This is a genomic window from Pseudomonas sp. NFACC25 (assembly GCF_900100935.1).
Taxonomy (GTDB): domain Bacteria; phylum Pseudomonadota; class Gammaproteobacteria; order Pseudomonadales; family Pseudomonadaceae; genus Aquipseudomonas; species Aquipseudomonas marginalis.
This window is the reverse complement of the sequence record NZ_FMUC01000016.1, coordinates 1-56,339: the sequence shown is the minus strand read 5'-3', so window position 1 is coordinate 56,339 and position 56,339 is coordinate 1. Positions and strand designations below refer to the sequence as shown.

Genomic DNA, 56,339 nt, shown 5'->3' with positions numbered 1-56,339 from the left:
TACCCTGGCAGCCGGGTTATGGGCGCGTGGTGTGCGTCGGGCATGTCGACGGCAAGCCCCATCCCTACGACAGCCGCTACGTGCTGCAGCAACAAGTGCAGCGCCTGCAGGACAAGGGCTGGACGCTGAACACCGGCCTGGAGCCCGAGTTCAACCTGATGCGCCGCGACGAGCAGGGCAAGCTGCAACTGGTGGACCCCAGCGACAACCTCGACAAGCCTTGCTACGACTACAAGGGCCTGTCGCGTTCGCGGGTGTTCCTCGAGCGCCTGACCGAAGCCTTGCAGGCGGTGGATTTCGAGGTCTATCAAATCGACCACGAGGACGCCAACGGCCAGTTCGAGATCAATTACACCTACAGCGATGCCTTGACCTCCGCCGACCGCTTCACCTTCTTCCGCATGGCCGCCGGCGAGATCGCCAATGACCTGGGCATGATCTGCTCCTTCATGCCCAAGCCCGACCCGAAACGCGCCGGCAACGGCATGCACTTTCACCTGTCGATCAGCAGCGCCGAGAACAAAAACCTGTTCCATGACGCCAGCGACCCGAGCGGCATGGGCCTGTCGACACTCGCCTATCACTTCGCCGCCGGCTTGCTCGCCCATGGCCCGGCGCTGTGTGCGTTCGCCGCGCCCACGGTCAACTCCTACAAGCGCCTGGTGGTCGGCAACTCGTTGTCCGGCGCCACCTGGGCGCCGGCCTTTATTGCGTTTGGCGCCAACAACCGCTCGGCCATGGTCCGCGTGCCGTATGGCCGCCTGGAGTTCCGCCTGCCGGATGCCGGCTGCAACCCCTACCTGGTCAGCGCTGCGATCATCGCCGCGGGCCTGGACGGTATCGATCGCCAGCTGGAAATCGACCACGTCTGCAACGAAAACCTCTACAGCCTGAGCCTCGAGCAGATCGCCGAGCGCGGCATCAAGACCCTGCCGCAATCCCTCAAGGAAGCCTGCGACGCGCTGGAAGCCGACGCGCTGTTCGCCGAAATGCTCGGCCCGCAGATCGTGGGCGAGTTCATCAAGCTCAAGCGCATGGAGTGGGTGGAGTACAGCCGCCATGTGAGCGACTGGGAAATCCAGCGCTATACCGAATTTTTCTGACACCGTGTGACGGAGACTTGTTATGTGTGGAATCGTAGGCCTGTACCTGAAGAATCCGCAGCTGGAACCCCAGCTCGGCCAGCTGTTTGAACCCATGCTGCAAGCCATGACCGACCGTGGCCCGGACAGCGCCGGTTTCGCCATCTACGGCGATGAAGTCGCCGATGGCTGGGTCAAGCTGACCCTGCAAGCCACCACCGAAGCCTTCGACTGGAAAGGCTTGATGGGCGAGCTGGAAGGGCGCCTCGGCTGTTCCCTGGACTGGTTCCAGAACGCCAGCGCCGCCGTATTGAAGATCCACGCCGACGAAACCCCGGTGCGCCTGGCCCTGGCCGAACTGGCGCCGAGCGTGCGCATCATGAGCGCCGGGCAGAGCATCGAGATCCTCAAGGGCATGGGCCTGCCCCAGGAAATTTCCCAACGCTTCGGCCTGGCAAACATGCAGGGCAGCCACATCATCGGCCACACGCGCATGGCCACCGAAAGCGCGGTGACCATGGAAGGCAGCCACCCGTTCTCCACCGGCGCCGACCTGTGCCTGGTGCACAACGGCTCGCTGTCCAACCACTTCCGCCTGCGCCAGGAACTCAAGCGCGAAGGCATCCACTTCGAAACCGACAACGACACTGAAGTCGCCGCCGGCTACCTGACCTGGCGCCTGCAACAGGGCGATTCGCTCAAAGAGGCGCTGGACCACTCCCTGGAAGACCTCGACGGCTTCTTCACCTTCGCCATCGGCACGCGCAACGGCTTTGCGGTGATCCGCGACCCGATTGCGTGCAAGCCGGCGATCTTGGCCGAGACCGACGACTACGTCGCCATGGCCTCCGAGTACCAGGCGCTGTCGAGCCTGCCGGGCATCGAGAACGCGCGGATCTGGGAGCCGGCACCGGCCACGTTGTACATCTGGGAACGCCCGTCAGCTTAAGGAGCGCACACATGAAAACCATCGATCTTTCCACCGCCACCGTGCGTGACCTCAACCAGGCGCTGCACGCCCAGGCCATCGACAACGAGTGGCGCGTGACCCATTCCAACGGCAAGCACAACCTCGCGGTGGGGGTGAACCAGGCCGTGTCCATCGATATCGAGGGCCACGCCGGCTACTACTGCGCGGGCATGAACCAGCAGGCCTCGATCACCGTGCACGGCAATGTCGGCGTGGGCTGCGCCGAGAACATGATGTCCGGCTCGGTGCGCGTCAAAGGCAGCGCGTCCCAGGCCGCCGGGGCCACGGCCCATGGCGGTTTGCTGGTGATTGAGGGCGATGCGGGCGCGCGTTGCGGGATTTCCATGAAGGGCATCGACATCGTCGTCGGCGGCAGCATTGGCCATATGAGCTGCTTCATGGGCCAGGCCGGGCGCCTGGTGGTGTGCGGCGACGCCGGCGATGCGCTGGGGGATTCGCTCTACGAAACCCATATCTACGTGAAAGGCACGGTGGAGTCCCTGGGCTCGGACTGCGTCGAAAAAGAAATGCGCAGCGAGCACCTGCAAGAGTTGCAGGAACTGCTCGACCGCGCCGGCTTCGCCCACCAGGCGGCGGATTTCAAGCGCTACGGCTCGGCCCGTCAACTCTACAACTTCAAAGTCGATAACGCCTCCGCGTACTGATCAGGAGCTTCACCATGACTGAACAAACCCCTCCGGTCCTGCGCGAGTCGGCCACCTTCGACCGCCTGACCATCCAGGAAATCCAGCGTGCCGCCGAAACCGGCATCTACGACATTCGCGGTGGCGGCACCAAGCGCAAGCTGCCGCACTTCGATGACTTGCTGCTGCTCGGCGCCAGCGTGTCGCGCTATCCGCTGGAAGGCTATCGCGAGAAGTGCGGCACCGATGTGATCCTCGGCAACCGCTTCGCCAAGAAGCCGATCCACCTGAAGATCCCGGTGACCATCGCCGGCATGAGCTTCGGTGCGTTGTCGGCCAACGCCAAGGAAGCCCTGGGCCGTGGCGCGACCATCGCCGGCACCAGCACCACCACCGGTGACGGTGGCATGACCCCGGAAGAGCGCGGCCAGTCCCAGCACCTGGTGTATCAGTATCTGCCATCACGCTACGGCATGAACCCGGATGATTTGCGCAAGGCCGACGCCATCGAGATCGTCCTCGGCCAGGGCGCCAAGCCCGGCGGCGGCGGCATGTTGCTCGGCATGAAAGTCACCGAGCGTGTGGCCGGCATGCGCACCTTGCCCATCGGCGTGGACCAGCGCAGCGCCTGCCGCCACCCGGACTGGACCGGCCCTGATGACCTGGCGATCAAGATTGCCGAGCTGCGCGAAATCACCGATTGGGAAAAACCGATCTACGTGAAGATCGGCGCGAGCCGGCCGTATTACGACGTGAAGCTGGCGGTCAAGGCCGGTGCCGATGTGATCGTGCTTGACGGTATGCAAGGCGGTACTGCCGCGACCCAGGAAGTGTTTATCGAGCATGTGGGCATCCCGATTTTGTCGGCCATCCCGCAAGCGGTACAGGCTTTGCAAGAGATGGGCATGCACCGCAAGGTCCAGTTGATCGTGTCGGGCGGGATCCGCAACGGTGCCGATGTGGCCAAGGCCATGGCGATGGGCGCGGATGCGGTCGCCATCGGCACGGCGGCGCTGATTGCCCTGGGCGACAACCACCCACGGCTGGACGCGGAACTGAAAAAGATCGGCTCGGCCGCCGGCTTCTACGACGACTGGCAGAACGGCCGCGACCCGGCCGGCATCACCACCCAGGACCCGGAGCTGTCCAAGCGCCTCGACCCGGTGGAAGGCGGGCGGCGGTTGGCCAACTACCTGCGGGTGATGGTGCTGGAAGCGCAGACCATGGCCCGTGCGTGCGGCAAATCGCACCTGCACAACCTCGACCCCGAGGACCTGGTGGCGCTGACGGTGGAATCGGCCGCCATGGCGCGGGTGCCGCTGGCAGGAACCAGCTGGGTGCCGGGTTCCGGTTACTAGCGGGCCCCTGTAGTGAGCGGGCTTGCCCCGCGCCGGGTGGCGAAGCCACCCCAATAAAGCCGCCGCATTCATTGAGGTAGAAATGCGGCGATTGGTTTACGGGCGGCTTCGCCACCCAGCGCGGGGCAAGCCCGCTCACTACACCCAGGTACTTCCCATTTCTTTTGCAGGAGCTTTGAACATGGTCAATCGTCTTCTCGGCAAATCCCTCTTCGGTTTATTAGTGGCCGGTGCCTTTGCACCCTTGGCGTACGCCGCTGATGCACCCATCTTGAACACCGGCAGCACCGCCTGGATGGTCACCGCCGCCGTGCTGGTGCTGTTCATGTGCTTGCCGGGGCTTGCGTTGTTCTACGGTGGCCTGGTCCGTGCGAAAAACATGCTCTCGTTGTTCACCCAGTGCTTCGGCATCGCTGGCCTGGTGGGCGTGCTGTGGGTGATCTACGGCTACAGCATGGTGGTCGACACCACCGGCATGGTCGAAGGGCAGGTGACCTTCAACAGTTTTGTCGGTGGCCTGAGCCGCGCCTTCCTGGCGGGCATGACCCCGGAGAGCCTGGTGGGGGATATTCCGGAAGGGGTGTTCGTGACCTTCCAGATGACCTTCGCCATCATCACCCCGGCCCTGATCGCCGGCGCCTTTGCCGAACGCATGAAATTCTCGGCGGCGCTGCTGTTCATGGCCATCTGGTTCACCCTGGTCTATGCCCCGGTGGCGCATATGGTCTGGGGCGGTTCGGGAGCCTTGATGCATAACTGGGGCGTGCTCGACTTTGCCGGCGGCACCGCCGTGCACATCAATGCCGGTGTGGCTGCGCTCGCTGCGTGCCTGATCCTCGGCAAGCGCAAGGGCTACCAGAACACGCCGATGCCGGCGCATAACCTCAGCCTGACCATGGCCGGTGCGGCGATGCTCTGGGTCGGCTGGTTCGGCTTCAATATCGGCTCCGGTGGCGGCCTCAGCGGCACCTCGGGCATCGTCATGCTCAACACTCAGTTGGGCGCCTGCGCCGGGATCCTGGGCTGGATGTTCACCGAGTGGTTCAAGGTCGGCAAGCCCAGTGCCCTCGGCCTGGCCAGCGGCGCGTTGGCCGGCCTGGTGGGGATCACCCCGGCGTGTGCCTATGTGGGCGTCGGCGGTGCGTTGGCCATTGGTTTGCTGTGCGGGGTGTTCTGCTACTTGAGCGTGACGGTGTTGAAGCGCCGTTTCGGCTACGACGACAGCCTTGACGTGTTCGGCCTGCACGGCATTGGCGGGATGATTGGCGCGGTGTTGACCGGGGTGTTCTGTGTACCGTCCATGGGGGGCCTGGTGGAAGGTGTGACCATGGGCGGGCAGGTGGTTGCCCAGCTCAAGGGGGTGCTGCTGACTACGGTGTACTGCTTTGTGATCAGTTGGATCATCCTCAAGGGGGTCAATGTCCTGGTCGGCTTGCGTGCCCATGAGTCGGTGGAGGAGATGGGGTTGGACCTGGCCGAGCATAATGAGCGGGCCTACAACCACTGATCATTCCCCCTGAGTAAACGCAGCTCAAAATGTGGGAGGGGCGGTGCGACGATTCGACTTGCCCCGTGGCGGCTCGGGAGCCGACGACTCTCTAACGGGTGCCCCGGGACTGAAATGTGGGAGGGGGCTTGCCCCCGATGGCGGCCTGACAGCCGACCAGGATGTTGGATCGGATCGAGTACATATCCGTTGCTGCGGTAAAGGCGGCTATTGGTTCCGCCCTTACGGCGGCTCACTTTGGAAAAGCCCCAAAGTAAGCAAAGGGCTCTTGCCCCACCACTCGGCACCTCGCCCAGGCTCGGTGTGCCCGTAATCCGACAGTGATGTGGGGGGCCGCCGCCACGCGCCATCCATGGCGCGGGGCGGCTAAACCGGCATCCCTGCCGGTTTACCCCCCACATCACTATCGGATTCCGGCCAGCGTGGTTAACGGGGCGCCTGAGATCAAGATCAAGATCTACAGCAAGAGCAAGAGCAAGAGCAAGAGCAAGAGCGGCTCGCTTCGCATCGTGGTTACCGTTGTGGATACCTATGCGCCGACAGCGGTCTGCCAGTCAGCTGGGTTGTAGCTGAGCCACGGCCATCGGGGGCAAGTCCCCTCCCGCATTTGCTTTGCTGCGTTGCAGCTGGCTCGCCACCAGGGTGTTCTTCAGCAGGTAGGCAATCGTCATCGGCCCCACACCGCCGGGCACCGGCGTGATCGCGCTGGCTACGGTGCGTGCGCTGGCATAGTCCACATCCCCCACCAACCGTGTGCCGGTCTCGGTGGTGATGCGGTTGATCCCCACATCAATGACCACTGCGCCGGGCTTGAGCCAACTGGCATCGATCAACTGCGGCCGGCCTACGGCGGCGACGACGATGTCGGCCAAACGGCACAACGCCGGTGCATCGACGCTGCGCGAGTGCACCACGCTGACCGAGCAGTTGGCCTGCAGCAGCAGGGTTGCCATGGGTTTGCCGACAATGTTCGAACGACCGATCACCACCGCGTGCAAGCCGCTCAAGTCGCCGCAGGTTTCGTGCAGCAGGCGCATGCAGCCGCTGGGCGTGCAGGGCGTGAGCACTTCGATGCCTTGCACCAGGCCGCCGACGTTTTCGCGGTGGAAGCCATCCACGTCCTTGATCGGGTCGATCGCGTGGATCACCGCCGCCTCGTCGATATGCGCCGGCAGCGGCAACTGCACCAGGATGCCGTTGACCGTCGCATCGGTATTCAGCTGGGCAAGCAGGTCGAGCACCTGCGTCTGGCTGGCATCCTCCGGCAGCCGGTATTCCAGGGAGCGAATCCCGACTTCCTTGGCCCGCAGCAGCTTATTACGCACGTAGACGTGGCTGGCCGGGTCATCGCCCACCAGCAATACCGCCAGGGCCGGGTAGATTTGCTGCGAGGCTAGCAGCAGGACCTCTTCGCGAACCTCGTCGAGCACCTGGGCAGAGATGGCCTTGCCGTCGATATCGCGGGCAGGCGTGGGGAGAGAGCTGGTCAAAAGCGTCACCGTTGTCTGGGGAAATAAGGCGCTGAGGGATAAGAATCCCTCAGCCATAGGCAGGCCGGAAGGCTCAGGCTACCAGTTGATGGCAGGCATACACCACCAGCACACCGGCGACCAGCGTGGCATAGGGCAGCCAGCCGGCGCGGCGCTGGCCGTCATCGGCCTGGATATACAGGTCGGTGAGCATGGCGGCGGGGAAGCGGCCCTTGTCCTGTACATAGTGGCGGTAGCAGAACACCGGCAGGATCAGCAGCGCCAACAGCAGGCCGGTGACCAGCGTGCCTGCGCCCCAGATGTCCGCGCCCAGGCCCATGCAGGCCAGGTTGACGAAGCTCAGCACGGCGCCAGCCGCCAGCAGCACGGTGGGGGCTTTGTACGGACGCACCCAGTCGGGGCGGTCCAGGCGGTGGATCCAGCCGGCATTGAGGTTGAGGAAGTTGAAGATGATGTAGCTGACGTTGGACGCCGCAAGTACGAACACGTAGTCCGACATCAGCAACAGCAGCAGGTTGAACGACAGGTCGGTCCACATTGCCGCTGTCGGCGCGCCATGTTCGTTGGTGCGCCCCAGGTACTTGGGCAGCCAGCCATCCACCGAGGCCTGGTACAGGGTGCGCGACGAACCGGACATCGAGGTCATGATCGCCAGCAACGTCGCCAGCACCAGCATGATCAATACGATATTGGCCACCACCTTGCCGCCGCCGATGCTGTCGGCCAACACCTGGCCAACGCCCATGCCGCTGTAGATCGCGGGCGAGAGCAGGCCGCTGTACACCGCGGGCGTCACGATTGCGCCACTGGCGTCGAGCACCGCCGGCGTCACCAGTTGGCCCAGCCCGAGGCTGCCTTGAAATGCCAGCGGCACCAGGGTGAACACCAGGATGCACAGCAGGCCGGCGTAGAAGATCGCCTTGAAGGTGTCGCGCTTGGGGTCCTTGAACTCACGGGTGTAGCACACCGCCGTTTCAAAGCCGTAGGTGGACCACGCCGCCATGAACAGCCCACCGGCCATCAGTGACCAGCCGGACATATCCCACGGCCCATCGATGACTTGCCCGGCCGCGTCATGGGCCAGGGGGTACAGCGGCAGGAAGTTGGCCTGGGCCGCATCCCCGGTGAACAACGGCACCACGCCCACCAGCAGCAGCGGAATCAACGAGGTGACGCCGAGCACCAGGGTCAGGCGCGCCGACCGCAGGATGCCGCCGTGCTGCACGGCAAACACCGTGAGCAAAATCAACAAACCAATGGCGAACGTCGCGTTGATGCGCAACGACAGGCCGCTCTTGACCCAGCCCAGGTCCAGCAGGGTCAGTTGCCAGGTGTTGATCAACGCATCGGCGGGAAACAGCGCCGTGAGGATATACCCCGCCGCCAGCCCCGAACCGATGGACAGCACCGGCGACCAGGCCAGCCAGTTGCACCACACCGACACCGGTGCGATCAGCTTGCTGTAGCGCACCCAGGCCACCGCGCCGTACACCGAGGCGCCGCCGGATTTGTGCGGGAACAGCCCGGCGATCTCGGCATAGGTGAAGGCCTGGATAAACCCGAACAGGATCGACACGATCCACACGATCCATGCCGGTTTGCCCACCGTGGCGGCAATCGCACCGATGGAGAACAACACCAGCGCGGGCACGCCACTGGCGACCCAGAAGGCCCCGCGCCAGTCGATCTTGCGGTGCAGGCTGCCCACCGAGCCGGCAGCCTGCGGTACAGCCTCGAACGTCGTCGCTTCCATCTTCGTATTCCCATGTCTGAATAGCGGTTAGGTTGGGGCAGTCAAAATGGGGTGGCACACACGTTTCGGGACGATCAGCTACGCACCCGGCTTTTGTCCGGGTCGTAGAAAATCGCTGCGCTGACCGTGGCGCTGATGCGCTTCTGCAGGCCATCGACTTTGCCAATCTCAAGTTCAGTGCCGGGCTCGGCGCAGCTCACGTCGACCCGGCACAGTGCGATATTGCTGGCCAGCAGCGGTGAGCGGCAGGCACTGGTGATCACCCCGACCTGGGCCCGGCCCTGGTACACCGGGTCGCCATGGTGGGCGGCCTCGTTGCCGCTCAGGTGCAGGCCAACGAGCTTGTGGCTGGGATGGGCACTGCGCCGCAGCAGGGCGTCACGCCCGATAAAGTCGTCGGTCTTGCTCTTGAGCGGCACGCTGAAACCGATACCGGCCTCGAACGGATCGGTCTGATCGCTGAACTCGTAGCCGGCGAAAATCAGCCCGGCTTCGATGCGCAGCAGGTCCAGGGCTTCCAGGCCCAGGGGCACCAGGCCCAAGGGTTGGCCGAGTTGCCAGATGCGGTCCCAGACCCGTTCGGCGTCTTCGGGCTGGCACCACACCTCAAAGCCCAGTTCGCCGGTGTAGCCGGTGCGCGAAATCATCAACGGGCAGCCGTCGAAACCGTCCAATCGACCGACCAGGAAGCGAAACCAGCCGAGGGTCTCCACACTCGGTTGTGTGGGCGGGGTCCAGACCATCTGCTTGAGCAGCTCGCGACTCAGCGGCCCCTGCACCGCCAGGTTGTGAATCTGCTCGCTGGCGGACTTGACCCACACCTTCATGCCCAGTTTCTGTGCCTGCTCGCGCAACCACACGCCGGCGTAGTCTTCGCCGCAGATCCAGCGGAAGTTGTCCGGGCCCAGGCGCAGCAGGGTACCGTCGTCGAGCATGCCGCCGTGGGCGTGGCACATCGCCGAATACACCACCTGGCCCACCGCCAGGCGCCGTATGTCGCGGGTCAGGCAGTACTGCAACAGGGCTTCGGCGTCGGGGCCGATGATTTCGAATTTGCGCAGGGCAGTCAGGTCCATCACCGCCACCCGTTCGCGGCAACCGAGGTATTCCTCGGTGACGCCGTAACCGTCGTAGCGCAGCGGCAGCCACCAATTGCGGTAGTCGGTGAAGCTGCCGGTGAGGGCGCGGGTACGTGAGTGAAACGCGGACTCACGGGTGAGGATCGGGTCGGCATCCGCCGTGGTTCGAGTGCTCATGGCGATGGAAAAACGCTCCTTCTCGCTGTAGATGCGGACATGGATGTCGGTCGGGTTCCAGCCATTGGCCGGGTCAATGTCATCCGGGCACGAGGTACTGCCACACAGCAGGTCGGTCATGGCCCGCAGCAGCACGTAATCGCCGGGCCGTGACCAGGGTTCATCCAGGGTCATCTGCTGGTGCGCATCGATACCGGTGTTGAAGAAGAAATTGATCGCCGGCCAGCCGTTGCGCGCCTGCACGCCATGGGGGGCGAGGACGCGGCTGAGGTTGTCGCTGCAGTTGTCGTGCCCGAAATAGCCATGGGTTTCGTAGTAGCGCGCCGCGCAGGCCAGGGCGAATGAATCGTGGCGCCCGACGGTGTCTTGCACCACCTCCAGCATCGGTTGCATATGGCGGTCGAAAAACTTCGAGAACAGCCCCGGTGCCGGGTAGGCGCTGCCGTTCAGGGTGCGCGTGACGGTCTGGTCCAGGTCCAGCTCGACGCCGCGATCCAGGGCGCGCCGGTCGAGGGCGACGAAGTCCGAACACTGGCGGCCCGCGACGTCCAGCACCTGGATGTACTGCCCTTTGGCGACGGTGTAGCCGTGGGCGGTGCCCGCGCGCAGGGTGAATTCGTCGAGTACTTCGCCCAACGGCTCGGGCAGAGCCGGCAGCAGCAGCGGCGACGGATTGGCCCGCGTCACTATCAGACGCAGCTCGCTGGGCCGGTATTGTCGGTCGACGGCGGTGGCCTCGGCGGGTGCGGCGACGATCACCAGCAGCGCGTCCTCGGCGACAAACTGTCGGCTGTGGCCGGGCGGGCTGTCGGCGTCCCACAGCGAGGCCGCCAGCGGCAAGGCCTGTGCATCGATGCCGCGCCGCTGGAGCGCCTGGCCGATACGCCCAGGCACGCTGCACGCCGTTGACCCGCTCAGGCCCCAGCTCGCCAGGGCGCTGCGGCCACCGGTGTCGAGGGCCAGCAGTGCGCAGGTTTGCCGGCCTTCGACGTCGATCACTTGCAGGCCGTCGCCGGGCTGCAAGTCGACCAGGGTCACGCCGCCGGCGGCCACGCGGTAGCGTTCCAGGTTCGGCGCGCGGGCAAACAGCCCGGGTTCGCGGGGATGGGAAACACGCGGTGCATTCATCATCAGCCGACCGACTTGATGGGTGTCGCGGGCTCGCCCAGGTACGCCGCCATCGAGTCATCCAGGGCCTGCAACCACGGCGTGTGGTGCGGCGGCGACTGGGTGCCGGTCATCAGCGAGCGATAGGACTTGTCGCGATAGCCCATGATGTTTTCCGCCTTGTCGTGCTTCCAGTGCAGGAAGGTTTCGTTGACGGCGGCGATGTCGAAATTCGGGTAGTCGGTGGCGTCCACCAGTTGCTGGATATAGGCGCCCTGGTACTCGAACATCTGCTGGTTGGTTTCCAGGGCCTGTTCCCGTGCGTGCCACGCTTGGCTGTCGGCGACCATGTCGGCGTGGCCGGGCAACTGAATGCGCCCGAGGATCACGTCGCGGGCATACCAGGCCTGGGCGTCGAACATGTTGAAGGAGTACCACTGGTCCTGCATGCCGAGGTAGACCAGGCGGGGGTTGGGTTCCCAGAACACGCCCTTGTAGAGGTTCATCGGCCACAGGCGGTTGTCGGTCTTGAGGCTCAGTGCATCGGGCAGGAACGGGAAGTGGTGCTTGTAGCCGGTGCACAGGATCACCGCGTCGATGTGCTTGCTGCTGCCATCGACAAAGTACGCGCGGTTGTTTTCCAGGCGCTGGAGCAGCGGTTTTTCTTCCCAGTTATCCGGCCAGGCATAGCCCATGGGCGCGCTGCGGTAGCAACTGGTGATGCTGCGCGCGCCGTATTTGTAGCATTGCGAGCCGATGTCCTCGGCCGAATAGCTGCTGCCGACGATCAGCAGGTCCTTGTCCTTGAACTCCAGCGCCTCGCGGAAATCGTGGGCATGCAGGATGCGCCCGGCGAACTGTTCGAAGCCTTCGAAGTACGGCACCTTGGGCGTGGAGAAGTGGCCGCAGGCGTTGATCACGTAGTCGAATGTTTCGCAGGTCAAGGTGTCGCTGGTGTAGTCGTGGGCGTAGAGGGTGAAGCGCTGGCTCTGTTCGTCGAAGGTGACTTGGCGCACCACATTGTTGAAGCGGATGTAGTCGCGCACGCCGGCCTTTTCCACGCGGCCCTTGATGTAGTCCCACAGCACTTCACGCGGCGGGTAGGAACCGATGGGTCGGCCGAAATGCTCTTCGAAGGTGTAGTCGGCGAACTCCAGGCATTCCTTGGGGCCGTTGGACCACAGGTAGCGGTACATGCTGCCGTGCACCGGCTCGCCGTTCTCGTCGAGGCCGGTGCGCCAGGTGTAGTTCCACATGCCGCCCCAGTCCTGCTGTTTTTCAAAGCACACCAGCTCAGGGATGGCGGCGCCTTTGTCACGGGCCGACTGGAACGCGCGAAGTTGCGCCAGGCCGCATGGGCCGGCGCCGATGATTGCAACACGTAGGGTCATGAGCGTGCCTCCTGAAGGTTTCAGCGAAAGATCACTGTCTTGTCCTGGTTGATGAACACCCGGTGTTCCAGGTGGTATTTCAGGGCTTTGGAAAGGGCCACGGTTTCGGTGTCACGGCCGATAGCGACCAGCGAGTCGGGCAGGTGGGTATGATCGACGCGCTGGATTTCCTGCTCGATGATCGGGCCCTCATCCAGGTCGCTGGTGACGTAGTGGGCGGTGGCGCCGATCAGCTTGACGCCACGGTCATAGGCCTGGTGGTAGGGCTTGGCGCCCTTGAACCCTGGGAGGAACGAGTGGTGGATATTGATCGCCCGGCCCGACAGTTGCTGGCACAGGCCGTCGGACAGGATCTGCATGTAGCGCGCGAGCACCACCAGGTCGGTCTGGGTGTCTTCGACGATGCGCATCAGCTCGGCTTCCTGGCCGGCCTTGGTGTCCTGGGTGATCGGCAGGTAGATGAAGCGGATGCCTTCGCGTTCGGCCATCGCCCGCAGGTCCAGGTGGTTGGAGACCACGGCGGTGATGTGCATGTCCATCTCGCCCTTGCGGTGGCGGTAGAGCAGGTCGGTGAGGCAGTGGTCGAACTTGCTGACCATCAGCAGTACGCGGGTCGGTTGGCGCGAGCTGAACAACTGCCAGTGCATGTCGAAGCCACCGGCCAGGTCGCCGAGGCCTTTGCGCAGGGCGCCGACGTCGCCGCTCACGCCGGTGTTGAAACGGAACACCGCGCGCATGAAAAACTGCCCGGTGAACTCATCGTCGAACTGCGCCAGCTCGCTGATGTAGCACTGCTGTTGGGCCAGGCACGCGCTGATCGCGGCGACAATCCCGGACGCCGCCGGGCAGGTGATCTTGAGGATGTAATGTTCGCGGGAGGCGTCCATCGAAGGCTCCTGAATTGCGTGAAGGAAGGCTCAGCCCTTGGCCGTGCGCTTGGTTTTTTGCGGGTCGTCGAAGGGCAGGGCGTGGGTGCTGGCGCTGGCCTCGAGGCTGCCGCGAACCTGCAAGGCAATACCGGGTTCGGAACAGGCGACGCTCATGCGCGCGATGGCCATCGAGCGTTTGCTCAGGCGCGAATACATGCCGCAGGTGATCACGCCGACTTGCTGGTTGCCCTGCCACACGGTGTCGCCGGCCTCGGCGGCGCGGACGCCCTCAAGCAGCACGCCGGTGATCTTGAAGCGCTCCTGGCCGCGCAGGCGCAGGTGTTCTTCGGCGCCACGGAAGGCGTTCTTGCCAGGTGAAACAGTGAAGTCCAGGCCCATTTCCCAGAGGGTGTCGCCGGCCTTCTGGTCGGCGAAGGGGTACATCTGCGAGTTGTCGTAGGGGAAAAACATCAGCGAGCTTTCCACCCGCAACCAGTCCAGGGCGGTGAAGGCGCAGGGAATGATCCCCAGGCTCGCGCCTTGTTCGAGGATGCTGTCCCACAGGAACGGCGCATCGGCGGCCTTGCAGAAAATCTCATAGCCACGTTCGCCGGTGTAGCCGGTGCGCGAGATCATCACCGGGCGGTCGAACAGGCGGGTTTGCAGGTGGTGGAAGTACGCCAGCTGGCGGATGCCGGGCACGTGTTCGGCGAGGAAATCCACCGCCAGCGGACCTTGCAGCGACAGGTCGTGCAGGTCGTCATCGAACAGCACCGCCACTTGCCGGCCCTGGGCCGAGCGCACGAGCATTTCATGCCCGGTGCCGGCGCCATGCACCACCATGAACGCGTTGGGGCCGGTGCGGTAGACGATGCAGTCATCGACGAACTTGCCGTCCTCATCGAGCATCGAGGCATACACCGATTTGCCGGGGTAGAGCTTGGCGATGTCGCGGGTGGTGGCCCACTGCAACAGGCTCTCGGCGTGGGGCCCCACGTAATGGACTTTTTTCAGGCCGGATACGTCCATCAGGCCGGCGCGGGTGCGGATCGCCTGGTGGTGGTCGGCGAGGTCACTGCTGTAGGTCCAGGCAGTGCCCATGCCGTTCCAGTCTTCGAGGTGGGAGCCGAGGGCGCGGTGCCGGTCGGCCAATGCAGAAATACGCCATGAGTGGGTCATGTGAGGTTCCTTGTCGTAGAAGAAGGGGCGTCAGGCCTGTGGGTCGAACTGGCTCAGCCACTCGACCAGCGTATGGCGGTAGCGGGTCATGCCCTTGTAGTCGGCGATGGGGTCGGGCAGGTCGCGCAGCACGCGGTGCAGGCGACAGCCCCAGCCGGGTTGTGTGACCAGATCGTCCAGGCTGATCAGGTAGGTGCGGATGCTGAACATCACCGCGTGGCTGCGCGGCAGGCGCGCCATCACTTGCAGCTCGACCCGCAGGTGCACCTGCTGGCCGACATTCTGCGCAGTGATCCGGCCGCGATCGGCGCCCCACTCATGGAAGGTTTCCGGCGACGAATCCAGGCGCGGGTTGATGGTCAGGGTCCAGTTCAAGCGCCGTACCGGCTGGCCGACCTGCAGGTTGAGCAGGTACTTCAGCGCCCGTTCGAACACGCCCATCTGATGGGCCATGGGCACCGGTGCGTGCCATTGCTTGAAACTCATGCCGGCGTCGAACGCCAGCGACCAGTCGGCCGGGCTGGTGACCAGGCCGGCGTCCATGTACAGGTCGCCGTCGCGCTGGTCGAGCAGGGCGAAATCCCCCTGCACCTGGCGGCCGATGTACTCCAGCGGCGCGCAGGGCAGGCTGCTGGCATCGCCGAAGATGAAGGCCTGGTCGATGTCCAGCAGGTGGTTGCGCCACTGCCAGCGCTCGCCGTTTTGCGTCAGGCTGAACGCCTGCGGGTAGTCGGCGGCCAGGTGCTCCATGATCATCTGCAGCGCATCCCAGGCCGCCACTTGCATGTGGGGCATCACCAGGTAGCGGCGCGGGTCCTTGTCCAGCACCAGGGCGCGCTCGGCCATTTCCGAGCGGTAGTGCTCGTCGATGTCGAAGGCGTGCTCATAGATCGAGCCGGGGTCGCGGGAGATGGCCGGTTCGATGTTTACCGAGTACAGGTAGCTGTCCTCGATAAAGGGAAAGGGGAAACGCCGGATCGCTGCCGGGCTGTTGCGAAAGCTGAAATCGTCGCGATAGCTCAGCACGGGGCTCGTTTGCAGGGGCATGGCACTCACTCCTATAGGTCCAGCGAAACGCAGGGGCCGCTGCCGCGCGAGACGCAGGGCATCAGAAAGTCGGCCTGCTCGGCCGGGCTGAGGAAGCTGTCGCGGTGTTCGATGGCGCCGCCCTGGTGGCGTGTGATGCACTGGCCGCAGACCCCGCCACGGCACAGGTTGGGCACCTGTAGTCCGGCGTGTTCCAGGGCTTCGAGCAGGCTTTGCTCGGCCTCGACCCGCAGGCGCCGGCCGCTGCGCAGCAGCTGCAGGTCGAATGGCTGGCCGGGTTGTGCGCCCTTGAAGGCTTCCGAATGCACACGTCTGCTCGGCCAACCGAGGCGTGCAGCGTGTTGCTCAACCGCCTCGAGCAAGGGCTGCGGACCGCAGGTGTAGACGTGGCTGCCCAGCGGCCGGTTGCCGAGGATTGGGTTAAGGTCCGGGCGCCGGTCGTAGGTGTGCAGGCGCGGGCCGAGACGCTGTTGCAGCTCGTCGAGATAGGCGTCGCTGAGGCCCCGGCGGAACAGGTAATGCAGTTCGAAGTCGGCCTGCTGTTGTTCCATCGCGGCGATATAGGCCATGAACGGCGTGATCCCGATCCCGGCGGCGATGAGGATATGCAGGCGCGCGGTGCCATGGGGTGCGAACAGATTGGCCGGTGGTGAAATCTGCAAGGTGTCGCCGACCTGCACCTGCCTGTGCAGGTACTGCGAGCCACCGCGCGAGGCGTCTTGCAGGCGCACGGCGATGCGGTAGTGCTGGGGCTGCGCCGGGTCGCTGGTGAGTGAATAGGCGTTGCGCACCGTGCCTTCGGCCAGCGGCAGGTGCACCTGCACATGGCTGCCGGGCGAGAAGCCGGGCAGGCTGCCCGTGGCGGGCGTCAGGGTGAATTCGCGCACCACCGGCGTGAGCATGCGTGCGGCGCTGACCTGGACCTTGAGGGCCGCGCTCATGGCTGGAACCCCGCGTAGGGCTGGTCGGGGTTGATGCACACGCCGAGATACGCCCCCAGGCGCCGGGAAAAATGCGTGCGGACCTCCAGCCCGACGTGGCAGCCGATGCAGTTCAACAGCGGCTCCGGCCCGGCCGCCTGGGTCAGGCCGCAGTGTGCGCAATACACCTGGCGCAGGCCGGGTGTGGTGCAGGTCATGTCGATCTCGTCGTCTTCCAGGCCAGCGGCGCGGGCCTCGCCGTGCACACGCCAGATAAAGGCTTCGTCGCCCAGCAGGTAGAGCCGGCAGCCCACGGTGGCGCTGGCCAGCGCCTGTTGCAGGCGTCGCGCAAAGTCGGGGTGTTCGCCGTTCAACAGCACGGGCATGTGCAGTTCGCTGATGAACCCTGCGCTGGCGGCGGCTGATTGCATCACCACGATGGGGCGGCTGCGGGTGTGGGTCATGGGGGCTCTCCACGGTGAGTTTTGTTTCCTGTTGGGAGAGATACTTTCCTATGGGGAAAATCTTCTCAATCTGGAAAAAGGGCTATGCCTTTGGAGATAAGCCTTGCGCGCCGACCATTCGGGGCATGGAAGTTGCTGGGCCTTTCGACCACGCAGCGCAACCGGACGGGGAGTTATCGAAGAGTGCTGACACGACCAAAAGGCTGGCCGCTCTGGTTGGGGCCTGTACGCCCCGAACAGGCGCGCAGCGTGCGCAGGTTGTTGGCCGGGTTGCCCCTGCACGCTGACGGTGCCTTGTCAGGTTTCCTGGACCGTTTCGACGCACTGCTGCCGCCTGCCAGGCTCAACCTGATCCTCGGCGGCGAAGACCTGGGCCCGACGCGACGAGGGTGGGTCGACGGCTGCCAGGCGGTCGCGCGTTGCCCCTGGCGCGACGCCAGCGTGACGGACGCCCCCCAAGCCTGCGGACCGTGCCGGCAACGGGGCGTGCACCGTCTGGTGTGCGCCTTGCCCGAGGGTGAAAAGGGCGCATTGCTGCTCGACACTCCCCGGCGCGCCGGTGGCAGTTGGCGCCAGCTACTGGAAGAGGCGGCGCAGGCGGTAGGTGTGAGCGTGCGCCTGCGCAGTCAAACCCGTGAACAGCAGCGCAAACAGGCGACCTCCCGCCACGGTGCCCTGGCCCGTGAACTGCACGATTCGGTGGCGCAGCAGTTGGGTTACCTGTCGTTCCAGGCCCATGGCTTGCAGTCGCAACTGGGCGAGCCGGCACTGCAGGACCTGTGCACCGGCCTGAGCCAACTGCAACGCCAGGTGCGCGAGCTGATCACCAGTGCGCGCCTGACCATGGACGGGCGCTCGCTGCGTCAGGCCCTGGCCGACTCCGTCGCGGAGTTCTCGCGGCGCTGCATCATCGTCTTCGAACTCGACAACCGCCTGGCCGACGACGCCCTGAGCCCGGAAACCGAATTGCAGATCCTGCAGATCATTCGCGAGGCCCTGGCCAATGCGGTGCGGCATTCCCACGCGCGCCACGTGCGCATCGAACTGCGCCAGACCCAGGACGGCGACGCCTCGGTGTCGGTGGAAGACGATGGCATCGGCTTGATCCCGGCCTGCGACGAGCACAACCATTTCGGCCTGGCGATTATCCGCGAGCGCGCCGCCAGCATCGGCGCGCGGCTGAGCATAGAAGCGATCCGCCCGCACGGGGTGCGCGTGCACCTTGGCCTGCGCCGCCACCACGATCTGCCACAGGGGAGTCTCGATGGGCTGCACGACCTTATTACTGATCGATGATCACCCGTTGTTTCGCAAGGGCCTGGCGCAGTTGTTCGATGCCAGCGGCGACTTCGAAGTGGTGGGGCAGGCGGCCAGCGGCCGCGAGGGCATCAACCTGGCCGTGAGCCTGACGCCGCAACAGGTGCTGCTGGATTTGCACATGCCTGGCCTCAGCGGTTTGCAGGTGCTGGATGAACTGCGCCAGTTGCATCTGGATTGCCAGGTGGTGGTGCTCACCGCCTCCATGGACCGCGCCGAGTTGCTCACGGCCTTGCGCCTGGGCGCCAGCGGTTATGTGCTCAAGGAAACCGAGCCGGATGCGTTGCTGGCGTATATGCGCAACTGCCACAAGGGCGCGATCGTACTGGACTCGAGCCTGATTGCCTTGCTCGCCGACCAGGCCGAGCCCACGCAAGCGTGTGAAGCTGTGGGCAGCGAAAACCTCACCGAGCGCGAAGGCCAGACCCTGGCGCTGATCGCCGCCGGCATGAGTAACAAACAGATCGGCAGGGAACTGGGGATCAGCGACGGCACGGTGAAAATCTACGTGCGCAGCCTGTTGCAGAAGCTCGGCCTGCATTCGCGCCTGGAGCTGGCGGCCTGGGTGCACAGCGGTGCCTTGATGAAACACGAGGAGCGCCACTAGATGAGGGACAGCCCCGAAGCGTTTGCGCCGCCGCCGATTGACCTGATGGATTGCTTTCCCGCCGCCTTATTGCAACTGCGCGACAACGGTCAGATCGCCCACTTCAACCTGGCCTGGGCCGAGTTGATGGGCGCGCCGGGCGCGGAGCGCAACCTGATGGACTACGTGCACCAGGAAGACCGCCCGCTATGGCGCCAGGCCCTGAATGAACTGCGTCGCCGCCCCGACACCTCATTCAACCAGCGGCTGCGCTTTGTGCACCCCAGTGGCGAACTGCGCTGGTTCGAGATCAGCCTCAAGCGCGGCCCCCAAGGCTTCTACCTGGTGGCCGGGGACGTTACTGCCCACAAGCGCCGCGAAATCGCCTGGCAGGCCAGCCAGCGCAGCAGCATGAGCTTGCTCGACAGCATGCCGGGCCTGATCTATCGCGGCCGCAACAACCGCGACTGGACCATGGAATTCGTCAGCGCCGGCTGCCTGGAGTTGACCGGTTACCCCGCTGAGCGACTGGTGGACAACCATGAGTTCACCTACAACAGCCTGATCCTGGCGCAGGACGCCGATTATGTGTGGCGCGAGGTGCAATATGCGTTGTCACGGCAGGAGCCGTTCGAGCTCAATTACCGGATTCGCTGCGCCGACCGCTCGATCAAGCACGTGTGGGAGAAGGGCGTGGGGATTTATGCGGATACCCGTGAGGTGTTGGGGATCGAGGGGGCGATTTTCGAGCGCAAGAGTTGACGGATAAACGCGCTTCAAATGTGGGAGGGGGGCTTGCCCCCGATGAGGGCGTGTCAGTGAATGCATCTTTAACTGACACAACGCTATCGGGGGCAAGCCCCCTCCCACATGGAATTCAATGCGCGCCTGCGGCCTTGTTCAGATCACTCTCCGCCCACTGCGTATACACGCACGCATCCGCCGTCGCCCAGCGCACACGCACCGGGTCGCCGGCCTTGAGGGGCATGCCCGCAGCGGACAGCGCCTTGACCGTCATCGATGTGCCGCCGAGGGTTTTCACTGTGCAGGTCTGGCTCTCGCCGAGGAACAGCACCTCACCCACAATCGCCGACACTTCATTCCAGCCCGCTGCCAACGATTGCTCTGCGGCCTGTTCGACACTCAGCGCCAGGGCTTTTTCCGGGCGTACCATCAGCAGCACCTCCTGCTCGGTGTGCAACCCGCTGGTCAGGCGGATCGACACGGATTGGCCTTCGAACGCCGCCACGGCATTGCCCTGGGCCTTGAGCTTGAGGAAGTTGGAGTTGCCGAGGAACGACGCTACGAACGCGTTCGGCGGGTTCTGGTACAGGTCGAAGCCGCTGCCCAGGCCGACGATCTTGCCGTGGCTGAAAATCGCGATGCGTTGGGACAGGCGCATGGCTTCTTCCTGGTCGTGGGTCACGTAGACGATGGTGATGCCCAGGCGCCGGTGCAGTTGGCGCAGTTCGTCCTGCAGGTCTTCGCGCAACTTCTTGTCGAGGGCGCCGAGGGGTTCGTCCATCAGCAGGATGCGTGGTTCGTACACCAGCGCGCGGGCGATGGCGACCCGTTGCTGTTGGCCGCCGGACAATTGCGAAGGGCGGCGATGGGCGAACTGTTCCAACTGCACCAGCTTGAGCATGGCGTCGACGCGCTTGTCGCGTTCGGCGCTGGCCAGTTTGCGAATCGCCAGGGGGAAGGCGATGTTGTCGCGCACCGACAAATGCGGGAACAGTGAGTAACGCTGGAACACCATGCCGATGTCGCGCTTGTGCGGCGGTACGTTGACCAGCGATTGGCCGCTGACCAGGATCTCGCCGCTGCTTGGGGTTTCGAAGCCGGCAAGCATCGACAGCGTGGTGCTTTTGCCCGAGCCGCTGGAGCCGAGGAAGGTGAGGAATTCGCCGTCCCGGATGTCCAGCGAGATGTTGTCCACGGCAGCGAATTCGCCGTAGTGCTTGTTTAGGTTGCGCAGGCTGACCAGGGGTTGGCCATGGCTCTGCGCGACATCGTTGATCACTGCACTCATGTTCTTCTCCTCGGCGCTCAAGCGCGGGTTTCGGTACGCCGGCGAACGGCGGCGGCAATCACCATGACCAGCACCGAGAGGCCGATCAGCAGCGTCGACGCGACGGCGATCACAGGCGTCAGGTCCTGGCGCAGGGTGGTCCACATTTTTACGGGAAGGGTTTGCAGGGTCGGGCTGGCCATCATCACGCTGAGCACCACTTCGTCCCATGAGACCAGGAAGGCGAACAGCGCACCGGCGACCATCCCCGGACGAATCGCCGGAAAGGTCACCTTGAACACTGCCTGCAACCGCGAGGCGCCGCAGATCACCGCCGCGTCTTCGATCGACTGGTCGAACAGTTTCAGCGAGTTGATGATCGAGATGATGGTGAACGGCAGCGCCACGATCACATGGCTGACCACAAAGGCGAACATCGTGCCGGTGTAGCCCAGCTTCAGGAACAGCGCGTACACCGCCACGGCGATGATCACCAGCGGCACGATCATTGGCAGGGTGAACAGGCCGTAGAGCAATTCACGGCCGGGGAAGCGCCCGCGCACCAGGGCAAAGGCGGTGGGCAGGCCGAGGGCGACGGCGAATACGGTGGTCAGCACGGCCACCTTGAGGCTGGCCATGGCCGCGTTCATCCAGTCGGCGTTGGAGAAGAACTGGCCGTACCATTTCAGCGTCCAGCCCGGCGGCGGGAATACCAGCCATTGCGACGAGCCGAACGACAGCAGCACGATAAACACGATCGGCAGCAGCAGGAACAGGCCGATCAACCCGGTGGTGGTGTAGAGGCCCAAGCGCATCCTGCGGCTCATGGCATTGGGAGTCAGGAGCATGACGGCTTACCTCGCGTTGCTGGCACCAACCGGGGATTCCGGCTGAAGCTTCAGGTAGAAGTAGAACAGCACCAGGGTGATGAAGATCAGCAACGCGGCGCCGGCACTGGCCAGGCCCCAATTAAGGAACGATTGCACCTGCTGGATGATGAACTCGGGCAGCATCATGTTCTGCGCACCGCCGAGCAGCGCCGGGGTGACGTAGTAACCGAGGGACATCACGAACACCATCAGGCCGCCGGAGAACAACCCCGGCCGGCACATCGGCAGGAACACGCGCAAGAAGTTGGTCCACGGGCTCGCGCCGCAGATCGAGCCGGCCTGCAGGATCATCGGGTCGATGGCCTGCATGGTTGCCTGCAATGGCAGCACGATGAACGGGATCATGATGTAGCTCATGCCGATCACCACGCCGGTGAGGTTATGCACCATCTCCAGGGGCACATCGATGATGCCCATGGCCATCAGCGCCTTGTTGATCACCCCGGAGGCTTGCAGCAAGACCAGCCAGGAGTAAGTGCGGGCGAGCAGGCTGGTCCACATCGACAGCAGCACAATATTCAGGATCCAGCGCCCCCAACCGCGCGGCACCAGGGTGATCGCCCAGGCCAGCGGAAAGCCCAACAGCAGGCTGAACAGGGTCACCAGGCCCGCCACCGAAAAGGTGTTGAGCAGTACCCGCGCATAGGCCGAGTTGGCGAACAGCTGTTCGTAATTGCCCAGGCCCGGCGTGGGTTCCAGTACGCCGCGCAGCAACAGGCCGATCAGCGGCGCCAGGAAGAACAGGCCGAGGAACAGCAGGGCCGGGATCAGGTTGCTCGACCCCCGCCAACGCTGCGCCAGGGAGGGCGCCCCGGCCTTGGGCGAAACCGCGCCGGCAGCGCCGAGGGCGCTCCCGGTCGGTGTGGTTGCCGTCATTTTCATTTGACTAGCCATTCATTCCACCGTGTCGCAATGGCCGGACCGTTCTTGGCCCAGTAGGCGAAATCGAGGGTGATCTGGTCCTTGACGTAGGCGGTCGGCAGGTTCGGCGCGAGCACCGAATCCAGGCGCTGCACGCTGTCGATGTTCACCGGTGCATAGGCGGTCAGGTTGGAGAAATCCGCCTGACCCTTGGCGCTGCTGGCGTTGGCCAGGAACTTCATCGCCGCCGCTTTGTTTTTCGAACCTTTAGGCACGACGAGGATGTCGGCCATGACCAGGTTCTGCTTCCAGCTCACGCCCACGGGCGCGCCGTCTTCCTGCAGGGCGTGGATGCGACCGTTCCAGAACTGGCCCATGCTGACTTCGCCGGACGCCAGCAACTGTTGCGACTGCGCACCGCCGCCCCACCAGACGATGTCTTTCTTGATGGTGTCGAGTTTCTTGAAGGCGCGGTCCAGGTCCAGGGGGTAGAGCTTGTCGGCCGGGACGCCGTCGGCCAGCAGCGCCAGTTCGAGCACGCCGGGGCTTGGCCATTTGTAGAGGGCGCGTTTGCCGGGGTAGGTCTTGGTGTCGAACAGCGCGGTCCAGTCCTGGGGCTTGCCGGCGCCGAGCTTGCCTTCGTTGTAGCCGAGCACGAAGGAGAAGAAGAACGAGCCCACGCCATGGTCGGAGACGAAGCGCGGGTCGATCTTGTCGCGCTGGATCACCGAGAAGTCGAGGGGTTCGAGCAGGCCTTCGGCGGCGGCGCGCAAGGCGAAGTCGGCCTCGACATCCACCACATCCCACTGCACGTTGCCGCTTTCGACCATGGCCTTGAGTTTGCCGTAGTCGGTGGGGCCATCCTGGACCACGGTAATGCCGCTGGCCTTGCTGAACGGGTCGGCCCAGGCCTGCTTCTGCGCATCCTGGGTGCTACCGCCCCAGCTCACGAAATTGACGCTTTCGGCCGCCATGGCCGCGTGAGTGGCCGTGGCCAATAAACCCGCGAACAGCACCGCGGTTGCACGTTTGTTCAACACCATTTTCACGCCCTCATTTGTTTTGTTATTGAGCGGGCTTGGTAATGCCCGCCTATCGGGAGCAGTAGGTCCATCGGGGGCCTCTAATCGAGACCCCAAAAGGCGACCGTGCCAAGGGCTGTTATTGGTGCTCTCCCTGGCGGGCGCACTTGGCAGAAGCGTTCGGTCTATGGAATATCATATTATGGTATTCCAAACTTTGTGCAAGCATTTTGCCTTACCGGTTATCCGTCATTCGGTGAAGGGAATGCTCTCGACCACCTCCAGGTCGTAGCCGGTCAGCCCGGCGTATTTGAGGGGCGGGCCGAGGTGACGCAGCTTGCCGACGCCGAGGTCCTGCAAGATCTGCGCCCCGGTGCCCACTTCGGAATAGATGCGCGACTGCGAGCGGTTGAACTGGCGCGGTGCCTGGGTCAGTTGCGGCACGCGTTCCAGCAGCGCCTGGGACGACTCATGGTTGGCCAGCACCACCACCACGCCGCTGCCTTCAGCCGCGACACGTTGCAAGGCCGCCCACAGCGTCCAGTTGGACGGGCCGCTGTAGTCGGCACCGACCAGGTCGCGCAGCGGGTCGATCACATGCACGCGCACCAGCGCCGGGGTATCGCGGCGCAACTGGCCCATCACCATTGCCATGTGCACGCCGCCGTCGATGCGGTCTTCAAAGGTGATCAGGCGGAACGTGCCGTGCACCGTGGGCAGGTCGCGTTCACCGATGCGCACCACGGTGCGTTCGGTGCTGAGGCGATAGTGGATCAGGTCGGCGATGGTGCCGATCTTGATGCCGTGCTTGCGTGCGAAGATTTCCAGGTCGGGGCGGCGGGCCATGGTGCCGTCATCGTTCATCACTTCGACGATCACCGATGCGGGGGTGTGCCCGGCCAGGCGCGCCAGGTCGCAGCCGGCTTCAGTGTGGCCGGCGCGGGTCAACACGCCGCCGTCCTTGGCGCGCAACGGGAAGATATGCCCCGGCTGCACGATGTCGGCCGGCCCGGCATTGCTGTCGACGGCCGCTGCCACGGTGCGTGCGCGGTCGGCGGCGGAGATGCCGGTGGTCACGCCGCTGGCGGCTTCGATGGACACGGTAAACGCGGTGCTGAACACGCTGCCGTTGCTCGGCACCATCTGTTCCAGGCCAAGGCGCTGGCAGTGTTCGTCGGTAAGGGTCAGGCAGATCAGGCCACGGGCTTCGCGGGCCATGAAACTGATAGTCTCGGCGGTGCAGCAGGCCGCAGGCAGTAACAGGTCGCCTTCGTTTTCCCGGTCTTCGTCGTCCACCAGGAGCACCATCTTGCCTTGGCGGTAGTCTTCGATGATGTCTGCGATGCTGTTGAAGGACATGGAGAGTGCTCGATTTGTTGGTTGTATGTATTATGGTATACCACAAAACTCAACAAGAGGATGTCACGATGAAGGCCTACTGGATTGCCCATGTGGATGTGTCCGATGCCGAGCAATACACGCAGTACACCCAGCGCGCGCCGGCGGCGTTTGCAAAGTTTGGCGGACGGTTCCTGGCCAGGGGCGGGCGCAGCGAGGCAATGGAAGGCGGGCCGGCACGTCAGCGTAATGTGGTGATTGAGTTTGAGAGCTATGAGCAGGCGGTGGCGTGTTATGAGTCCGCTGAATATCAGGAGGCGAAGGCGCACCGTGAAGGGGTGGGGCTGGCGCAGATCATCATCGTGGAAGGGCTGGCGCCCTAGGTCATCAGGCCGAACATGGGCCAAATGTGGGAGGGGGCTTGCTCCCGATAGAGATCTGTCAGCTACAAGGATGCTGACTGATACACCGCTATCGGGAGCAAGCCCCCTCCCACATGTTGATCCGTGTTTGGCCGTGCGGTCAGCGGATGAAATGAATCTTGCCGCTGTCATCGTTCCCGATATAGATGCCGTACACCCCAGCCTGGCGTTCCTCGATATACCGTTCGAGGATCTGCCGGATCGCCGGGTAGTAGATGCTGTCCCAGGGAATCTCCTCGGGCGCGAAGAACTTGTAGTCGAGGGTCTCCGGGCCGAACTGGCCGGTGATCTCCAGCGCGATGGCGCGGAAGATGATGTACACCTCGCTGATTTTCGGCACGCTGAAGATCGAGTAGGGCGATACGATCTCGGCGCGTACGCCGCTTTCTTCCCAGACTTCACGCAACGCCGCCTGCTCGGTGGTTTCGCCACCTTCCATAAAGCCGGCAGGCAAGGTCCAGGTGCCCGGGCGGGGCGGGATCGCCCGTTGGCACAGCAGGTATTTGCCGTCCTGCTCGATGATGCAGCCGGCGATGATCTTGGGATTGATGTAATGGATATAGCCGCAGCCCCGGCACATCAGGCGCTCATGGGTATCGCCCGGTGGCAGCTGGTGACCGAGGTCACTGCCGCCGCATGTCGGGCAAAAGCTGGGGCTGGCCAAGGTCAGTGACCTATGCGCGGTTCTTTCAGCGCGATGGGCAGGGTGATTTCCGGAATCTTGCCGGTTTCTTCCTGTTTGCGCTTGAGGTAGTCCAGGGCCACGGCGGCGGCCGCACGCACGTGATCGACGCAGGCCTGGTGGGCCGCCAGCGGGTCGCCGCTCTTGATCGCCTGGACCATGCGTTCCATTTCCTGGTTACTGGTGCCGCGACGGTTTTCCTGGGACACCGAGGTGGCGCGCAGGTAGCTGATGCGCGCTTGCAGCTGGCGCAACTGGGTGGCCGCCACATGGTTGCCCGAACCTTCGAGCAGCACGTCGTAGAAGCCCTGGACCGAGTCGATGACCTGTTGCAGCTCACCGTCCTTGAGGGCCTTGCGGTTTTCTTCCAGGGCTTTTTCCAGGGCCTTGATGTCCTTGGCCTTGGCGCGCAGGGTGAACAATTGCACGATCAAGCCTTCGAGCACGCAGCGCAGTTCATAGATGTCGACGGCGTCGGCCAGGGTGATGATCGCCACCTGCGGGCCCTTGGCATCGGCGAATTCCACCAGGCCTTCGGACTCCAGGTGACGCAAGGCTTCGCGTACCGAGGTGCGGCTGACGCCGAGGCGGTCGCACAGGTCGCGCTCCACCAGGCGGTCACCGGGCAGCAGTTGGAAGTTCATGATGGCGCTGCGCAGTTTTTCCAGCACGATTTCGCGCAGGGTGACCGGGTTGTGATTGACCTTGAAGCTGTCGTCGAGGGGCGCGCGTTTCATGGGGTCTGCTCTGAATTTGGCGGTTAACTGGAGGCCTCGGCCGGCCGGGGCCGATTGAGGGCCGAAAATCGTGCCCAAGTTTATCATGCTGCGTTCCTTAAGCGACAAACCCTCACGGCCCCCGCGCGCCTCAGGCCAGGGCCGGCAGCGGGCCCAGCTTGCCCTTGTGGTAGATCATCGGCGTGACCGGTTCCTTGGGCAGGATCAGGTTCTTCACCGCGCCGACGATGATCGCGTGATCGCCGCCGTCGTATTCGCGCCACAGTTCGCACTCGATGATCGCCGTGGCCTTGGCCAGCAGCGGGTTGCCCAACTCGCTCAGGTGCCACTCGATACCCTTGGCCTTTTCCTTGCCTTTGCTGGCGAAAGCATAGGCCTCGGCGGTCTGGTCGGCGGACAGCAAGTGGATCGCGAAGCGCTTGCTGTCGCGCAGGATCGGGTAGGTGTCCGACCCATAGTTGGGGCAGAACAGCACCAGCGCCGGGTCGATCGACAGCGCGCTGAACGCACTGGCGGTAATGCCGACGATGCCGCCGTCCGGGTCGAGGGTGGTGACCACCGTGACCCCGGAAGGGAATGAGCTCATGACGTCTTTGTAAATGCCGGGTTCGATCATGGTCGGGGTCTCTTAGCGCATCACGAAAGGATCAGGCATGGGCGCCTGGGAGAGGTTGATCCACACCGTCTTCAGCTCGGTGTAGGCGAGCACCGAATCGATGCCGCTTTCACGTCCGTAGCCGCTGTTCTTGAAGCCGCCGATAGGCGCCATGGCCGACACGGCGCGGTAGGTGTTGACCCAGATGATCCCCGAGCGCACGTCCCGCGCCAGGCGGTGGGCGCGGCCGAGATCGCGGGTCCAGATGCCGGCGGCGAGGCCGAACTGCGAGTCGTTGGCGATGGCCAGCGCTTCGGCTTCGTCCTTGAAACGGATGACCGAGGCCACCGGGCCGAACACTTCTTCCTGCATGATCTTCATCGAGTTGCTGTCGCACTCGAACAAGGTCGGCTCATAGAACCAGCCCTCACCGAGGTTCTGCGGGCGTTTGCCGCCGGTGCGCAGGCGCGCGCCTTCGGCGATGGCATCCGCGACCAGGCCTTCGACCACGGCCAGTTGCTGCGCGGTGGCCATGGGCCCCATTTCGCTGGCGTCGTCCTGGGGGTTGCCGATGCGGATGCGCTGGGCGCGTGCCACCAGGCGCTCGACGAATTCGTCGTAGATTTCATCCTGCACCAGCAGGCGTGAACCGGACACGCAGCTCTGCCCGGACGCCGCATAGATCCCGGCAATCGCACCATTGATGGCGCTGTCGAGGTCGGCGTCGGCAAAGATGATATTGGGGGACTTGCCGCCCAGTTCCAGGGACAGCCTGGCGAAGTTCTCCGCACTGCTGCGCACCACATGGCGGGCCGTGGCCGCGCCGCCGGTGAAGGCGATCTTGCGCACCAGTGGGTGGCGGGTGAGGGCGGCGCCGGTGCTGGGGCCGTAGCCGGTGACGACGTTGACCACGCCCGCTGGGATCCCGGCTTCGAGGGCCAGGCGCGCGAGTTCGAGGATGGTCGCCGAGGCGTGTTCCGACGGTTTGATCACGATGGTATTGCCCGCCGCCAGGGCCGGCGCAAGTTTGATCGCGGTCAGGTACAGCGGGCTGTTCCACGGAATGATCGCGGCGACCACGCCCATGGCTTCGTGCACGGTGTAGGCGAACAGGTCCGGCTTGTCCAGCGGCAGGGTGCCGCCTTCGAGCTTGTCGGCCAGGCCGGCGGTGTAGTGGAAGAACTCCGGCAGGTAGCTGACCTGGCCACGGGTTTCGCGGATCAACTTGCCGTTGTCGCGGCTTTCCAGCTGGGCCAGTTGCTCCTTGTTCTCGGCGATCAGGTCACCCAGGCGGCGCAGCAATTTGCCCCGTGCGGTGGCGGTGAGGCCACGCCAGGCCGGGCTGTCGAAGGCGCTTTGTGCGGCCTGCACGGCGCGCTCCACATCGGCTTCATCGGCGTCGGGCAGTTGCGCCCAGGGTTCGGCCAGGGCCGGGTTGAGGCTGTCGAAAGTCTTGCCGGACAGGGCATCGACCCATTCACCGCCGATGCACATCTGGAAGCGTGCGAGTGTCATGCAACGATCCCCTTGATTGGATTGTTTTGGGCGTACACCGTGTCGAGGAAGCCCAGCAACAGCTGGTTGACCAGGCGTGGCGATTCTACCGGCATCATATGCCGTTGCTCGGCCAGCACCGCAACGGTGGCGCCGGGAATACGATCGGCCAGTTGCCGGGCCATTTCCGGGGTTGAGCCGGGGTCGAGTTCGCCGGTGGCGACCAGGGTCGGTACGCGCAAGCCCTTGAGGTCGTCGGCGCGGTACATGTCCTGGGTCGCAAACAGTTCGTAGGTGGTCAGGTAGCCCTGGGGGTCGTTGCCCGCCAGGGTTTCACGCAGGGCGGCGATCTGCGCCGGGTTGGCCGCCTGGTATTCACGGCTGAACCAGCGCGACAGCGCGGCTTCGGCATTCGCATCCGGGCCGTGTTCGGCGGCCTGGGCGGTGCGTGCGATCACGCCGGCACGCTGTTCGGGGCTGCGATTGAACACACTGTTGAGCACTACCAGGGATGTGAGACGCTCGGGGTAGTGCAGGGCAAACGCCCGGGCGACCAGGCCGCCCATGGAAAAACCGATCACCGTGGCCTGGGGCAATTGCAGGTGGTCGAGCAGCTCCAGCAACTGGTCGGCATACCCCAGCAGCGGCGTGCCGGCGGCCGGGCGCGGGCTGGCGCCATGACCGAGCATGTCATAGGTGATCACGCGGTAATTCGTGGCCAGGCCAACGACTTGCCCGCCCCACATTTCTTTATTCAGGCCCACGCCGTGGATCAAAACCACAGGCTGGCCTTGGCCGGTCGCCAGATAACTGGTGCCAGCCGGGGTGCGTTCAGCGGTGAGCCGAATCATGGAGCGCTCCTGCATGCTTTTTGTTTTGGCCGGTCTTGCTTACTGGGCTTTTTCAGCGGCCAGCTCTTCCAGGTCGATATAGCGGTTGCCGATACGAGGGTGCAGGCGGCCGCCATCGGCGCAGCCCAATACCACGACGATTTCATCGGCGCGCGGCGAATCCTCGATGTGCATTTCCAGGGTGATGTAGTGCGAACGCAGGCCTTCGTCGTCCTTGTGCATCATCGGGATCTGGATCGAGGTGCCCGGCCCGCCGCGCTTGTTGGTGAAGCTCAGGTAGCTCTTGGCCTTGACCGCTTCACGGTAGTGATTGCCGAAGCGCAGGGTATGGATGATCGCGCTCGCGTGTTCGATCTCGCCATCGGCCCCGACCACGGCAGCCTTGCCATACGCCTCGATGTTTTCGGCGCCGCCAATGATGCCCACCAGGCGCTCGACCATCAGCGCGCCGAGGTCGGAGCAATTGGCCCGGATCTCTGGCTTCAAGTCTTCGACGAAGCCACGACCCAGCCATGGGTTCTTCAGCACCACGGCGAGGCCGACCATTTTCACCGGGGTGTCCGCGGCCTTGCCGCCTTCGATAAAGGTTTCTTCTACGTAGCTGACGATCTTGCGGATTTCGAAACTCATGAGCGGCTCCATCAGGTGTGGGGGAGTGGATTGCGTATGATGGTATACCATAATACGCAAAGCACAAGGGTCGCAAATGAGTTTGCGTGGGGGACGGCGATAAAGGGGGGGGTGAAACTCTTCTTGGGGTGATGTTAAAAAATGTTAGATTGAAAAAATACTTCACATAATCTGTTCATTGGTGGATGATCGATCCCAATTCCAACGCGGCTCGCCGGTGTGGTGTCAGCCGCCGTTTACCCCTGGAGTACCCCATGAATAATAAGAATGTCGGTGTGATCGGTCTGGGCGCGATGGGGCTGGGCATTGCCCGCTCGCTGTTGCGCGCAGGCTTTAATGTGCATGCCTGTGATGTGCGCGACGCGGTGACCCAGCAGTTCGCCAGCGAAGGCGGGGTGGCGTGCGCGTCACCGGCGCAGATGGCCGAGGCCTGTGATGTGATCATCACCGTGGTGGTCAACGCCGAGCAGACCGAGACCGTGCTGTTCGGTGAGGGCGGTGCCGTGGCGGCGCTGCGTCCCGCCAGCCTGGTGATCGGCTGTGCCACCGTGGCCCCGACCTACGCCGTGGACCTCGGCCGGCGCCTGGGCGAACACGGCCTGCTGTACCTGGATGCGCCGATTTCCGGCGGTGCGGCCAAGGCTGCCGCCGGTGAGATGACCATGATGACCTCCGGCCCGCAGGCCGCCTATGCCAAGGCCGATGCAGTGCTGGCGGGCATGGCCGGCAAGGCGTATCGCCTGGGCGACGTCCATGGCTTGGGCTCCAAGGTCAAGATCATCAACCAGTTGCTCGCCGGCGTGCATATCGCCGCCTCCGCCGAAGCCATGGCCCTGGGCCTGCGCGAAGGGGTGGACGCCGATGCCTTGTACGAGGTGATCACCCACAGCGCCGGCAATTCCTGGATGTTCGAAAACCGCGTGCCGCACATTCTCAAGGCCGACTACACGCCACTGTCGGCGGTGGATATTTTCGTCAAGGACCTCGGCCTGGTGCTGGATACCGCGCGTGCGAGCAAGTTTCCGCTGCCGTTGTCGGCCACTGCGCACCAGATGTTCATGCAGGCTTCCAGCGCCGGTTTTGGCCGCGAGGACGACTCGGCGGTGATCAAGATTTTCCCCGGCATCGACCTGCCGACCGCCAAGCCCGAGCCGGTGTAAGGAACGCTTTATGACTAATCACACCACGCGCCCGTTGCTGGGCTGCATCGCCGACGATTTCACCGGCGCCACCGACCTGGCCAACATGCTGGTGCGCGGCGGTATGCGCACGGTGCAGAGCATTGGCATCCCCAGCCGCGAAGTCGCGGACGGGCTGGATGCGGACGCCATCGTCATCGCCCTCAAGTCGCGTACCACGCCGGTCGCAGAGGCTGTCGAGGAATCCCTGGCCGCGCTGGACTGGCTGCGCGAGCAGGGCTGCGAACAGATTTTTTTCAAGTATTGCTCCACCTTTGACTCCACTGCCGCCGGCAATATCGGCCAGGTCAGCGAGGCCTTGCTCAAGGCGCTGGGCAGTGATTTTACCCTGGCCTGCCCGGCGTTCCCGGAAAACGGCCGGACGATTTTCCGTGGCCACCTGTTTGTGCAGGACCAGCTGCTCAATGAGTCGGGCATGCAACATCACCCGCTGACGCCCATGGGCGACGCGAATCTGGTGCGCGTGCTGCAGAGCCAGACGCAACTGCCGGTCGGGCTGCTGCGGTACGACAGCATCGCCGCGGGCGTCGAGGCGACCCGTAAAAAAATCGCCGAACTGCGCGAGCAAGGCGTGGGCATTGCCATCGCCGATGCGCTGTCCGATCAAGACCTCTACACCCTCGGCAGCGCCTGCGCCGACTTGCCTTTGCTCACGGGTGGCTCGGGCCTGGCCTTGGGTTTGCCAGGCAATTTCCGCCGTGCCGGTAAGCTGCGCGACTTCGATGCGGCGACGCTGCCGACTATCAGCGGTGGCGAGGTGGTGCTCGCCGGCAGTGCTTCGGTGGCGACCCTCGGCCAGGTTGCGGCCTGGTTAGAGGCGGGTCGCCCGGCGTTGCGCATTGATCCGTTGGCCCTGGCTGCCGGTGAGCCGGTGGTGGCGCAGGCCCTGGCGTTTGCCCGCGACAGTGCACACACCGTATTGATCTACGCCACCAGCACCCCGGCTGAGGTCAAGGCGGTGCAGCAACAGCTGGGTGTCGAACGCGCTGGCGCCCTGGTGGAGAACGCCTTGGGCGAGATCGCCTCGGGCTTGCGCGAGCAAGGCGTGCGGCGTTTCGTGATCGCCGGCGGCGAAACCTCTGGCGCGGTGGTCAAGGCCCTCGGCGTCAACCTATTGCAGATTGGTGCGCAGATCGACCCTGGTGTGCCGGCCACCGTCAGCAGTTCCGCCGAGCCCCTGGCACTGGCGCTCAAATCCGGCAACTTCGGTGGCCGTGAGTTCTTCGCCAAAGCCCTCGCGCAGTTGGCCGGAGGTGCCCAGTGACTGGCATCGACGAACAGGCCCTGCGCGAAGAAATCTGCGATGTCGGCCACAGCCTGTATCAACGTGGCTACACCGTCGGCAGCGCCGGCAATATCAGTGCGCGCCTCGACGATGGCTGGCTGATCACCCCCACCGATGCCTGCCTCGGGCGCCTCGTGCCAGGTGCTATTGCCAAGGTCAACCTGAAAGGCGAGTGGGTGTCCGGGGACAAACCTTCGAAGACCTTGGCCCTGCATCGCCAGGTGTATGACCGCAACCCCTCGGTGGGCGGTGTGGTGCACACCCACTCCACCCACCTGGTTGCGCTGACCCTGGCAGGCGTGTGGAGTGCGGAGGATATCTTGCCGCCGCTCACGCCTTACCAGGTGATGAAGGTCGGTCACATTCCCTTGATCGGCTATCAGCGTCCGGGTTCGCCCAACGTCGCCGAGCAAGTCGCGCAACTGGCCAACCGCGTGCGTGGGGTGATGCTTGAACGCCTCGGTCCGGTGGTCTGGGAAAGCTCGGTGGCCAAGGCCAGCTACGCGCTGGAAGAGTTGGAAGAAACCGCACGGCTGTGGTTGATGAGCAACCCTCGGCCGGCGCCGCTGGATCAGGCGGCACTGGATGAATTGCGCGAGACCTTCGGCGCGCACTGGTAACCCGCAAGACGACACGGCAAGTGCTGCCCGAGTGCCTGGTTTGACGCTCGACGGACCCGGCTTGCCTGAAAAACAATAACAACAGGACATTCTTGAATGAGCCCACTGATTTTGATGTTGACCGCTGGCGCGGGTATCGCGCTGCTGCTGTTTCTGGTCCTCAGGTACAAATTCCAGCCGTTTGTCGCGTTGATGCTGGTGAGTATCGTGGTGGCGCTGGTGGCCGGGGTGAAACCGGCTGACCTGGTGGCGACGATCGAGGGCGGCATGGGCAAGACCCTTGGCCATATCGCGATCATCATTGCCCTGGGCGCGATGATCGGGCGGATCATCGAGCTGTCCGGCGGTGCCGAGGCCCTGGCCAAGTCGCTGATCGAGCGCTTCGGCAACAGCCGTACGCCGCTGGCGCTGACCATCGCCGGGTTCATCATCGGCGTGCCGGTGTTCTTTGAAGTCGGGGTGATCATCCTGATGCCGTTGGCCTATGGCGTGGCACGCCGGGCGCGCAAGCCGCTGCTGGTGTTCGCCTTGCCGATGTGTGCGGCGCTGCTCACCGTGCATGCCTTCCTGCCGCCCCATCCAGGCGCCGTGGCCGCCGCCAGCCAACTGGGCGCCGACCTGGGCCGGGTGCTGATGTTCGGCCTGCCGATCACCGCGTTGCTGTGCTACATCGGTTACCGCGTGGCGGGGCGCATGACCCGACGCTTCTATCCGATGACCGACGATATCCGTGCCGAAGTCTATGGCCCTCACGTGACCAATGAAGACCTGCGGGCCTGGACCAACGGCAATCACCAGGCGGTGCAACAGAGCGCTGTGGCCGAGTCCCCTATGGGCCTGGAAGAGTCCACCAGCGCCATCGCCGCCAAGCTGCCGGCGGCGCCTGCGCCCGGTTTTGGCCTGATTGTCAGCCTGATCCTGCTGCCGATTGTGCTGATTTTGCTGGGCACCCTGGCCACGTCGCTGCTGCCGGTCGACTCGACCCTGCGTGGGGTGATGACCGTACTCGGCGCGCCGCTGGTGGCGCTGCTGATCGACACCTTGCTGTGTGCCTGGCTGCTCGGCTCGCGCCGTGGCTGGAGCCGCAGCCAGGTCTCTGACGTGATCGGCTCGGCGTTGCCGGGCGTGGCGATGGTGATCCTGATCGCCGGCGCCGGTGGTGTGTTCGGCAAGGTGCTGGTGGACACCGGCATCGGCGCGGTAGTCTCCGACATGCTGCGCACCACCGGCCTGCCGGTACTGGCCCTGGGCTTTTTGTTGACCATGCTGCTGCGCGCGGTGCAGGGTTCGACCACCGTGGCCCTGGTGACCACGGCGGGGATCATCAGCCCGCTGATCGTGACCCTCAACCTTACGCCCAACCACCTGGCGCTGCTGTGCCTGGCCATGGGCGGTGGCGGGCTGGCGATGTCGCATATCAACGACGCCGGCTACTGGATCTTCACCAAGCTCGCCGGGCTCAACGTGGCCGACGGTCTGCGCACGTGGACGGTGATCACCACCTTGCTCGGCACCTTGGGTTTCTTGATTACCCTGCTGATCTGGCCTTTTGTCTGACTCTTGGGAGCTTTTATGCCTCGTTTTGCTGCCAACCTGAGCATGCTGTACCCGCAACATGATTTTCTCGAGCGCTTCGCGGCGGCGAAGGCCGATGGTTTCGACGCGGTGGAATACCTGTTCCCCTACGACTACAGCGCCGAGGCACTCAAGCAACGCCTGAGTGACAACGGCCTGGTCCAGGCCCTGTTCAATGCACCACCGGGCGATTGGGCGGCGGGGGAGCGCGGCATCGCCACGCTGCCGGGGCGTGAGGCGGAGTTTCGCAGTGGCTTCGACCGCGCGTTGGAATACGCCGCCGTGCTCGGCAACGACCGCGTGCACGTCATGGCCGGCCTGCTGCCCTCGGAAAGCCTGCGCCAGCGCCACCAGGCCGTGTACCTGGAAAACCTCGCCTACGCCAGCGCGGCGGCGGCCAAGGTCGGCGTCACCGTGTTGCTGGAACCGATCAACACCCGCGACATGCCGGGGTTTTTCCTCAATCGCCAGGCCCAGGCCCAGGCCATCTGCCGGGAGGTCGGCGCGCGCAACCTCAAGGTGCAGTTCGACTGCTACCACTGCCAGATCGTCGAAGGCGACTTGGCCACCAAACTGCGCCGCGACTTCGATGGCATTGGCCATATCCAGATTGCCGGGGTACCGGACCGTCACGAGCCAGACCTGGGCGAGCTGAACTATGGGTTCCTGTTCGAACTGATGGACCAGTTGGGCTACGACGGCTGGATCGGCTGCGAATACCGGCCAAAGGCCGATACCTCGGCCGGCCTGCAGTGGTTGCGCGACTGGAAAGCGGCTCGGTAGTCGACGAGCCTCTGTGTTGGTTAGGTTCAAATGTGGGAGGGGCGGTGCGACGATTCGACTTGCCCCCGATAGCGGTGTGTCAGCCAACACAACTACCAACCATGCCGCCGCCATCGAAGCCTCGCTAAAGCTCGACATCTCCCACAGGGGACCAGCGGTGACCAACTTCCCACCTGCCAACCTCAATCAAATGTGGGAGGGGCGGTGCGACGATTCGACTTGCCCCCGATAGCTGTGTGTCAGCCAACACATCTGCCAACCCTGCCGCCGCTATCGAAGCCTAGCTAAAGCTCGACATCACCCACAAAGGAAGGGGATCAGGCCGGCAACGGATCACCCGGCAGCATCAATTCAATCCCGCGCTTGCGGATGCCATCTGCCGCTGCCGGGGCCAGGGCGTCGTCGCTGATGATCACGTCGAACGGTTCCAGCCCGGCGATGCGGTACATGCTGAAGGTGCCGTATTTGGAGCTGCTCGCCACCAACACCACCTGGGACGCCGATTGCATCGCCACTTGCTTGACCTCGACTTTCAGCGCCGAGGGGGTGGTGATGCCTCGGTGCAGATCCCAGGAGCTGGTGGAGACAAAGGCGATGTCCGTGACCACCTGGCGCAGGGTCGCCACGGCCAGCCCGCCGACGGAAGAATGGTTGTCATGGTCCAGTTGGCCGCCGGTGTGGATCACCGTGACCTGCGTCGCATCCATCAGGGCCTGCACGATCCCGAAGTCGTTGGTGACCACCGTCATCCCCGACAGCGCCTTGATATACGGGACGATCTCCAGGGTGCTGGTGCCGGCATCCAGGTACACCGTCATGTCCGCGTGCAGCAACCGTGCGGCCAGTCGTGCCATGGCCTGCTTTTGCGGCAACTCCACCACGGCTTTGGATTGATGGCTGGGTTCGCTGTGCATCTGGCTGGCGATCCTGACCCCACCGGTGACGGAGTACGCCCGGCCTTCCTGCTCCAGCAGGGCGATATCGCGGCGCACGGTCATGTGCGAGCAGTCGAACATCTCCATCAACTGGTGCACGCTCATCACCTGATGCTTGCGCAACTGTCGCAGGATCTGTTCGCGACGCTGCTCGGGAATCATCGGGGTGCTGCTGTCGGTGGCCGTGTCCTTCGGGTTGGGCATTAAGGCTCCGCAGTGGTTGGGTAAGAGGCGGGGAGTGCGTGGCTATAGTAGCCAATACACGCCCCCGCCGGCGACCCCGGTGTGACAGCGGTCAGAACTTGAACCGCCCCACCAACCCCTTGAGCTGACCGGAAATATCCGTCAACCGCCCCGATCCGGTCTGCGCCGAGTGGGCAAAGCCTTCGACCAGTTGCGCATCGGCATGGATCTGCGCGATGTGCCGGTTGATCTCTTCGGCCACCTGGTGCTGTTCTTCGGCCGCGGTGGCGATCTGGGTGTTCTGGTCGCGGATCGAGTCCACCGAGCCTTGGATCTTGTCGAAGCTGTCGCGGGCCTGCTGGATGCGTTCCACGCTGGTGTGGGACACCAGCAGGCTGCCCTGCATCTGCTGGGTGACTTCCTGGGTGCGGCGGGCGAGGTTGCCCAGCAGGCTGTCGATTTCACCGGTGGAGTCGGCTGTGCGGCGTGCCAGGGCGCGGACTTCGTCGGCGACCACGGCAAAACCGCGGCCCTGGTCACCGGCGCGCGCGGCTTCAATCGCGGCGTTGAGCGCCAGCAGGTTGGTCTGTTCGGCGATCGAGCGGATGGTGTCGAGGATGGTGTTGATGTTCTGGCTGTCCTGCTCCAGCAACTGCATGGTCTGGGTCGACTTTTGCAGGTCTTCGCTGAGCTTGAGCACGCTGCCGGTGGCTTCGCCGATGTGCTGCTGGCCATTGTGCACGTCGCGGTAGCCTTCGTCGGCACTCGCGGCGGCGGCGCTGCAGGAACGCGCGACTTCGTTGGCGGTGGCCACCATTTCGTTGAACGCGGTGCTTACCAGCTCCACGGCTTCACGTTGGCGGCCGGCGGCCTGGTTCATGTTGTTGGCGACTTCGCTGGTGTCGGCGGCGGCGGTTTGCAGGTCGGAAGAGGCGTTGCCGATGCGCTGCACCAGTTGCGCGATCATGCTCAGGAACTGGTTGAACCAGCCCGCCAGGCTGGCGGTTTCGTCCTTGCCTTGCACCTTGAGTTGGCGCGTCAGGTCGCCTTCGCCTTCGGCAATCTCCTGCAGGCCGTCGGCCACCCCGCGAATCGGGCGCACGATCATGCTCGCAAAACTGGCGCCGACAATCGCGAACACCACGGCCAGGGCGGCGGCAATCGCGGCGATCAACCACGTGAGGCTGGTGGCGCCGGCCATGACTTCATCGCGTTTGATCAGGCCGATAAAGCGCCAGCCCAGATCCTTGGAGCTGACCACGTTGGCCATGTAGGCCACGCCGTTGATGTCGACCTGGGTCACGCCGTCGCCGCGCTTGGCCAGTTCGGCGTAGTTGGGGCCCAGGTCGGCCATCGGCTTGAAGTTATGCTTGGCGTCGCTGGGGTCCACCAGCACGTTGCCGTTGGCTTCCACCAGCATCAGGTAGCCGCTGTCGCCCAGCTTGATGTTGCGCACCAGCTCGGTGAGCTGCTTGAGCGACACGTCCAGGCCGACCACGCCAAGGATATTGCCGGTGGCGTCGGCGACGGTGTGCACGGTGCCGATCAGCACCACGTCGTCCGGTGCCCAGTAATAGGCGCCGGTGCGCACGGTGGCGCCTGGGGCGGCGATGGCGGCCTTGTACCAGGGGCGTACGCGTGGGTCGTAGTTGTTCAGTTTGGTGTCGTCAGGCCAGCTGGCATAACCGCCGTCGGCGAGGCCCAAGGACAAGTAGGCGGTGCTCGGGTGGCTCTTGGCGAACTGATCGAAAATCGCCAGCAGGTCTTTGTTGGTCTGGGTCAGGGGGATTTGCGCGGCGTCGGCGCCGGCGTAGCTCTTGAGGTCCTTGGCCGCGACAACGCGCGGGTCCTTGGCGACGAAGTCGACGTTCTGGCTGATGCCATCGAAAAACTGCTTCATGCCGTTGTCGATCTGACGGATCTCGCGACCGCTGCTGTCGAGGAAATTGGCCAGGGCCCCCTCGCGCAAGTTCAGCACAACCATAACGGCCACCAGGATGACTGGCAGGCACGCGATAGCGGCAAACGCCCAGGTCAACTTTTGCTTGATATTCATGACTTCACCCGCGGGTATTTATATTTTTGGCAAGGAGAAAACAGTGGCGTCGAGCGTCGCATGTGTTGTTTTGAGGGGATGTGGCCCATGCGTACTCCCTTTGTATCGACTGCGGGAGCACGCACTTTAGGCCGAAGGGCGTGTTTATCCGATGCGCTCGCCACCCAGCGCATCACGCTGCATCGATTGCAGGTTTTTCTCGATGGTTTCGCAGATGGCTTCCATCTGGATCTGGTGTTCGCTGGAGCGGAACGGGCTTTGCAGGTCGGTGCCGATACGCTCGATGGCCAGCAGCATAAAGCCCACCACGGTGGATGCCAGCGGGGTGAACCAGCCCAGGGATTCCACCAGGCCCACGGGCACGATCAGGCAGAACAGCGAGATAAACAGGCGCGGGAAATACACGTAGGGGTAGGGCAGTGGCGTGTTGGCGATCCGCTCCATGCCGCCCTGGGCATTGGACAAATCCACCAGGGTCGATTCCAGCCGTGCCAGGCGAATGCTGTCCAGGTGCCCGGTCTTGTATTCCCTGGCCAGCAACGCCGCCGAGCCGGTGAGGATGTCATTGGCGAAATTATTGGTGGCGCCGTTGCGGGCGAATTCCTCGGCGGGGATAAAGGCGCGTACTTCATCAGGGCACGGCTCGCCCTTGAGGTGCGCAGCCAGGCAATTCACGTAGGCCACGTGGCGGCGCAGCAGGGTGGCCTTGACCGGGTTCACTTCGCCGTCGGGGTCGTCCAGCAGGGTCAATACCTGCCGCGCGAAGCTGCGTGAATTGTTGACCATCGCGCCCCACAGCGTGCGGGCCTCCCACCAGCGGTTATAGGCGCTGCTGTTACGAAAGCTGATGAGCACGATCAGTGCCGAGCCCAGCAGGGTGAGGGGCATCAGCGGCAAATTGATCTTGGCGGTGAGGAACAGCATGAAGTCCACGGTGACGGCGACGTCCCACAGCAACAGCCAGAACAGTGACCAGCCCACATAGCCCATGGTCTTGATGATCAGGCGGTACTTTTTGATGATGGCGGCTTTCAAACGACAACCTCGCGGCGAACGGTAGGCAACAGTGCCTTAGCTCGGACGCCGGCTTGCGGGGAAGGTTCGCCGCGGCGACTGAAACGGTTAACCCGCCTGGGTTTTTTGGAACAATTTTGGTAACGACGATGTCCCCTGAGCTAATCACGCTAGATTGCGCTCAAGGCAAAACGCCATTACCGGTGCTGCAATTGAGATCAGTGAATCCAAGTTGTTTGATCAGGGCTCTTTCTCATGTGCAGTGGTTCGTTGAAGCTGGCGATTGAACAGTCGGCGCGGGCGTTTGAGCGCCATATGGATTTTGACGGGTGTATTCGTACCCATTATTCGGCTCTGCTGGAGTGCTATTCAAAAAGACCGTTTTTCTACAAGACGGCGCTGAAATTCAGTCGCTTGATGGTGTCCTTTACGTTATTGAGCACGTATTTCACCAAGCCGGTCCCCTTGCTGTCCGAGGTGAAAGCGTTTTGTGTGGCGCGCGGGTTCTGTTCGCGAAACAGCCTGGAGTCGATCTTCCTGCTGTTCAGGGCACTGGGGTTCATGACGGTGTCGAGGCATCCGGACGACAGCCGTCTGCGGCTGTTCAGCCCATCGTCCCAAGCCTGCGCGGAGATCCGGCCGATGCTCACGTCCATGGTCGAGCCGCTGGGCGTGATGTGCCCCGAACCCGCGGTGTGCGCCTCAATGGCCGGGTTGGATGATCGCGCCTATCTGGCCCGGTATTTCAAAGGGTTTTCGGTGCTTCTCTGCCGTAACCTGAGCATTGACCTGTTGATACCGGATTGTTATTGGCTGGTAAAACGCGATGCCGGGCATATGTTGATGCTGGCGATCTATAACGATGCGTGTACGCGGGATAACCAGGGCGCAAGTTTCAGGTCATCGTCCTACCTTTCCATCGCTGAGCAACTTTCGGTGTCCAAGACCCACGTCATTCGTCTGGTGCAAGAGGGGGCCGAGCGGGGCTATTTCAAGATTCATTCCAAGACGCAACTTGAGGTCCTGCCACCTTTTGTCGTGCTGGTAAGACGGTTCATGGCCTATTCGTTTGCGATCTGCCTGCACAGTCTTCAACTGAGTCATGCCGATGACACACCGGCCACCCATGCACAGGGAGTGACGGGATGCCGGCAAATGTGAAACTCAGGCCTCGGATGCAGAGGCTGTTGTCGCCCGCCATCGCCCAGGCCGAGCTGATCGGGATTTTCGCCTGGCTGGCGGTGTTGCTGGTGGATCGTGGGGGGATGTTCGGCTGGCCGGTGGTGCTGGTCACGCTGGGGCTGTGCGTGGTGTATGGGGTTCACCGGGTGGTGACGCATTATGTGCTGTGGCGGGCGCTGGGCGGGTTCTACATGGTGCTGCTGTCCGCAGGTTTTGCCTATGTGGTGCACACCCGCCCCGCGTTGCAGGTGTTCGCCTTGCCGCTGGCCGTGACCTTGGTGATGAGCAGCGCAATCCTGTTTATCGTGGTCCAGGATTTTCTGGTCTGCGCCGCCCTGGTCTGGTTACTGACGTGGCCCAACATTCAGCTGAGCCTTTATGACGGGGTCGACACCTATGTGTTTATTTTTTGTGCGGCGTCGGTGTCGATCGGCTTTATCTTGAATGTCTACTACCTGAAAAACCTGCGCTCCGTGTTACTGGTCGAGAGTGAGTTTCGGGAATTGGCCGAGACGGATTACTTGACCTCCATCCTGAACCGGCGCGCCTTTATGGAGGGCTTCGCCAAACTGATTGCGGCCGGTGATACCGGTTACTTCATGATGTTGGATATCGACAGTTTCAAATTGAAGAATGACCAGTTCGGCCATGATGTCGGCGACCGGATTCTCTGCGCCATGGCCGCGTGCCTGAAATCCACCCCCGGCAGCCACAGTTTCGGCAGGATTGGCGGCGAGGAATTCGGCGTGCTGCTGCTGGTCGATGACCCCGATCTCGCCACCGATTACGCGCTGCGCCTGCTGCAAGCGATCCGCTGCAGTGTCGCGCCGCCCCATCACTACACCTGCAGTGCGGGCATGACACGCTTTACGACCGGGGCCGATATGTCGGCGGTCCTCAAGCGTGCCGACCGCAATCTCTACGCCTCCAAGGGCAACGGCAAGGACCGTGTATATCTGGATGGAGCGCCGGTGTTTCACCGTTCGATGTCCACCCCGGAGGCCCTATGAAAGTTGGCGTGATTTCCGACACCCACGGCCTGCTGCGCCCTGAGGCTGTCGCTGCCTTGCAGGGATGCGAGCAGATCATCCATGCCGGTGATATCGGTAGCCCTGAGATTCTTCAGCAATTGGCACAGATCGCGCCCCTGCACGTGGTGCGTGGCAACAATGACCAGGACGCGGCGTGGGCGGAGCAGGTGCCCGATCATCTGATGCTGGAGGTGGACGGATGGCGGACGCTGGTGGTGCATGATATCGCCGACGTACCCGCCTTACTCGACACGTCTACTCGGCTGGTGATCACCGGCCATTCGCACAAGCCCCTGATCGAATGGCGGGGCGCAACACTGTACGTAAACCCCGGCAGTGCAGGGCGGCGGCGCTTCAAGTTGCCGGTGACGTTGGCGGTGCTGGACGTGCGGGACATGACGATCGAGTCGCGGCTGATCGCGCTGCTGGACTGATCCGGCTTTTATCGTTGCGTCAGGATGCTCTGCAACAATCCCGGAAACCGTTCCTCAAGCACCTCGCCGCGCAATGAATTCATATGGGTAGTGCCCACGCTGCGGGTGTGGACCAGGCCGGCATCGCGCAGGACCCGGAAGTGGTGGGACATGCTGGACTTGGGGCGCCCGCCGTCCAGTTCGCCGCAGCTGGCCTCGGGCACGCCGGCCAGGCAGCGGACAATCTCCAGGCGCACCGGATCACTCAGCGCGTACAACAGGCGCTCGAGGGTCAGGTCTTCCGGGGTGGGGTGTTTAAAGGCTCGCATGAAACGAATCATAACAGGGGGCTATCATCGAATACCATAGTTCGATTACCATCGAACTATCGAATCATCCACTCGCTCCCGGAGTTCTCAATGTCCGCTTTGTTCGAACCGTTCACACTCAAAGACGTCACCCTGCGCAATCGCATCGCCATCCCGCCGATGTGCCAATACATGGCCGATGACGGCATCGTCAACGACTGGCACCTCGTGCACCTGGCCAGCATGGCCCGTGGCGGCGCCGGTTTGCTGGTGGTCGAGGCCACCGCGGTAGCGCCTGAGGGGCGTATCACCCCAGGCTGCGCCGGTATCTGGAGCGACGCCCACGCCCAGGCGTTCGTGCCCATGGTCAAGGCCATCAAGGCCGCCGGCTCGGTGCCAGGCATCCAGATCGGCCACGCCGGTCGCAAAGCCAGCGCCAACCGCCCGTGGGAAGGGGACGACCATATGCCTGCCTCCGATGCACGCAGTTGGGAAACCATCGCGCCGTCGGCCATCGCCTTCGGTGCCAACCTGCCGCAAGTGCCACGGGCCATGACCCTGGACGACATCGCTCGGGTCAAGCAGGACTTCGTCGACGCCGCCCGCCGTGCCCGTGACGCCGGCTTCGAATGGATCGAACTGCACTTCGCCCATGGCTACCTGGGCCAGAGCTTCTTCTCCGAGCATTCCAACCAGCGCACCGACGCCTACGGTGGCAGCTTCGACAACCGCAGCCGTTTCCTCCTGGAAACCCTCGCTGCCGTGCGCGAGGTCTGGCCGGAAAACCTGCCGCTGACCGCGCGTTTTGGTGTAATCGAATACGACGGCCGTGACGAACAGACCCTGACCGAATCCATCGAACTGGCCCGCAACTTCAAGGCCGGCGGCCTGGACCTGCTGAGCGTCAGCGTCGGTTTCACCATCCCCGACACCAATATCCCGTGGGGCCCGGCCTTCATGGGCCCGATCGCCGAGCGCGTGCGCCGCGAAGCCGGCATCCCGGTGACCTCAGCCTGGGGCTTTGGCACGCCGCAACTGGCGGAAGGTGCGTTGCAGGCGGGGCACCTGGACCTGGTCTCGGTCGGTCGTGCGCACCTGGCTGACCCGCATTGGGCGTACTTTGCGGCCAAGGAGCTGGGCGTGGAAAAATCCTCCTGGACCTTGCCGGCGCCTTACGCCCATTGGCTGGAGCGCTATCGCTGATCGGATCCATTTCTAAAGTTGTATAAAAATCCAAATGTGGGAGGGGGCTTGCCCCCGATAGCGGTAGACCAGTCGATGTTGCTGTGACTGATACACCGATATCGGGGCAAGCCCCCTCCCACGTTTGGCTCGCGTCCAATTTCCTACAGATCGATACAAAGCTGTTACCTGAAAAATAGTGAATGAGAATAGATGTCAAACGCGAATGGATTGATATACCATTCCCGCGTTTTTTGGCAGGTTTGCCGCCCCATCTGGCTCATTCACTAGGTTCAACATCCATGCGTCGTACCCTGATTTCCCTCTGCGTGCTTCAGGCGTTTTCCCCGTTTACCTGGGCCGAGGTTGTCCCTGCCGACAAGGCCAGTCTTGAGCTGCAAGCCACCAATGTCACTGGCGAGGCGGACTACGAGACGGCGCAAGGGCCGGTCAAGGGCTACCACGCCACACGTTCGGCGAGTGCGACGCGCACCGACACCTCGATTCATGAAACCCCGCAGTCCATCAGCGTCGTGTCCAAGGATGTGGTCGAAGACATCGGCGCCACCCGTTTGCAGGATGCCCTGGACTACGCCGGTGGCGTCGGTCGTGCCAACAACTTCGGCGGCCAGGGGCTCACCACCTTCACCGTACGTGGCTTCACCACCGGCGAGTTCTACCGCAACGGTTTCCCGATCAACCGCGGCTACCCGAACATGCCCGACGCCAACACCATCGAACGCCTCGAAGTGCTGCGCGGCCCGGCAACCATGCTGTATGGCCGTGGCGATCCCGGCGGCACCTTCAACGTGGTGTCCAAGCAACCGCTGGCCGAGCCGACCGTGACCCTCGGCAGCCAACTGGATGACCAGGGCATGCAGCGCGCCACCCTCGACGCTTCCGGCCCGCTGGACGAACAAGGTCGCCTGGCCTATCGCCTGAACGTGGTGGGCGAGGGCGGTGACACCTTCCGTGACCATGTCGAAACCGAACGCTATGGCGTGACCCCGGTGATCACCTGGCAGGCCAGCGATGACACCAAGGTGATCTTCGAAGGCGACTTCATGCGCAACAACCACCCGCTGGACCGTGGCCTGACGCGCTACCCCAATCAAAAAGGCACCGCCTCGCGTGACACTTTCTGGGGTGAAAAAGACGCCGGCAAACTGCACAACGACAACAGCATGGCCCAGCTGCGTTTCGAGCACCTGCTCAATGACAGCTGGACCCTGGGCGGTGGTTTCCAATGGCTGGACGGCACCTTGCAAGGCAATGCCATTGAAGCCAACGGCCTGGCCGCCGACGGTCGCACCCTGGGCCGCAACTTCAACTACCGCAAACTGGAGTGGACCGACAAGGACACTCAGCTCAACCTCACCGGGCATTTCTCCACCGGTGGTTTCGACCACACCTTGCTCACCGGCGTCGAATTCGAAGACTACGACTACAAGTCGATCATCCAGCGCTCCAGCGGCGCAGTGGGTGCTTATGCAATCGATATCTTCAACCCGGTCTACGGCCAGGCGCGCCCGAACCTCACGCGTACGCCGACCCACGACAAGGAAAACCTCAAGACCTACGCGGCCTTCGTGCAGGATCAGGTGGCCCTGACCGAGCGCCTTAAAGTGCTCGCCGGCGCACGCTTCGAGCGTTTTGAACACGACTACCACACCTACGTGCCGGGCGGTAAAAGCTGGGAAGCCAGCGACAACGCGGTCACCCCACGCGTGGGCGTGATCTACGACCTCACCGACACCGTCGCGGTCTACGCCGACGCCGCGCGTTCGTTCAAGCCCAACACCGGCGCCAGTCGCCAGGGCGGTGGTTTTGAGCCGGAGAAAGGCAAATCCTACGAGATGGGCATCAAGTGGGAAGCCCTGGACCGTCAACTCAGCGTCGACGCCGCGATCTACCAGATCGAGAAGAAAAACGTGCTCACCACCGACCCTCTCGACTCCACCTTCAGCGTCGCCGCCGGCCAGGTGCGCAGCCGTGGTTTCGACCTGAACGTGGCGGGCAATATCACCCCCGAGTGGCGTGTGATCGGTGGCTATGCCTACGTGGACGCCGAAGTGACCAAGGACAACACCCTGCGCAGCGGCACGCGCTTGCTGAACATCCCGCGCAACAGCTTCAGCCTGCTCAACGTCTACGAGTTCCAGGACGGCGCCCTCAAGGGCCTGGGCCTCGGCGCGGGTAGCAAGTATGTGGATGAACGGGCCGGGCAGACCGCCAACAACGCCTTCTCGATGGACGCCTACACCGTGGTCGACCTGCTCAGCTACTACAAGGTCAACGACAAGGTGCGGCTGAACCTGGACGTGAAAAACCTGTTCAATCGCGAGTATGAAGAAGGTGCGTTCGGCAACGTGTACGCCTACCCCGGCGAACCGCGCACGGTGCAGGTAGGCATTGCCTATACCCTGTAACGCCGCCTGATTGGCTTGCAATGGCCCAGGTGATTGCAAGCCACGTCACAGCCCCGGCAGAAAAGGCACTAAGATCTACCCGATAGATGGGAGTCAAATGTTGGGGGGCAAGTCAGATCCTCGCACCGCCCCTCCCACATGTTCTTTCACCTGATTTCAGGGCAGGGGCGGCGCGTTTCACCAGGCGCCGTCGAATCTTCTATCCCGCGTCTGTTATCAATTCTGCCAGCACTGCGCATAGCGCTCACACACGCTATAACGTTTGTCCAATTCGGCCATGTGTGCCCAGTTGTCGGCCATTGCTTCCTTTTCCAGCACTTCATTGAGCCTGCGGTAGAACTGCAGCATCGCACCGTTGACAGCCAATGCCTGAGTGATGTCGGTGGCCGGGGTATCGGGCACCAGGGTTCTTAATGTGGGCGTGTCCAGTCGTGAGAGGCGCGCACGGTACTCAACCTTGTACTGCTCAAGTGCCTTGGCCTTTACGCCCTGAGCCTGGACCAGGTAGTTCACGACGTTCTGACGATACTGCGCCCAATAGGCATCCGGCAGATCAAGGTTCATCTGGGCCTTGCGCTTGTTGACCACCAGATCAGTTGCGTGACCGCGCGCGCTGTCGTCCAGCGGGCTGGCCTGGGGTTTCATTTCCGCGATGATGCTCGGGGCGATAATCTGCTCGGCCAAGGCATCACGCTCCGGGGTGGCGGGGAGGCCTTTCGGCGGCGCGGGGAACAGCGCATTGGCACCTACGCAGCTGGGCAGTCCTTTATTGATCACCGGGACCGGTGAGCGCACCACCTGGCCTTTTACTGAATGCAGACGTTTGAGTGTCGTCACACACTGGCTGCCTGCGCCAGTGAACGTCACCTCGTATTCCGCGCCGTTTTGCGGAGTGAGGGTGAAAGCCATGCCGCACACCGAACCTGTGCCTTGGGTATTCAAGTGCAGGAACAGTTCTTTGTTGGCGGGCAAGCGGATTTCCAGGTAGGGCGTTTTTTCGGAGACCGGCGGCATCGACATGTCCGCCCGCCTGCGGGTGTTGGCCAGGAACAGATTGTTAAGGATGCCGGTGGTCTGTCCATCGCAATGTTGCGCATCTATTACACTCAGCGTGGCACTGCTCATGTCGCTGACAAATCGTAGCTTGGCAGCATCCGGTCCGGTGGCATCGGGGTACGTACCCGACACGCTGCAGCCGCTCAATATCAACGCGAAAAATGTTGCGCCGAGCGCACGGCCTGCAAATAAATTACTCATGAAAGGGAGGTCATCCTTAACGCCGATGTTGAGAAGTGCCGCATGATACTGGCAAAGTTGAACTTTTTTCGATGGACCGAGGATTGAATGCGCAAAATAAGTCAGTTGTTTGTGATCGGAACCGTGGCCTTGATGAGTGCCTGCTCGGCATTGCCACCTGAAATGGCATTGGATTCGAAAGTCTATTCCGCCGAAAACGCAGGTCTTGTCCTGGGCGCACTGATCGAGGGTGGGCCCTACGGAACCTGGATGAGCTTTCACAATGTGGACACCGGAAAAGACTATGGCTGGGGCCCCAAGGACTACTACTCGGCATGGTTGCCTGGAGGCACCTATGAAGTCAGTGACCTTGGCTCGCGTCGTGGCGTGATGGGGCCCTACTCGAAGCCGCTGCGCTTTACCGTCACCAATGGACAAATCAATTACGTGGGCGAAATGACCTATGGTTGCCCGCTCGCGGCTCGCCCGGCCGCGATCTATGGCGTGAAAAACTGCGGACTCCTTGCGTTGGGGACCTGCACCGTTGATTACCCCAGCATTGGCATCTGTGTGGTGGATCGACAGGAGCAGTCCGTTCGCACCTTCGTCAAGCAGCACCCGCAATATTCCGAGCTACCGGTCAAGTCGGCCGTGATGTCGACGCGTTGACCCTTGCGCCGAGTTGAGCGTGGAGGCTCAATCGGGTTATAGCGGCGTCAGCACATTCATCACCGTATCCAACGCCACCCGCGTGTCATCCAGCTGCACCAGCGACGCATGCCGCGCGCCGAGGGCGTCGCGGTTCTGGATCGCGGTGAGGATCGCCTTGTGCCGGGGCAGGCTCAGGCCCTGGATGTCCGGGCGGCGGTTGGTGATGTTGATCGACTCGCGCAGCGGCAACGACAGCATGTTGCACATATAGGCGAGCAGGTCGTTACGGGTGGCATCGGCAATGGCGCGGTGGAAGTCCAGGTCGGCCTGCAGCAGCTGTTCGTGGGTCTGCGCGGTTTCCATGCCCTGGTAGGCTTTTTCGATGGTGGCGATGTCTTCATCGGTGGCGGTGGTCGCGGCCATGGCGGCGATCTCCGGCTCGAGGATGCGCCGCACACCGGCCAGGGTATTGAAAAATTCACTGTGGGGCGTGGACTGCATCAACCAGGACAATACGTCCGGGTCGAGCAGGTGCCATTTCAAGCGCGGCCGCACCACTGCACCCACCCGTGGCTTGGAATACACCAGGCCCTTGGCGCTGAGCACCCGGGTCGCCTCGCGCAATACCGAACGGCTGACCTTGTACTCCTCGCACAGCGTGGCCTCCATGGGCAGCCGTTCTTCGGGCTTGAAGCGACCTGAAACGATGTGCATGCCCAAGTCCTGAACGATCTGGGCATGCATGCTCTTGCGCGGCTTGGACGGCTGGTGATCCATAACGACAGGGATGCTCCGACTTAAATTCGCGGCATCATAGCATCCCAATTAGTGGGAATGCCGGGGGACTTCAGCCCCACGGCAACCCACCAGGAAGTCAAAGTCGCAACCCTGGTCGGCCTGCAGCACATGGTCGATATACAGCTGGCGGTAGCCGCCGACGATCAGGTTCTGCGGCGGTTTCAGGTCGGCCATGCGCGCCGCCAGCTCTGCGTCGGGGATGTCCAGGTGCAGGCGACCGTTGGCGCAGTCGAGTTCGATCCAGTCACCTTCCTTCACCGTGGCCAACGGTCCGCCGGCCGCGGCTTCCGGCGCCACGTGCAAGACCACGGTGCCGTAGGCGGTGCCGCTCATGCGCGCATCGGAGATCCGCACCATATCGGTCACGCCCTGGGCCAGCAGCTTGGCCGGCAAGCCCATGTTGCCGACTTCGGCCATGCCTGGGTAACCCTTGGGCCCGCAGTTTTTCATGACCAGGATCGAGTTGGCGTCCACGTCCAGTTCCGGGTCGTTGATGCGCGCCTTGTACATGTCGAAGTTCTCGAACACCACCGCACGGCCGCGATGCTGCATCAGCTCGGCGCTGGCGGCCGACGGCTTGAGCACCGCGCCGAGTGGCGCCAGGTTGCCGCGCAACACGCAAATGCCGCCGTCGGCGCGGATCGGGTTGTCGAGGGTGCGGATCACTTCGTCCTGGCCGTAGATCGGCGAATCCTTGGTGTTCTCGCCGAGGGTCTTGCCGTTGACGGTCAAGGCGTTCGGGTGCGGGATCAGGTTGGCTTCACCGAGGCGGCGCAGCACGGCGGGCAGGCCACCGGCATAGTAGAACTCTTCCATCAGGAAGCGCCCGGACGGTTGCAGGTCGACGATGGTCGGCATGCCGCGACCGATGCGGGTCCAGTCGTCCAGGTCGAGCTCGACACCGATGCGCCCGGCGATGGCTTTCAAATGGATCACGGCGTTGGTCGAACCACCGATGGCGGCGTTCACGCGGATGGCGTTTTCAAACGCTTCCTTGGTGAGGATCTTCGACAGCTTCAAGTCTTCGCGCACCATCTCCACCGCACGCATGCCGGACATATGGGCCAACACATAACGCCGCGCATCCACCGCCGGGATCGCCGCGTTGTGGGGCAGGGACGTGCCCAGTGCCTCGGCCATGCAGGCCATGGTCGACGCAGTACCCATGGTGTTGCAGGTGCCCGCCGAACGCGACATGCCGCCTTCGGCCGCGAGGAAATCATCCAGGGTAATGGTGCCGGCCTTGACCTGTTCGCTGAGCTGCCACACCACGGTGCCCGAGCCGATGTCCTGGCCCTTGTGCTTGCCGTTGAGCATCGGCCCACCGGTGACCACGATGGCCGGCACGTCGCAACTGGCGGCGCCCATCAGCAGGGCCGGGGTGGTCTTGTCGCAGCCGGTCAGCAGCACCACACCGTCAATCGGGTTGCCGCGAATGGCTTCCTCCACGTCCATGCTCGCCAGGTTGCGGGTGAGCATGGCGGTGGGGCGCAGGTTGGATTCGCCGTTGGAGAACACCGGGAATTCCACCGGGAAGCCACCGGCCTCGATCACGCCACGTTTGACGTGCTCGGCGATCTGGCGGAAATGCGCGTTGCACGGGGTCAGCTCCGACCAGGTATTGCAGATGCCGATGATCGGCTTGCCATGGAACTGATGGTCGGCGATGCCCTGGTTCTTCATCCAGCTGCGGTACATGAAGCCGTTTTTGTCGGCGGTACCAAACCACTGGGCGGAGCGTAGGCCGGGCTTTTTATCAGACATGATCGATTCTCTTATTGTATGACTATATGTTCTATTCGTGCTTAAACATAAGCGCAAAATCGATGCTTTGGAAGAGTTGTTTTGCAAATAGTCCTACTATATAGTCTGGCTTAACTGAGGTATGACCCTGGCGGATTTCCGCGAGAGGCGTCCCCCGAGCTTCTATAAAAACAACAATCGGAGATCGACCCCATGAGCCAGGAACTGCGGCTTATTCGGCGCATCACGCTGAAACTGATTCCCTTCCTGATCCTGCTGTACCTGATCGCCTACGTGGACCGTTCCGCCGTGGGTTTTGCCAAGCTGCACATGGGCGCCGACGTCGGTATCGGCGATGCGGCCTATGGCCTGGGCGCGGGGTTGTTCTTTATTGGCTACTTCCTCTTCGAGATCCCCAGCAACCTGATGCTCGACCGCTTCGGCGCACGGCGCTGGTTTGCGCGGATCATGATCACCTGGGGCGCGATCACCATCGGCATGGCCTTCGTGCAAGGGCCGCACAGCTTCTATGTGATGCGCTTCCTGCTCGGCGCGGCCGAAGCCGGATTCTTTCCCGGCGTCCTGTACTACATCACCCAATGGTTCCCGGTGCGCCATCGCGGCAAGATCCTCGGGCTGTTCATCCTCTCCCAACCGATTGCGATGATGATCACCGGCCCGGTGTCCGGCGGCCTGCTGGGCATGGATGGCATCCTCGGCCTGCATGGCTGGCAGTGGCTGTTCATCGTGATCGGCACCCCGGCGATCCTGCTGACCTGGCCGGTGCTGCGCTACCTGCCGGATGGCCCCAGGCAGGTCAAATGGATGAGCGACGACGAAAAGGCCTGGCTCACCGGTGAGCTGGACAAAGACCTGCAAGCCTACGGCCAGACCCGCCACGGCAACCCGCTGCATGCCCTCAAGGACAAACGCGTGTTGCTGCTGGCGCTGTTCTACCTGCCGGTGACCCTGAGCATCTATGGCCTGGGCCTATGGCTGCCGACCCTGATCAAACAGTTCGGCGGCACCGACCTGGTCACCGGCTTTATCTCCGCCGTGCCGTACATCTTCGGCATCATCGGCCTGCTGATCATCCCGCGCAGTTCCGACCGTTTGAATGATCGCTACGGCCACCTGGCGGTGCTGTATGTGCTCGGCGCCATCGGCCTGTTCTGCAGTGCCTGGCTGAGTGTGCCGGTGCTGCAAATGGCCGCGCTGTGCCTGGCGGCGTTTGCGCTGTTTTCCTGCACCGCAGTGTTCTGGACCTTGCCGGGGCGCTTCTTTGCCGGCGCCAGTGCGGCGGCGGGCATTGCCTTGATCAACTCGGTGGGCAACCTCGGCGGCTATATCGGTCCGTTCGTGATCGGTGCGCTCAAGGAATACACCGGCAACCTCGCCTCGGGCTTGTACTTCCTGTCCGCGGTCATGGTGTTCGGGCTGGTCCTGACCGGCGTGGTCTACCGCGTGCTGGAGCGCAAGCACGTACTGCCCGCCGATCAATTCGCCGCCAGCGCCCGTGGCGCCACACGTACTTAATCTGGGAGAAGTCTGATGCGTTTAGTTCAGTTCGAGTCAAGCAACGGTGAACGCCGGGTCGGCGTTGTAGAAGGCGCCACAGTGCGCGAAGTGCGTACCGCGCGCAGCGTGCGCGAACTGGCGCTGGCCGCCATCGAGGCGGGCGTCAAGTTGCAGCAGCAGGTCGAGAGCCTGGGCCTGGGCGACAGCCATGACTACGCCGCACTGTTGGCCGACCTGAAGATTTTGCCGCCGCTGGACCACCCGGACCCGGCCCATATGCTCATCAGCGGCACCGGCCTGACCCACCTGGGCAGTGCCTCGGCGCGGGACAAAATGCACCAGCAGGCCGGCGATGAGAGCGCCTTGACCGACACCATGCGCATCTTCAAATGGGGCGTGGAGGGCGGCAAGCCCGCTGCCGGCCAGGCTGGCGTGCAACCGGAATGGTTCTACAAGGGCGACGGCAGCATCGTCGTGCGCCCAGGTGAAGCCTTCCCGGTGCCACCGTTTGCCGAAGACGCCGGTGAAGAACCGGAAATCGGCGGCCTGTATGTGATCGGCCCGGACAGCCAGCCCTATCGCCTGGGTTTTGCAGTGGGCAACGAGTTCTCCGACCACATCATGGAGCGCAAGAACTACCTGTACCTGGCCCATTCCAAGCTGCGCAGTTGCAGCTACGGCCCCGAACTGCGCGTGGGCGAGTTGCCCCAGCACCTGGCCGGCACCAGCCGCATCCTGCGTAACGGCGAGGAAATCTGGCGGAACGAATTCCTCAGTGGCGAGGCCAATATGTGCCACAGCCTGGAAAACCTCGAGTACCACCACTTCAAATACCGCCAGTTCCTCAAGCCGGGCGATGTGCACATTCACTTCTTCGGCACCGCCACGCTGTCATTCGCCGATGGTATACGTACCCAACCGGGCGATGTGTTCGAGATCAGCCAGGCCGAGTTCGGCGCGCCGTTGGTCAATGGCGTCGGCAGCAGCGAGGCGGCCTTTGAACCCGGCCAAGTCACCCCCCTTTAAGGAGATCAACATGACCCAGTTCCTCGGCCACAACTACATCGGCGGCCAGCGCAGCGCCAACGGCAGCGTCAAGCTGCACAGCGTCGATGCCAGCACGGGCGAAACCTTGCCGCAGGATTTCTACCAGGCCACGCCGGAAGAAGTCGACGCCGCTGCCAAGGCTGCCGCCGCGGCGTATCCCGCGTACCGTGCGTTGAGTGCCGCGCGCCGTGCGCAGTTCCTGGACGCGATCGCCGACGAGCTGGATGGCCTGAGCGATCACTTCATCGAGCTGGTCTGCCGCGAAACCGCGCTGCCCGCCGCACGTATCAAAGGCGAGCGTGGGCGTACCAGTGGCCAGATGCGCCTGTTCGCCACGGTGCTGCGTCGCGGTGATTTCTACGGCGCACGCATCGACAAGGCGTTACCCGACCGCCAGCCACTGCCACGCCCGGACCTGCGCCAATACCGCATCGGCCTGGGCCCGGTGGCCGTGTTTGGCGCGAGCAACTTCCCCCTGGCGTTTTCCACCGCCGGCGGCGATACCGCAGCGGCACTGGCGGCCGGTTGCCCGGTGGTATTCAAGGCCCACAGCGGGCATATGGCCACGGCTGAACAGGTGGCCAATGCAATCATTCGTGCGGCAGAAGCAACCGAGATGCCGGCGGGTGTATTCAACATGATCTTCGGCGGCGGCGTCGGCGAGGCGCTGGTCAAGCACCCGGCGATCCAGGCAGTGGGCTTTACCGGCTCGCTCAGGGGCGGTCGCGCCTTGTGCGATATGGCCGCGGCGCGCCCGCAGCCGATCCCGGTGTTTGCCGAGATGTCGAGCATCAACCCGGTGATCGTGCTGCCCCAGGCCCTGCAAGCGCGGGCGGAAGCGGTCGCACGGGATCTGACCGCATCGGTGGTGCAAGGCTGCGGCCAGTTCTGCACCAACCCTGGCCTGGTGATCGGTATCGCCTCGCCGCAGTTCACTGCGTTTACCCAACAGGTCGCCCAATTGATCGGTGAGCAACCGGCGCAAACCATGCTCAATGCCGGCACCCTGAGCAGCTACGGCAAAGGCCTGGAAAAACTCCTGGCGCATCCTGGCATTCAGCATGTGGCCGGTAGCACCCAGGCGGGCGATCAGGCGCAACCGCAGCTGTTCAAGGCCGATGTGCGCTTGCTGATCGATGGCGATGAAGTGCTGCAGGAAGAAGTCTTCGGTCCTACCACGGTGTTTGTCGAGGTCGCTGATCAAGCCCAGCTCAGCGCCGCCTTGCACGGCCTGCACGGCCAGCTCACGGCGACGATCATTGGCGAACCGGCAGACTTTCAACAGTTCGCCGAACTCACGCCGCTGCTGGAACAGAAGGTCGGGCGCATCCTGCTCAACGGCTACCCGACCGGCGTCGAAGTCTGCGATTCGATGGTGCATGGCGGCCCGTACCCGGCTACCTCCGATGCCCGTGGCACCTCGGTCGGCACCTTGGCCATCGACCGTTTCCTGCGCCCGGTGTGCTTCCAGAACTACCCGGATAGCCTGCTGCCCGACGCGTTGAAAAACGCCAACCCCCTGCGCATCCAGCGCCTGGTGGATGGCACGCCATCCCGCGACTCGCTGTAAACACTTATCAGGAGGCGTCATGTCGTGTACCGCTGTCACTGAGCACCGTGCGCAACTGGGGGAAGGCCCGTTCTGGGACGTGCCGACCCAGGCGCTGTACTGGGTCAATATCGCCGGCAAACAGGCCCTGCGCCTGATGGGCGGGCAGTTGCAGATCTGGCAGTTGCCCGAGCACGTTTCGGCGTTTATCCCGTGTGAACGCGGTGATGCGCTGGTGACCCTGAGCAGCGGTGTCTACCGCCTGGACCTGGCCACCGAAGCCCTGACCCTGCTGTGCGTGGCCGACCCACAACCGGGCAACCGTGGCAATGAAGCGCGCTGCGATGCCCAGGGCCGCCTGTGGCTGGGCACCATGCAGAACAACATCGGCGAACACGGCGAAGACCTGCCGATCACGCGGCGCTCCGGCGGCCTGTTTCGCATCGATGCGGATGCCCAGGTCACGCCGTTGCTCCACGGCCTGGGCATTCCCAACACCTTGCTGTGGAGCGAGGACGGCCGCCAGGTGCATTTCGGCGACAGCCTGGACGCCACGCTCTACCAGTATTCGATCCAGGCCGACGGCCAACTCGAGCCCGCAACGCCGTGGTTCGGGCCGCACTTGCGCGGCGGGCCGGATGGCTCGGCCATGGACAGTCAAGGCTACATCTGGAACGCCCGTTGGGACGGCAGTTGCTTGCTGCGCCTGACGCCCGAGGGGGAGGTGGACCGCATTATCGAGTTGCCCGTGAGTCGCCCCACCAGTTGCGTATTCGGTGGCCCCAACCTCACCACTTTGTATATCACCAGCGCCGCCAGCCCATTGGATCACCCTCTGGACGGCGCGGTGCTGGCCATCGAAGTCGATGTACCCGGCATGCCTTGCCATCGCTTTGCCGGTTAACCCCAAGACTTAAAAACAACAACAAGGAGTCACCCGTATGAATCATCGTCGTCGTGGTATCCGTTCCCTGTGCTGCGCCGCTGTGGCGGTCTCGGCCATGAGCTTGAGCGGGCTGTTGCTGGCCGCTGAAGAAGTGAAGATCGGTTTCCTGGTCAAGCAGGCCGAGGAACCGTGGTTCCAGACCGAATGGGCCTTTGCCGAAAAAGCCGGCAAGGAACATGGCTT

The 56,339-nt window shown here is 63.4% G+C and carries 50 protein-coding genes and 3 pseudogenes (1 of these 53 running past the window's edge); 25 read left to right on the top strand and 28 right to left on the bottom strand.

Annotated features, from left to right (window positions below; all coding sequences use genetic code 11):
• The 5 genes from glnT to BLQ09_RS26515 all read left to right on the top strand — a co-directional run.
• Nucleotides 1-1,103, top strand: the 3' portion of a protein-coding gene (gene glnT / locus BLQ09_RS26535; protein ID WP_027603578.1) for a type III glutamate--ammonia ligase. 232 nt of this gene lie to the left of the window's left edge; the window shows 1,103 of its 1,335 coding nt (coding positions 233-1,335); the start codon falls outside the window, past its left edge; it ends in the stop codon at nt 1,101-1,103.
• A gap of 22 nt (nt 1,104-1,125) precedes the next feature.
• Nucleotides 1,126-2,031, top strand: a complete 906-nt coding sequence (locus BLQ09_RS26530; protein WP_065925860.1) for a class II glutamine amidotransferase — start codon at nt 1,126-1,128, stop codon at nt 2,029-2,031.
• An 11-nt stretch (nt 2,032-2,042) separates the two neighbouring features.
• A complete protein-coding gene (locus BLQ09_RS26525) occupies nt 2,043-2,717 on the top strand; it encodes a GltB/FmdC/FwdC-like GXGXG domain-containing protein (RefSeq protein ID WP_027603580.1) in 675 nt (224 codons plus the stop codon).
• Between the two features lie 14 nt (nt 2,718-2,731).
• Nucleotides 2,732-4,054 carry an FMN-binding glutamate synthase family protein gene (locus BLQ09_RS26520; protein ID WP_027603581.1) on the top strand — a complete coding sequence of 441 codons (1,323 nt, stop codon included), beginning with the start codon at nt 2,732-2,734 and terminating at the stop codon, nt 4,052-4,054.
• 181 nt (nt 4,055-4,235) lie between these two features.
• Entirely contained in the window at nt 4,236-5,561 is a 1,326-nt protein-coding gene (locus BLQ09_RS26515; RefSeq protein WP_092359102.1) for an ammonium transporter, read from the top strand.
• Between the two features lie 554 nt (nt 5,562-6,115).
• Here BLQ09_RS26515 and folD read toward each other — a convergent pair.
• The 9 genes from folD to BLQ09_RS26470 all read right to left on the bottom strand — a co-directional run bounded on the left by folD (nt 6,116) and on the right by BLQ09_RS26470 (nt 17,037).
• Complete coding sequence (folD, locus tag BLQ09_RS26510; RefSeq protein WP_256569228.1) at nt 6,116-7,051, bottom strand: bifunctional methylenetetrahydrofolate dehydrogenase/methenyltetrahydrofolate cyclohydrolase FolD; 936 nt, start codon at nt 7,049-7,051, stop codon at nt 6,116-6,118.
• A 73-nt stretch (nt 7,052-7,124) separates the two neighbouring features.
• Entirely contained in the window at nt 7,125-8,804 is a 1,680-nt protein-coding gene (locus BLQ09_RS26505; protein WP_092359098.1) for an APC family permease, read from the bottom strand.
• A 74-nt stretch (nt 8,805-8,878) separates the two neighbouring features.
• Nucleotides 8,879-11,188 carry a trimethylamine N-oxide demethylase gene (locus BLQ09_RS26500; RefSeq protein WP_092359170.1) on the bottom strand — a complete coding sequence of 770 codons (2,310 nt, stop codon included), beginning with the start codon at nt 11,186-11,188 and terminating at the stop codon, nt 8,879-8,881.
• A 2-nt stretch (nt 11,189-11,190) separates the two neighbouring features.
• Entirely contained in the window at nt 11,191-12,558 is a 1,368-nt protein-coding gene (locus tag BLQ09_RS26495) for an NAD(P)-binding domain-containing protein (RefSeq protein WP_092359096.1), read from the bottom strand.
• Between the two features lie 20 nt (nt 12,559-12,578).
• Nucleotides 12,579-13,445, bottom strand: coding sequence for a formyltetrahydrofolate deformylase (gene purU, locus BLQ09_RS26490; RefSeq protein ID WP_027603587.1), 867 nt, complete (start codon nt 13,443-13,445; stop codon nt 12,579-12,581).
• Between the two features lie 30 nt (nt 13,446-13,475).
• Nucleotides 13,476-14,606 (bottom strand): aminomethyl transferase family protein, encoded by a 1,131-nt coding sequence (locus BLQ09_RS26485; protein ID WP_027603588.1) that lies wholly within the window; start codon nt 14,604-14,606, stop codon nt 13,476-13,478.
• A 30-nt stretch (nt 14,607-14,636) separates the two neighbouring features.
• The gene (locus BLQ09_RS26480) at nt 14,637-15,653 is read right to left on the bottom strand and encodes a heme-dependent oxidative N-demethylase family protein (RefSeq protein WP_027603589.1); all 1,017 of its coding nucleotides are present in this window, start codon (nt 15,651-15,653) and stop codon (nt 14,637-14,639) included.
• Nucleotides 15,654-15,664: 11 nt separating this feature from the next.
• The gene (locus BLQ09_RS26475; RefSeq protein ID WP_027603590.1) at nt 15,665-16,594 is read right to left on the bottom strand and encodes a PDR/VanB family oxidoreductase; all 930 of its coding nucleotides are present in this window, start codon (nt 16,592-16,594) and stop codon (nt 15,665-15,667) included.
• Complete coding sequence (locus BLQ09_RS26470) at nt 16,591-17,037, bottom strand: dimethylamine monooxygenase subunit DmmA family protein (protein ID WP_027603591.1); 447 nt, start codon at nt 17,035-17,037, stop codon at nt 16,591-16,593. The genes BLQ09_RS26475 and BLQ09_RS26470 overlap by 4 nt, the downstream gene beginning before the upstream one ends.
• 249 nt (nt 17,038-17,286) lie before the next feature.
• On the opposite strand from BLQ09_RS26470, the gene BLQ09_RS26465 reads away from it, so the two are divergent.
• Genes BLQ09_RS26465 through BLQ09_RS26455 form a run of 3 tightly spaced genes read left to right on the top strand, consistent with a single transcriptional unit; the run spans nt 17,287 to nt 19,702 of the window.
• The gene (locus BLQ09_RS26465; protein ID WP_027603624.1) at nt 17,287-18,333 is read left to right on the top strand and encodes an ATP-binding protein; all 1,047 of its coding nucleotides are present in this window, start codon (nt 17,287-17,289) and stop codon (nt 18,331-18,333) included.
• Nucleotides 18,302-18,961, top strand: coding sequence for a response regulator (locus BLQ09_RS26460; RefSeq protein WP_027603592.1), 660 nt, complete (start codon nt 18,302-18,304; stop codon nt 18,959-18,961). The genes BLQ09_RS26465 and BLQ09_RS26460 overlap by 32 nt, the downstream gene beginning before the upstream one ends.
• Nucleotides 18,962-19,702 carry a PAS domain-containing protein gene (locus BLQ09_RS26455; protein WP_027603593.1) on the top strand — a complete coding sequence of 247 codons (741 nt, stop codon included), beginning with the start codon at nt 18,962-18,964 and terminating at the stop codon, nt 19,700-19,702.
• A 115-nt stretch (nt 19,703-19,817) separates the two neighbouring features.
• Here BLQ09_RS26455 and BLQ09_RS26450 read toward each other — a convergent pair whose 3' ends face one another.
• The 5 genes from BLQ09_RS26450 to ribBA all read right to left on the bottom strand — a co-directional run bounded on the left by BLQ09_RS26450 (nt 19,818) and on the right by ribBA (nt 25,083).
• Nucleotides 19,818-20,972, bottom strand: a complete 1,155-nt coding sequence (locus BLQ09_RS26450) for an ABC transporter ATP-binding protein (RefSeq protein WP_027603594.1) — start codon at nt 20,970-20,972, stop codon at nt 19,818-19,820.
• Nucleotides 20,973-20,989: 17 nt separating this feature from the next.
• Nucleotides 20,990-21,799 (bottom strand): ABC transporter permease, encoded by an 810-nt coding sequence (locus BLQ09_RS26445; RefSeq protein ID WP_010567348.1) that lies wholly within the window; start codon nt 21,797-21,799, stop codon nt 20,990-20,992.
• Between the two features lie 6 nt (nt 21,800-21,805).
• The gene (locus BLQ09_RS26440) at nt 21,806-22,723 is read right to left on the bottom strand and encodes an ABC transporter permease (RefSeq protein ID WP_027603595.1); all 918 of its coding nucleotides are present in this window, start codon (nt 22,721-22,723) and stop codon (nt 21,806-21,808) included.
• A complete protein-coding gene (locus tag BLQ09_RS26435; protein WP_027603596.1) occupies nt 22,720-23,745 on the bottom strand; it encodes an ABC transporter substrate-binding protein in 1,026 nt (341 codons plus the stop codon). Before BLQ09_RS26435 ends, BLQ09_RS26440 begins: the two co-directional genes overlap by 4 nt.
• A 228-nt stretch (nt 23,746-23,973) precedes the next feature.
• Nucleotides 23,974-25,083: a bifunctional 3,4-dihydroxy-2-butanone-4-phosphate synthase/GTP cyclohydrolase II gene (gene ribBA, locus BLQ09_RS26430; RefSeq protein WP_027603597.1), complete on the bottom strand. Its 1,110-nt coding sequence runs from the start codon at nt 25,081-25,083 to the stop codon at nt 23,974-23,976.
• A gap of 68 nt (nt 25,084-25,151) precedes the next feature.
• Here ribBA and BLQ09_RS26425 point away from each other — a divergent pair, with 68 nt between their 5' ends.
• Nucleotides 25,152-25,445, top strand: coding sequence for a DUF1330 domain-containing protein (locus tag BLQ09_RS26425; protein WP_027603598.1), 294 nt, complete (start codon nt 25,152-25,154; stop codon nt 25,443-25,445).
• A 139-nt stretch (nt 25,446-25,584) separates the two neighbouring features.
• On the opposite strand, the gene BLQ09_RS26420 is transcribed toward BLQ09_RS26425, so the two are convergent.
• The 6 genes from BLQ09_RS26420 to BLQ09_RS26395 all read right to left on the bottom strand — a co-directional run bounded on the left by BLQ09_RS26420 (nt 25,585) and on the right by BLQ09_RS26395 (nt 30,473).
• Entirely contained in the window at nt 25,585-26,148 is a 564-nt protein-coding gene (locus tag BLQ09_RS26420; RefSeq protein ID WP_027603599.1) for an NUDIX hydrolase, read from the bottom strand.
• Nucleotides 26,149-26,150: 2 nt separating this feature from the next.
• The gene (locus BLQ09_RS26415; RefSeq protein WP_027603600.1) at nt 26,151-26,903 is read right to left on the bottom strand and encodes a GntR family transcriptional regulator; all 753 of its coding nucleotides are present in this window, start codon (nt 26,901-26,903) and stop codon (nt 26,151-26,153) included.
• A 130-nt stretch (nt 26,904-27,033) separates the two neighbouring features.
• Nucleotides 27,034-27,519 carry a flavin reductase family protein gene (locus BLQ09_RS26410; RefSeq protein ID WP_027603601.1) on the bottom strand — a complete coding sequence of 162 codons (486 nt, stop codon included), beginning with the start codon at nt 27,517-27,519 and terminating at the stop codon, nt 27,034-27,036.
• A 12-nt stretch (nt 27,520-27,531) separates the two neighbouring features.
• Nucleotides 27,532-29,013 (bottom strand): aldehyde dehydrogenase, encoded by a 1,482-nt coding sequence (locus BLQ09_RS26405; RefSeq protein ID WP_027603602.1) that lies wholly within the window; start codon nt 29,011-29,013, stop codon nt 27,532-27,534.
• Nucleotides 29,010-29,843, bottom strand: a complete 834-nt coding sequence (locus BLQ09_RS26400) for an alpha/beta fold hydrolase (protein WP_027603603.1) — start codon at nt 29,841-29,843, stop codon at nt 29,010-29,012. Before BLQ09_RS26400 ends, BLQ09_RS26405 begins: the two co-directional genes overlap by 4 nt.
• A 39-nt stretch (nt 29,844-29,882) precedes the next feature.
• Nucleotides 29,883-30,473, bottom strand: a complete 591-nt coding sequence (locus BLQ09_RS26395) for an amino acid synthesis family protein (RefSeq protein ID WP_065939735.1) — start codon at nt 30,471-30,473, stop codon at nt 29,883-29,885.
• 185 nt (nt 30,474-30,658) lie between these two features.
• On the opposite strand from BLQ09_RS26395, the gene ltnD reads away from it, so the two are divergent.
• From ltnD to otnI, 5 genes are all read left to right on the top strand, one after another.
• Complete coding sequence (gene ltnD, locus BLQ09_RS26390) at nt 30,659-31,633, top strand: L-threonate dehydrogenase (RefSeq protein ID WP_371914552.1); 975 nt, start codon at nt 30,659-30,661, stop codon at nt 31,631-31,633.
• Nucleotides 31,634-31,643: 10 nt separating this feature from the next.
• On the top strand, nt 31,644-32,936 hold the full coding sequence (gene otnK / locus BLQ09_RS26385) for a 3-oxo-tetronate kinase (RefSeq protein WP_092359092.1): 1,293 nt from the start codon (nt 31,644-31,646) through the stop codon (nt 32,934-32,936).
• A complete protein-coding gene (locus BLQ09_RS26380) occupies nt 32,933-33,577 on the top strand; it encodes a 3-oxo-tetronate 4-phosphate decarboxylase (RefSeq protein WP_092359090.1) in 645 nt (214 codons plus the stop codon). Before otnK ends, BLQ09_RS26380 begins: the two co-directional genes overlap by 4 nt.
• 96 nt (nt 33,578-33,673) lie before the next feature.
• Nucleotides 33,674-35,134 (top strand): GntT/GntP/DsdX family permease, encoded by a 1,461-nt coding sequence (locus BLQ09_RS26375; RefSeq protein ID WP_092359088.1) that lies wholly within the window; start codon nt 33,674-33,676, stop codon nt 35,132-35,134.
• A gap of 15 nt (nt 35,135-35,149) precedes the next feature.
• A complete protein-coding gene (gene otnI / locus BLQ09_RS26370) occupies nt 35,150-35,935 on the top strand; it encodes a 2-oxo-tetronate isomerase (RefSeq protein WP_092359086.1) in 786 nt (261 codons plus the stop codon).
• Nucleotides 35,936-36,252: 317 nt separating this feature from the next.
• Here the strand turns inward: otnI and BLQ09_RS26365 are convergent, their stop codons facing one another.
• From BLQ09_RS26365 to BLQ09_RS26355, 4 genes and pseudogenes are all read right to left on the bottom strand, one after another.
• Nucleotides 36,253-37,074 carry a DeoR/GlpR family DNA-binding transcription regulator gene (locus BLQ09_RS26365; protein ID WP_092359084.1) on the bottom strand — a complete coding sequence of 274 codons (822 nt, stop codon included), beginning with the start codon at nt 37,072-37,074 and terminating at the stop codon, nt 36,253-36,255.
• Between the two features lie 91 nt (nt 37,075-37,165).
• Nucleotides 37,166-37,702, bottom strand: a pseudogene (locus BLQ09_RS32040) (methyl-accepting chemotaxis protein); the annotation flags it as partial.
• A 327-nt stretch (nt 37,703-38,029) separates the two neighbouring features.
• Nucleotides 38,030-38,953 (bottom strand): annotated as a pseudogene (locus BLQ09_RS32035) (cache domain-containing protein); the annotation flags it as partial.
• A 300-nt stretch (nt 38,954-39,253) separates the two neighbouring features.
• Nucleotides 39,254-40,144, bottom strand: coding sequence for a bestrophin family protein (locus BLQ09_RS26355; RefSeq protein ID WP_027603608.1), 891 nt, complete (start codon nt 40,142-40,144; stop codon nt 39,254-39,256).
• Nucleotides 40,145-40,393: 249 nt separating this feature from the next.
• Here BLQ09_RS26355 and BLQ09_RS26350 point away from each other — a divergent pair, with 249 nt between their 5' ends.
• Genes BLQ09_RS26350 through BLQ09_RS26340 form a run of 3 tightly spaced genes read left to right on the top strand, consistent with a single transcriptional unit; the run spans nt 40,394 to nt 42,770 of the window.
• Nucleotides 40,394-41,284, top strand: a complete 891-nt coding sequence (locus tag BLQ09_RS26350) for a hypothetical protein (protein WP_223841678.1) — start codon at nt 40,394-40,396, stop codon at nt 41,282-41,284.
• Nucleotides 41,269-42,315, top strand: coding sequence for a GGDEF domain-containing protein (locus tag BLQ09_RS26345; RefSeq protein ID WP_027603610.1), 1,047 nt, complete (start codon nt 41,269-41,271; stop codon nt 42,313-42,315). Before BLQ09_RS26350 ends, BLQ09_RS26345 begins: the two co-directional genes overlap by 16 nt.
• A complete protein-coding gene (locus BLQ09_RS26340) occupies nt 42,312-42,770 on the top strand; it encodes a metallophosphoesterase family protein (RefSeq protein WP_092359080.1) in 459 nt (152 codons plus the stop codon). The genes BLQ09_RS26345 and BLQ09_RS26340 overlap by 4 nt, the downstream gene beginning before the upstream one ends.
• A gap of 8 nt (nt 42,771-42,778) precedes the next feature.
• Here the strand turns inward: BLQ09_RS26340 and BLQ09_RS26335 are convergent, their stop codons facing one another.
• The gene (locus BLQ09_RS26335; RefSeq protein WP_027603612.1) at nt 42,779-43,090 is read right to left on the bottom strand and encodes an ArsR/SmtB family transcription factor; all 312 of its coding nucleotides are present in this window, start codon (nt 43,088-43,090) and stop codon (nt 42,779-42,781) included.
• Between the two features lie 78 nt (nt 43,091-43,168).
• Between BLQ09_RS26335 and BLQ09_RS26330 the strand changes: the two genes are divergently transcribed.
• Both BLQ09_RS26330 and BLQ09_RS26325 read left to right on the top strand, forming a co-directional pair.
• A complete protein-coding gene (locus BLQ09_RS26330; protein ID WP_092359078.1) occupies nt 43,169-44,260 on the top strand; it encodes an NADH:flavin oxidoreductase/NADH oxidase in 1,092 nt (363 codons plus the stop codon).
• 281 nt (nt 44,261-44,541) lie between these two features.
• On the top strand, nt 44,542-46,668 hold the full coding sequence (locus BLQ09_RS26325) for a TonB-dependent siderophore receptor (protein ID WP_092359076.1): 2,127 nt from the start codon (nt 44,542-44,544) through the stop codon (nt 46,666-46,668).
• 216 nt (nt 46,669-46,884) lie between these two features.
• Here the strand turns inward: BLQ09_RS26325 and BLQ09_RS26320 are convergent, their stop codons facing one another.
• Entirely contained in the window at nt 46,885-47,925 is a 1,041-nt protein-coding gene (locus BLQ09_RS26320; protein ID WP_139202139.1) for a hypothetical protein, read from the bottom strand.
• An 87-nt stretch (nt 47,926-48,012) separates the two neighbouring features.
• Between BLQ09_RS26320 and BLQ09_RS26315 the strand changes: the two genes are divergently transcribed.
• Complete coding sequence (locus BLQ09_RS26315) at nt 48,013-48,573, top strand: hypothetical protein (RefSeq protein ID WP_027603616.1); 561 nt, start codon at nt 48,013-48,015, stop codon at nt 48,571-48,573.
• Nucleotides 48,574-48,609: 36 nt separating this feature from the next.
• On the opposite strand, the gene BLQ09_RS26310 is transcribed toward BLQ09_RS26315, so the two are convergent.
• A complete protein-coding gene (locus BLQ09_RS26310; RefSeq protein ID WP_027603617.1) occupies nt 48,610-49,332 on the bottom strand; it encodes a FadR/GntR family transcriptional regulator in 723 nt (240 codons plus the stop codon).
• Nucleotides 49,333-49,380: 48 nt separating this feature from the next.
• Entirely contained in the window at nt 49,381-51,117 is a 1,737-nt protein-coding gene (locus BLQ09_RS26305; RefSeq protein ID WP_027603618.1) for an IlvD/Edd family dehydratase, read from the bottom strand.
• Between the two features lie 192 nt (nt 51,118-51,309).
• Between BLQ09_RS26305 and BLQ09_RS26300 the strand changes: the two genes are divergently transcribed.
• From BLQ09_RS26300 to BLQ09_RS26280, 5 genes and pseudogenes are all read left to right on the top strand, one after another.
• The gene (locus tag BLQ09_RS26300) at nt 51,310-52,632 is read left to right on the top strand and encodes an MFS transporter (protein ID WP_027603619.1); all 1,323 of its coding nucleotides are present in this window, start codon (nt 51,310-51,312) and stop codon (nt 52,630-52,632) included.
• A 15-nt stretch (nt 52,633-52,647) separates the two neighbouring features.
• Nucleotides 52,648-53,640, top strand: coding sequence for an AraD1 family protein (gene araD1 / locus BLQ09_RS26295; protein WP_092359072.1), 993 nt, complete (start codon nt 52,648-52,650; stop codon nt 53,638-53,640).
• Between the two features lie 10 nt (nt 53,641-53,650).
• Nucleotides 53,651-55,231 (top strand): aldehyde dehydrogenase (NADP(+)), encoded by a 1,581-nt coding sequence (locus BLQ09_RS26290; protein WP_092359070.1) that lies wholly within the window; start codon nt 53,651-53,653, stop codon nt 55,229-55,231.
• Between the two features lie 19 nt (nt 55,232-55,250).
• Nucleotides 55,251-56,114: an SMP-30/gluconolactonase/LRE family protein gene (locus BLQ09_RS26285; RefSeq protein WP_027603622.1), complete on the top strand. Its 864-nt coding sequence runs from the start codon at nt 55,251-55,253 to the stop codon at nt 56,112-56,114.
• Nucleotides 56,115-56,151: 37 nt separating this feature from the next.
• Nucleotides 56,152-56,339 (top strand): annotated as a pseudogene (locus BLQ09_RS26280) (arabinose ABC transporter substrate-binding protein); the annotation flags it as partial.

Excerpts from the sequence above, each read along its gene's own strand:
- BLQ09_RS26290 (WP_092359070.1), top strand. The coding sequence starts at position 53,651 with ATGACCCAGTTCCTCGGCCACAACTACATCGGCGGCCAGCGCAGCGCC.
- purU (WP_027603587.1), bottom strand. The coding sequence starts at position 13,445 with ATGGACGCCTCCCGCGAACATTACATCCTCAAGATCACCTGCCCGGCG.
- ltnD (WP_371914552.1), top strand. The coding sequence starts at position 30,659 with ATGATCGATCCCAATTCCAACGCGGCTCGCCGGTGTGGTGTCAGCCGC.
- BLQ09_RS26300 (WP_027603619.1), top strand. The coding sequence starts at position 51,310 with ATGAGCCAGGAACTGCGGCTTATTCGGCGCATCACGCTGAAACTGATT.
- BLQ09_RS26320 (WP_139202139.1), bottom strand. The coding sequence starts at position 47,925 with ATGAGTAATTTATTTGCAGGCCGTGCGCTCGGCGCAACATTTTTCGCG.
- BLQ09_RS26480 (WP_027603589.1), bottom strand. The coding sequence starts at position 15,653 with ATGCCCCTGCAAACGAGCCCCGTGCTGAGCTATCGCGACGATTTCAGC.
- BLQ09_RS26520 (WP_027603581.1), top strand. The coding sequence starts at position 2,732 with ATGACTGAACAAACCCCTCCGGTCCTGCGCGAGTCGGCCACCTTCGAC.
- BLQ09_RS26425 (WP_027603598.1), top strand. The coding sequence starts at position 25,152 with ATGAAGGCCTACTGGATTGCCCATGTGGATGTGTCCGATGCCGAGCAA.
- BLQ09_RS26450 (WP_027603594.1), bottom strand. The coding sequence starts at position 20,972 with ATGAGTGCAGTGATCAACGATGTCGCGCAGAGCCATGGCCAACCCCTG.
- BLQ09_RS26470 (WP_027603591.1), bottom strand. The coding sequence starts at position 17,037 with ATGACCCACACCCGCAGCCGCCCCATCGTGGTGATGCAATCAGCCGCC.
- BLQ09_RS26340 (WP_092359080.1), top strand. The coding sequence starts at position 42,312 with ATGAAAGTTGGCGTGATTTCCGACACCCACGGCCTGCTGCGCCCTGAG.
- BLQ09_RS26435 (WP_027603596.1), bottom strand. The coding sequence starts at position 23,745 with ATGGTGTTGAACAAACGTGCAACCGCGGTGCTGTTCGCGGGTTTATTG.
- BLQ09_RS26505 (WP_092359098.1), bottom strand. The coding sequence starts at position 8,804 with ATGGAAGCGACGACGTTCGAGGCTGTACCGCAGGCTGCCGGCTCGGTG.
- BLQ09_RS26405 (WP_027603602.1), bottom strand. The coding sequence starts at position 29,013 with ATGACACTCGCACGCTTCCAGATGTGCATCGGCGGTGAATGGGTCGAT.
- BLQ09_RS26365 (WP_092359084.1), bottom strand. The coding sequence starts at position 37,074 with ATGCCCAACCCGAAGGACACGGCCACCGACAGCAGCACCCCGATGATT.
- BLQ09_RS26500 (WP_092359170.1), bottom strand. The coding sequence starts at position 11,188 with ATGAATGCACCGCGTGTTTCCCATCCCCGCGAACCCGGGCTGTTTGCC.
- BLQ09_RS26345 (WP_027603610.1), top strand. The coding sequence starts at position 41,269 with ATGCCGGCAAATGTGAAACTCAGGCCTCGGATGCAGAGGCTGTTGTCG.
- ribBA (WP_027603597.1), bottom strand. The coding sequence starts at position 25,083 with ATGTCCTTCAACAGCATCGCAGACATCATCGAAGACTACCGCCAAGGC.
- BLQ09_RS26410 (WP_027603601.1), bottom strand. The coding sequence starts at position 27,519 with ATGATCGAACCCGGCATTTACAAAGACGTCATGAGCTCATTCCCTTCC.
- BLQ09_RS26395 (WP_065939735.1), bottom strand. The coding sequence starts at position 30,473 with ATGAGTTTCGAAATCCGCAAGATCGTCAGCTACGTAGAAGAAACCTTT.
- BLQ09_RS26515 (WP_092359102.1), top strand. The coding sequence starts at position 4,236 with ATGGTCAATCGTCTTCTCGGCAAATCCCTCTTCGGTTTATTAGTGGCC.
- otnI (WP_092359086.1), top strand. The coding sequence starts at position 35,150 with ATGCCTCGTTTTGCTGCCAACCTGAGCATGCTGTACCCGCAACATGAT.
- BLQ09_RS26335 (WP_027603612.1), bottom strand. The coding sequence starts at position 43,090 with ATGATTCGTTTCATGCGAGCCTTTAAACACCCCACCCCGGAAGACCTG.
- BLQ09_RS26475 (WP_027603590.1), bottom strand. The coding sequence starts at position 16,594 with ATGAGCGCGGCCCTCAAGGTCCAGGTCAGCGCCGCACGCATGCTCACG.
- BLQ09_RS26525 (WP_027603580.1), top strand. The coding sequence starts at position 2,043 with ATGAAAACCATCGATCTTTCCACCGCCACCGTGCGTGACCTCAACCAG.
- BLQ09_RS26440 (WP_027603595.1), bottom strand. The coding sequence starts at position 22,723 with ATGAAAATGACGGCAACCACACCGACCGGGAGCGCCCTCGGCGCTGCC.
- BLQ09_RS26460 (WP_027603592.1), top strand. The coding sequence starts at position 18,302 with ATGGGCTGCACGACCTTATTACTGATCGATGATCACCCGTTGTTTCGC.
- BLQ09_RS26455 (WP_027603593.1), top strand. The coding sequence starts at position 18,962 with ATGAGGGACAGCCCCGAAGCGTTTGCGCCGCCGCCGATTGACCTGATG.
- BLQ09_RS26375 (WP_092359088.1), top strand. The coding sequence starts at position 33,674 with ATGAGCCCACTGATTTTGATGTTGACCGCTGGCGCGGGTATCGCGCTG.
- BLQ09_RS26495 (WP_092359096.1), bottom strand. The coding sequence starts at position 12,558 with ATGACCCTACGTGTTGCAATCATCGGCGCCGGCCCATGCGGCCTGGCG.
- BLQ09_RS26310 (WP_027603617.1), bottom strand. The coding sequence starts at position 49,332 with ATGGATCACCAGCCGTCCAAGCCGCGCAAGAGCATGCATGCCCAGATC.
- BLQ09_RS26285 (WP_027603622.1), top strand. The coding sequence starts at position 55,251 with ATGTCGTGTACCGCTGTCACTGAGCACCGTGCGCAACTGGGGGAAGGC.
- BLQ09_RS26400 (WP_027603603.1), bottom strand. The coding sequence starts at position 29,843 with ATGATTCGGCTCACCGCTGAACGCACCCCGGCTGGCACCAGTTATCTG.
- otnK (WP_092359092.1), top strand. The coding sequence starts at position 31,644 with ATGACTAATCACACCACGCGCCCGTTGCTGGGCTGCATCGCCGACGAT.
- BLQ09_RS26485 (WP_027603588.1), bottom strand. The coding sequence starts at position 14,606 with ATGACCCACTCATGGCGTATTTCTGCATTGGCCGACCGGCACCGCGCC.
- BLQ09_RS26530 (WP_065925860.1), top strand. The coding sequence starts at position 1,126 with ATGTGTGGAATCGTAGGCCTGTACCTGAAGAATCCGCAGCTGGAACCC.
- BLQ09_RS26325 (WP_092359076.1), top strand. The coding sequence starts at position 44,542 with ATGCGTCGTACCCTGATTTCCCTCTGCGTGCTTCAGGCGTTTTCCCCG.
- BLQ09_RS26330 (WP_092359078.1), top strand. The coding sequence starts at position 43,169 with ATGTCCGCTTTGTTCGAACCGTTCACACTCAAAGACGTCACCCTGCGC.
- BLQ09_RS26445 (WP_010567348.1), bottom strand. The coding sequence starts at position 21,799 with ATGCTCCTGACTCCCAATGCCATGAGCCGCAGGATGCGCTTGGGCCTC.
- BLQ09_RS26315 (WP_027603616.1), top strand. The coding sequence starts at position 48,013 with ATGCGCAAAATAAGTCAGTTGTTTGTGATCGGAACCGTGGCCTTGATG.
- araD1 (WP_092359072.1), top strand. The coding sequence starts at position 52,648 with ATGCGTTTAGTTCAGTTCGAGTCAAGCAACGGTGAACGCCGGGTCGGC.
- BLQ09_RS26415 (WP_027603600.1), bottom strand. The coding sequence starts at position 26,903 with ATGAAACGCGCGCCCCTCGACGACAGCTTCAAGGTCAATCACAACCCG.
- BLQ09_RS26305 (WP_027603618.1), bottom strand. The coding sequence starts at position 51,117 with ATGTCTGATAAAAAGCCCGGCCTACGCTCCGCCCAGTGGTTTGGTACC.